General features: G+C 62.6%; 54 protein-coding genes and 1 tRNA gene (1 of these 55 cut by a window edge). 23 read left to right on the top strand and 32 right to left on the bottom strand.

Annotated elements, in window-relative coordinates; translation table 11 throughout:
- From rdgB to metX, 4 genes are all read right to left on the bottom strand, one after another.
- Positions 1 to 338, bottom strand: the 5' portion of a protein-coding gene (gene rdgB, locus OQE62_RS08715) for an RdgB/HAM1 family non-canonical purine NTP pyrophosphatase (RefSeq protein ID WP_265721634.1). 283 nt of this gene lie to the left of the window's left edge; only the first 338 of its 621 coding nucleotides appear in the window; the start codon lies at positions 336 to 338; its stop codon lies off the left edge, out of view.
- 135 nt (positions 339 to 473) lie between these two features.
- Positions 474 to 926, bottom strand: a complete 453-nt coding sequence (locus tag OQE62_RS08710) for a DUF4426 domain-containing protein (RefSeq protein WP_265721633.1) — start codon at positions 924 to 926, stop codon at positions 474 to 476.
- Positions 927 to 1,007: 81 nt separating this feature from the next.
- Complete coding sequence (gene metW / locus OQE62_RS08705) at positions 1,008 to 1,598, bottom strand: methionine biosynthesis protein MetW (RefSeq protein ID WP_265721632.1); 591 nt, start codon at positions 1,596 to 1,598, stop codon at positions 1,008 to 1,010.
- Positions 1,598 to 2,785: a homoserine O-succinyltransferase MetX gene (metX, locus tag OQE62_RS08700; protein WP_265721631.1), complete on the bottom strand. Its 1,188-nt coding sequence runs from the start codon at positions 2,783 to 2,785 to the stop codon at positions 1,598 to 1,600. Before metX ends, metW begins: the two co-directional genes overlap by 1 nt.
- A gap of 197 nt (positions 2,786 to 2,982) precedes the next feature.
- Between metX and OQE62_RS08695 the strand changes: the two genes are divergently transcribed.
- A complete protein-coding gene (locus OQE62_RS08695; RefSeq protein WP_265721630.1) occupies positions 2,983 to 3,459 on the top strand; it encodes a methylated-DNA--[protein]-cysteine S-methyltransferase in 477 nt (158 codons plus the stop codon).
- A gap of 29 nt (positions 3,460 to 3,488) precedes the next feature.
- Here OQE62_RS08695 and OQE62_RS08690 read toward each other — a convergent pair whose 3' ends face one another.
- Positions 3,489 to 4,703, bottom strand: coding sequence for a hypothetical protein (locus tag OQE62_RS08690; protein WP_265721629.1), 1,215 nt, complete (start codon positions 4,701 to 4,703; stop codon positions 3,489 to 3,491).
- 722 nt (positions 4,704 to 5,425) lie between these two features.
- Between OQE62_RS08690 and OQE62_RS08685 the strand changes: the two genes are divergently transcribed.
- Positions 5,426 to 6,937 (top strand): hypothetical protein, encoded by a 1,512-nt coding sequence (locus OQE62_RS08685; RefSeq protein ID WP_265721628.1) that lies wholly within the window; start codon positions 5,426 to 5,428, stop codon positions 6,935 to 6,937.
- On the opposite strand, the gene OQE62_RS08680 is transcribed toward OQE62_RS08685, so the two are convergent.
- The 4 genes from OQE62_RS08680 to OQE62_RS08665 form a co-directional block, all read right to left on the bottom strand.
- Entirely contained in the window at positions 6,931 to 8,898 is a 1,968-nt protein-coding gene (locus tag OQE62_RS08680) for a dynamin family protein (RefSeq protein WP_265721627.1), read from the bottom strand. The genes OQE62_RS08685 and OQE62_RS08680 overlap by 7 nt on opposite strands.
- 117 nt (positions 8,899 to 9,015) lie before the next feature.
- Positions 9,016 to 9,624 (bottom strand): YggT family protein, encoded by a 609-nt coding sequence (locus OQE62_RS08675; RefSeq protein WP_265721626.1) that lies wholly within the window; start codon positions 9,622 to 9,624, stop codon positions 9,016 to 9,018.
- Between the two features lie 170 nt (positions 9,625 to 9,794).
- Positions 9,795 to 10,622 (bottom strand): pyrroline-5-carboxylate reductase, encoded by an 828-nt coding sequence (gene proC / locus OQE62_RS08670; RefSeq protein ID WP_265721625.1) that lies wholly within the window; start codon positions 10,620 to 10,622, stop codon positions 9,795 to 9,797.
- An 11-nt stretch (positions 10,623 to 10,633) separates the two neighbouring features.
- Entirely contained in the window at positions 10,634 to 11,329 is a 696-nt protein-coding gene (locus tag OQE62_RS08665) for a YggS family pyridoxal phosphate-dependent enzyme (protein ID WP_265721624.1), read from the bottom strand.
- Between the two features lie 74 nt (positions 11,330 to 11,403).
- On the opposite strand from OQE62_RS08665, the gene OQE62_RS08660 reads away from it, so the two are divergent.
- The 3 genes from OQE62_RS08660 to OQE62_RS08650 all read left to right on the top strand — a co-directional run bounded on the left by OQE62_RS08660 (position 11,404) and on the right by OQE62_RS08650 (position 14,473).
- Positions 11,404 to 12,438 (top strand): type IV pilus twitching motility protein PilT, encoded by a 1,035-nt coding sequence (locus OQE62_RS08660; protein ID WP_265721623.1) that lies wholly within the window; start codon positions 11,404 to 11,406, stop codon positions 12,436 to 12,438.
- 73 nt (positions 12,439 to 12,511) lie between these two features.
- Complete coding sequence (locus tag OQE62_RS08655; protein WP_265721622.1) at positions 12,512 to 13,663, top strand: PilT/PilU family type 4a pilus ATPase; 1,152 nt, start codon at positions 12,512 to 12,514, stop codon at positions 13,661 to 13,663.
- 63 nt (positions 13,664 to 13,726) lie between these two features.
- Positions 13,727 to 14,473 (top strand): SDR family oxidoreductase, encoded by a 747-nt coding sequence (locus OQE62_RS08650; RefSeq protein WP_265721621.1) that lies wholly within the window; start codon positions 13,727 to 13,729, stop codon positions 14,471 to 14,473.
- A 68-nt stretch (positions 14,474 to 14,541) separates the two neighbouring features.
- Here OQE62_RS08650 and OQE62_RS08645 read toward each other — a convergent pair whose 3' ends face one another.
- Positions 14,542 to 15,291, bottom strand: a complete 750-nt coding sequence (locus tag OQE62_RS08645; RefSeq protein WP_377535351.1) for a LytR/AlgR family response regulator transcription factor — start codon at positions 15,289 to 15,291, stop codon at positions 14,542 to 14,544.
- Positions 15,288 to 16,442: a sensor histidine kinase gene (locus OQE62_RS08640; RefSeq protein WP_265721620.1), complete on the bottom strand. Its 1,155-nt coding sequence runs from the start codon at positions 16,440 to 16,442 to the stop codon at positions 15,288 to 15,290. Before OQE62_RS08640 ends, OQE62_RS08645 begins: the two co-directional genes overlap by 4 nt.
- Positions 16,443 to 16,539: 97 nt before the next feature.
- On the opposite strand from OQE62_RS08640, the gene argH reads away from it, so the two are divergent.
- Complete coding sequence (gene argH, locus OQE62_RS08635) at positions 16,540 to 17,958, top strand: argininosuccinate lyase (protein ID WP_265721619.1); 1,419 nt, start codon at positions 16,540 to 16,542, stop codon at positions 17,956 to 17,958.
- A 320-nt stretch (positions 17,959 to 18,278) separates the two neighbouring features.
- Here the strand turns inward: argH and cyaY are convergent, their stop codons facing one another.
- On the bottom strand, positions 18,279 to 18,608 hold the full coding sequence (cyaY, locus tag OQE62_RS08630) for an iron donor protein CyaY (RefSeq protein WP_265721618.1): 330 nt from the start codon (positions 18,606 to 18,608) through the stop codon (positions 18,279 to 18,281).
- Between the two features lie 101 nt (positions 18,609 to 18,709).
- Between cyaY and lptM the strand changes: the two genes are divergently transcribed.
- The 7 genes from lptM (at position 18,710) to OQE62_RS08595 (ending at position 24,426) form a co-directional block, all read left to right on the top strand.
- On the top strand, positions 18,710 to 18,943 hold the full coding sequence (lptM, locus tag OQE62_RS08625) for an LPS translocon maturation chaperone LptM (RefSeq protein WP_265721617.1): 234 nt from the start codon (positions 18,710 to 18,712) through the stop codon (positions 18,941 to 18,943).
- On the top strand, positions 18,940 to 20,193 hold the full coding sequence (gene lysA / locus OQE62_RS08620) for a diaminopimelate decarboxylase (RefSeq protein WP_265721616.1): 1,254 nt from the start codon (positions 18,940 to 18,942) through the stop codon (positions 20,191 to 20,193). Before lptM ends, lysA begins: the two co-directional genes overlap by 4 nt.
- A 75-nt stretch (positions 20,194 to 20,268) precedes the next feature.
- The gene (gene dapF / locus OQE62_RS08615; RefSeq protein WP_265721615.1) at positions 20,269 to 21,099 is read left to right on the top strand and encodes a diaminopimelate epimerase; all 831 of its coding nucleotides are present in this window, start codon (positions 20,269 to 20,271) and stop codon (positions 21,097 to 21,099) included.
- A gap of 72 nt (positions 21,100 to 21,171) precedes the next feature.
- Entirely contained in the window at positions 21,172 to 21,903 is a 732-nt protein-coding gene (locus OQE62_RS08610; protein ID WP_265721614.1) for a DUF484 family protein, read from the top strand.
- Positions 21,904 to 22,031: 128 nt separating this feature from the next.
- Positions 22,032 to 22,733, top strand: coding sequence for a tetratricopeptide repeat protein (locus OQE62_RS08605; RefSeq protein WP_265721613.1), 702 nt, complete (start codon positions 22,032 to 22,034; stop codon positions 22,731 to 22,733).
- Positions 22,734 to 23,828 (top strand): sensor histidine kinase, encoded by a 1,095-nt coding sequence (locus OQE62_RS08600; protein WP_265721612.1) that lies wholly within the window; start codon positions 22,734 to 22,736, stop codon positions 23,826 to 23,828.
- Positions 23,815 to 24,426 carry a response regulator transcription factor gene (locus OQE62_RS08595; protein WP_265721611.1) on the top strand — a complete coding sequence of 204 codons (612 nt, stop codon included), beginning with the start codon at positions 23,815 to 23,817 and terminating at the stop codon, positions 24,424 to 24,426. The genes OQE62_RS08600 and OQE62_RS08595 overlap by 14 nt, the downstream gene beginning before the upstream one ends.
- A 22-nt stretch (positions 24,427 to 24,448) precedes the next feature.
- On the opposite strand, the gene OQE62_RS08590 is transcribed toward OQE62_RS08595, so the two are convergent.
- The 5 genes from OQE62_RS08590 to OQE62_RS08570 all read right to left on the bottom strand — a co-directional run bounded on the left by OQE62_RS08590 (position 24,449) and on the right by OQE62_RS08570 (position 27,980).
- Positions 24,449 to 24,673, bottom strand: coding sequence for a hypothetical protein (locus OQE62_RS08590; protein ID WP_265721610.1), 225 nt, complete (start codon positions 24,671 to 24,673; stop codon positions 24,449 to 24,451).
- Between the two features lie 404 nt (positions 24,674 to 25,077).
- Entirely contained in the window at positions 25,078 to 25,416 is a 339-nt protein-coding gene (locus tag OQE62_RS08585; protein WP_265721609.1) for a P-II family nitrogen regulator, read from the bottom strand.
- 98 nt (positions 25,417 to 25,514) lie between these two features.
- On the bottom strand, positions 25,515 to 26,789 hold the full coding sequence (locus OQE62_RS08580) for an ammonium transporter (protein ID WP_265721608.1): 1,275 nt from the start codon (positions 26,787 to 26,789) through the stop codon (positions 25,515 to 25,517).
- Between the two features lie 83 nt (positions 26,790 to 26,872).
- Complete coding sequence (locus tag OQE62_RS08575; protein WP_265721607.1) at positions 26,873 to 27,211, bottom strand: P-II family nitrogen regulator; 339 nt, start codon at positions 27,209 to 27,211, stop codon at positions 26,873 to 26,875.
- A 52-nt stretch (positions 27,212 to 27,263) separates the two neighbouring features.
- A complete protein-coding gene (locus OQE62_RS08570) occupies positions 27,264 to 27,980 on the bottom strand; it encodes a TorF family putative porin (protein ID WP_265721606.1) in 717 nt (238 codons plus the stop codon).
- 526 nt (positions 27,981 to 28,506) lie between these two features.
- Between OQE62_RS08570 and OQE62_RS08565 the strand changes: the two genes are divergently transcribed.
- From OQE62_RS08565 to OQE62_RS08555, 3 genes are read left to right on the top strand one after another with little or no spacing between them, the layout of a single operon-like run.
- A complete protein-coding gene (locus OQE62_RS08565) occupies positions 28,507 to 28,755 on the top strand; it encodes an accessory factor UbiK family protein (protein WP_265721605.1) in 249 nt (82 codons plus the stop codon).
- Positions 28,756 to 28,800: 45 nt separating this feature from the next.
- Positions 28,801 to 30,300, top strand: coding sequence for a YifB family Mg chelatase-like AAA ATPase (locus OQE62_RS08560; RefSeq protein ID WP_265721604.1), 1,500 nt, complete (start codon positions 28,801 to 28,803; stop codon positions 30,298 to 30,300).
- Between the two features lie 10 nt (positions 30,301 to 30,310).
- A complete protein-coding gene (locus OQE62_RS08555; RefSeq protein ID WP_265721603.1) occupies positions 30,311 to 31,561 on the top strand; it encodes a hypothetical protein in 1,251 nt (416 codons plus the stop codon).
- A gap of 224 nt (positions 31,562 to 31,785) precedes the next feature.
- Here OQE62_RS08555 and OQE62_RS08550 read toward each other — a convergent pair whose 3' ends face one another.
- The 11 genes from OQE62_RS08550 to OQE62_RS08500 all read right to left on the bottom strand — a co-directional run bounded on the left by OQE62_RS08550 (position 31,786) and on the right by OQE62_RS08500 (position 40,273).
- A complete protein-coding gene (locus OQE62_RS08550; RefSeq protein WP_265721602.1) occupies positions 31,786 to 32,022 on the bottom strand; it encodes a hypothetical protein in 237 nt (78 codons plus the stop codon).
- Complete coding sequence (locus OQE62_RS08545; protein ID WP_265721601.1) at positions 32,023 to 32,394, bottom strand: Tse2 family ADP-ribosyltransferase toxin; 372 nt, start codon at positions 32,392 to 32,394, stop codon at positions 32,023 to 32,025. It abuts the gene before it with no gap.
- 244 nt (positions 32,395 to 32,638) lie between these two features.
- The gene (locus OQE62_RS08540) at positions 32,639 to 33,943 is read right to left on the bottom strand and encodes a glycerophosphodiester phosphodiesterase family protein (RefSeq protein ID WP_265721600.1); all 1,305 of its coding nucleotides are present in this window, start codon (positions 33,941 to 33,943) and stop codon (positions 32,639 to 32,641) included.
- A gap of 132 nt (positions 33,944 to 34,075) precedes the next feature.
- On the bottom strand, positions 34,076 to 34,933 hold the full coding sequence (bla, locus tag OQE62_RS08535; RefSeq protein WP_265721599.1) for a subclass B3 metallo-beta-lactamase: 858 nt from the start codon (positions 34,931 to 34,933) through the stop codon (positions 34,076 to 34,078).
- 60 nt (positions 34,934 to 34,993) lie between these two features.
- The gene (locus OQE62_RS08530; protein ID WP_265721598.1) at positions 34,994 to 36,001 is read right to left on the bottom strand and encodes a D-cysteine desulfhydrase family protein; all 1,008 of its coding nucleotides are present in this window, start codon (positions 35,999 to 36,001) and stop codon (positions 34,994 to 34,996) included.
- A gap of 27 nt (positions 36,002 to 36,028) precedes the next feature.
- A complete protein-coding gene (locus OQE62_RS08525; RefSeq protein ID WP_265721597.1) occupies positions 36,029 to 36,589 on the bottom strand; it encodes a GNAT family N-acetyltransferase in 561 nt (186 codons plus the stop codon).
- Complete coding sequence (locus tag OQE62_RS08520) at positions 36,582 to 37,067, bottom strand: GNAT family N-acetyltransferase (RefSeq protein ID WP_265721596.1); 486 nt, start codon at positions 37,065 to 37,067, stop codon at positions 36,582 to 36,584. Before OQE62_RS08520 ends, OQE62_RS08525 begins: the two co-directional genes overlap by 8 nt.
- A 10-nt stretch (positions 37,068 to 37,077) precedes the next feature.
- The gene (locus OQE62_RS08515) at positions 37,078 to 37,536 is read right to left on the bottom strand and encodes a YaiI/YqxD family protein (protein WP_265721595.1); all 459 of its coding nucleotides are present in this window, start codon (positions 37,534 to 37,536) and stop codon (positions 37,078 to 37,080) included.
- Complete coding sequence (locus tag OQE62_RS08510) at positions 37,536 to 37,757, bottom strand: DUF3565 domain-containing protein (RefSeq protein WP_265721594.1); 222 nt, start codon at positions 37,755 to 37,757, stop codon at positions 37,536 to 37,538. The genes OQE62_RS08515 and OQE62_RS08510 overlap by 1 nt, the downstream gene beginning before the upstream one ends.
- A gap of 150 nt (positions 37,758 to 37,907) precedes the next feature.
- Entirely contained in the window at positions 37,908 to 39,278 is a 1,371-nt protein-coding gene (locus OQE62_RS08505) for a hypothetical protein (protein WP_265721593.1), read from the bottom strand.
- Between the two features lie 134 nt (positions 39,279 to 39,412).
- A complete protein-coding gene (locus tag OQE62_RS08500) occupies positions 39,413 to 40,273 on the bottom strand; it encodes a helix-turn-helix domain-containing protein (RefSeq protein WP_265721592.1) in 861 nt (286 codons plus the stop codon).
- Positions 40,274 to 40,466: 193 nt separating this feature from the next.
- On the opposite strand from OQE62_RS08500, the gene rep reads away from it, so the two are divergent.
- The gene (gene rep / locus OQE62_RS08495) at positions 40,467 to 42,500 is read left to right on the top strand and encodes a DNA helicase Rep (RefSeq protein WP_265721591.1); all 2,034 of its coding nucleotides are present in this window, start codon (positions 40,467 to 40,469) and stop codon (positions 42,498 to 42,500) included.
- Positions 42,501 to 42,700: 200 nt separating this feature from the next.
- On the opposite strand, the gene OQE62_RS08490 is transcribed toward rep, so the two are convergent.
- A complete protein-coding gene (locus OQE62_RS08490) occupies positions 42,701 to 43,114 on the bottom strand; it encodes a c-type cytochrome (protein ID WP_265721590.1) in 414 nt (137 codons plus the stop codon).
- Positions 43,115 to 43,317: 203 nt separating this feature from the next.
- Between OQE62_RS08490 and OQE62_RS08485 the strand changes: the two genes are divergently transcribed.
- From OQE62_RS08485 to mtgA, 3 genes are all read left to right on the top strand, one after another.
- Positions 43,318 to 43,394, top strand: a tRNA-Arg gene (locus OQE62_RS08485).
- Positions 43,395 to 43,502: 108 nt separating this feature from the next.
- The gene (selD, locus tag OQE62_RS08480) at positions 43,503 to 44,537 is read left to right on the top strand and encodes a selenide, water dikinase SelD (RefSeq protein WP_265721589.1); all 1,035 of its coding nucleotides are present in this window, start codon (positions 43,503 to 43,505) and stop codon (positions 44,535 to 44,537) included.
- Positions 44,538 to 44,634: 97 nt separating this feature from the next.
- Positions 44,635 to 45,315 (top strand): monofunctional biosynthetic peptidoglycan transglycosylase, encoded by a 681-nt coding sequence (gene mtgA, locus OQE62_RS08475; RefSeq protein WP_265721588.1) that lies wholly within the window; start codon positions 44,635 to 44,637, stop codon positions 45,313 to 45,315.
- Here the strand turns inward: mtgA and OQE62_RS08470 are convergent, their stop codons facing one another.
- On the bottom strand, positions 45,316 to 46,221 hold the full coding sequence (locus OQE62_RS08470) for a PhzF family phenazine biosynthesis protein (RefSeq protein ID WP_265721587.1): 906 nt from the start codon (positions 46,219 to 46,221) through the stop codon (positions 45,316 to 45,318).
- 450 nt (positions 46,222 to 46,671) lie between these two features.
- Here OQE62_RS08470 and OQE62_RS08465 point away from each other — a divergent pair, with 450 nt between their 5' ends.
- Positions 46,672 to 48,912 carry a TonB-dependent receptor gene (locus OQE62_RS08465; RefSeq protein WP_265721586.1) on the top strand — a complete coding sequence of 747 codons (2,241 nt, stop codon included), beginning with the start codon at positions 46,672 to 46,674 and terminating at the stop codon, positions 48,910 to 48,912.
- Between the two features lie 98 nt (positions 48,913 to 49,010).
- Here the strand turns inward: OQE62_RS08465 and OQE62_RS08460 are convergent, their stop codons facing one another.
- Positions 49,011 to 50,705, bottom strand: a complete 1,695-nt coding sequence (locus tag OQE62_RS08460) for an alkaline phosphatase D family protein (RefSeq protein ID WP_265721585.1) — start codon at positions 50,703 to 50,705, stop codon at positions 49,011 to 49,013.
- Between the two features lie 135 nt (positions 50,706 to 50,840).
- Here OQE62_RS08460 and OQE62_RS08455 point away from each other — a divergent pair, with 135 nt between their 5' ends.
- Complete coding sequence (locus OQE62_RS08455; protein WP_265721584.1) at positions 50,841 to 52,316, top strand: C13 family peptidase; 1,476 nt, start codon at positions 50,841 to 50,843, stop codon at positions 52,314 to 52,316.
- Between the two features lie 107 nt (positions 52,317 to 52,423).
- Positions 52,424 to 55,369 (top strand): M16 family metallopeptidase, encoded by a 2,946-nt coding sequence (locus OQE62_RS08450; protein ID WP_265721583.1) that lies wholly within the window; start codon positions 52,424 to 52,426, stop codon positions 55,367 to 55,369.
- 253 nt (positions 55,370 to 55,622) lie between these two features.
- On the opposite strand, the gene OQE62_RS08445 is transcribed toward OQE62_RS08450, so the two are convergent.
- Positions 55,623 to 55,784: a hypothetical protein gene (locus OQE62_RS08445; protein ID WP_265721582.1), complete on the bottom strand. Its 162-nt coding sequence runs from the start codon at positions 55,782 to 55,784 to the stop codon at positions 55,623 to 55,625.
- Between the last annotated feature and the right edge of the window lie 155 nt (positions 55,785 to 55,939).

Genomic DNA, 55,939 nt, shown 5'->3' with positions numbered 1-55,939 from the left:
GCATCGGGGATTTCCGCCAGCGCCTGCAGCAGCTTGCGGTTGTTGTCGGCGTCATCGGCACCGGCACCGGCGTAGCGCGCCGAGTAGATCCCCGGCACGCCGCCGAGCGCATCCACGGCCAGGCCGGAGTCGTCCGCCAGTGCCGGCAGGCCGCTGAAACGACTGGCGTGGCGCGCCTTGATCAGGGCGTTTTCGATAAAGCTGAGGCCGGTTTCCTCCGCCTCCGGCGTGTCGAACGCCGACTGGGGGACTACTTCGACATCCCAGTTGGCAAAGAGCTGGGAAAACTCCCTGAGCTTGCCGGCATTACCGCTGGCGAGGACGATTTTTTTTGGCATATCACATCGTTGGAAAGGGGGTTGGCGGCCCGCGGGACAGTGAGAGGTGCAAGGCTCCGGGATCGCGGCTTTGCCGTCCCCCGTTCCTCTCCCAAGGGGAGAGGGGAGCCATTGTCCCGAGCTCCGAAAATATTCTCAGTCCTTGTCCAGCTTGCGGCGGAAGCTGATCTGCTCGGTATTGCCGTCGGGCAACTTCACATCGACATTGAAGGTCAGTGTCTCCTCGTGGTCGAACCGCAGTGGCGCCAGGTAGTAGACCGCATCGCCCTCGCTGACCTCGATAAATTCCAGCGGCCGCGACTGCTGGATCAGGTTGGTGGCGGTGCCGGACATCTCCGAGCTCAGTCCTTTCTTGCCACCCTCCTTCATTACTACCGAGACATTGACGAACACGCGGTCTTCGGCGCGCACCAGGTTGTAACGCTGCGCGACTTCGGGCTTGATGAACTCGCTGTTGAAAACCGAATAGACCACCCGGTAATCGCCAAAATCCTGGTGGCTCTTGATGACTTTGGCTTCCTGCGCCGCGGCGCTGGCAGCCCACAGTAACATCGCCGCGGCGGCGATGGCTGTCAGTATGCGCTTCACGGTTCACCTCCTGTAGAGAATTGGGCTCCGGCCCAACATGGGACTGTCGGCTGGCGCCTGAATGCTTTCACTGAGTCTAGTTTAGCGAGTGAGATGGTAGATCGCCGTCTCGCCGAACAGATTGGGCAGAAAATCCTTGAAAGTAGCGCTGATACGAGACCCGGATACTACCTGGCGGTGCAGAATAGTCCAACGGTTCTGTCGACAGAGCACCTCGAAATCGCGAAAAGTACAAAAGTGAATATTGGGTGTGTCATACCATTCATAGGGTAATAAATCCGATACCGGCATGCGCCCGGAGAACGCCAGGTGCCAGCGCGCCTTCCACTGGCCGAAATTGGGGAAAGTAATGATGCACTCGCGCCCGACGCGCAGCATCTCCCCCACCACCAGGTGAGGCTGGCGCAGCGTCTGCAGCGCCTGGGTCATGACCACAGTATCGAAGCTGTCGTCGGCAAAGTTGCCCAGCCCCCGATCCAGGTTCTGCTCCACTACATTGACGCCCCGCTGCAGGCAGCGCTCTATCTGCTGGTGGTCGATTTCCAGGCCGTAGCCGCTGACCTGCTTGTGCCTGCCCAGCTGCTCCAGCAGGAAGCCGTCGCCACAGCCCAGGTCGAGCACCCGGGTTTCCGGGGCGATCCATTCCTGGATGATATCGAGGTCCACGCGCATCAGTTCACCTCCGGCGCGGTTTCCGCGGCGACGCCGTTCATGTAGGCGAAGAAGACCCGCCGGTAGCGTTCGCTGGGCAACAGGAAGGCGTCATGCCCCATCGGCGATTCGATCTCCGCGTAGCTGACCGGCTGGTTGGCGCGTATCAGGGCGTCGACGATTTCCCGCGAGCGCTGCGGCGCAAAACGCCAGTCGGACGTGAAGGAGAGCAGCAGGAAACGGCAGCGGGCGTGGGAGAAGGCCGCTACCGGGTCGTGGTCGTATTCCCGCGCCAGGTCGAAGTAATCCAGCGCGCGGGTCATCAGGATATAGGTATTGGGGTCGAAACTGCCGGAGAAGGTATCGCCCTGGTAGCGCAGGTAGCTCTGCACCTGGAACTCCACCTCTTCCTCGACTCCCTGCTCGAAGGTGCCGGAGCGCAGTTCGCGGCCAAATTTCCTGCCCAGGCCGTCGTCGGAAAGGTAGGTGATATGGCCGATCATGCGCGCCACCGCCAGCCCGCTGCGCGGCAGTTTTTCCCGCTCCAGGTAGTGGCCGTCGCAGAAATCCGGGTCCGAGGTGATCGCCTGGCGGGCGGTCTCGTTGAAGGCAATATTCTGTGCGGACAGCTTCAGCGCCGATGCGATCACCACACAGTGGCGCAGCCGGTCCGGATACTCCAGCGCCCAGCGCATGGCCTGCATGCCGCCGAGACTGCCGCCGATCACCGCGGCCCACTGTTCGATACCGAGCAGGTCGGCCAGGCGCGCCTGGCTGTGCACCCAGTCGCGCACCCGCAGTATGGGGAAGTCCCGCCCCCAGGGCTTGCCGGTGTCCGGATTGATCGACGAAGGGCCAGTGGAGCCGTGGCAGCCGCCGAGGTTGTTCAGCGATACGACGAAGAATTTGTCCGTGTCGATCGGCTTGCCGGGGCCGATATAGTTGTCCCACCAGCCCGGGCGCTTGTCGCCGGGACTGTGGCGGCCGGCGGCGTGGTGGTGGCCGGAGAGTGCGTGGCAGATCAACACGGCGTTGCTTTTGTCCGCGTTCAGCTCTCCGTAGGTCTCGTAAACCAGGGTGTATTCCCGCAGGGTGCGGCCGCAGGCCAGTTCCAGCGGTCGGTCGAATCTGGCGCTCTGGGGGGTAACGATGCCGACCGAATCGGCCGGTTGGATCTGACCGGATGGATTGACTGTTTCCGACGGCACTGAATGGTTCCGCAACGCTGAAAGGAGAAGCAGTGTACGGGAAAACACCCCGGAGAAAAAATCCGGCGACGCCCGTTGGAGCCGACCGCCAACAGCGGCAGACTGCGGCGCCAACATTAGAACATTTCGCTCAAACTTTAAACCTAATGGCATTACCATCCCGAAAAGCACGGAGGGTTTGAGGTCGGAGAAGTCCAATGTTGCACTATCGGGAAATTGACGCCCCCATCTGTTCGCTGATCGTCGCCGCCGATGGCGAGGCGCTGGTCGCCGTGCGCCTGGCGCCGGTCGGCCAGTCGTCCGAACCGGACGCGACCTGGGAAAAGCAGGTGACCCCGTTGCTGGCCCGGTGCGCCGAGCAGCTGCAGCAATATTTCCGACGGGAGCGCCGCGAGCTGTCGATTCCCTGCCGACCCCGAGGCACGGACTTCCAGCAGAGCGTGTGGCACACCCTGCGGGAAATCCCTTTCGGCCAGACCTGGACTTACGGCCAGCTCGCCGAAAGGCTCGGTCGCCCGGAAGCGGTGCGCGCGGTGGGCCAGGCGATCCGCGCCAACCCAACCCCGATCTTTATTCCCTGTCATCGCGTCATCGGCAGTGACAACAGTATCAAGGGCCATCCGGGTGGCGCGGACATGAAGAGAGCGCTGCTGGATTTCGAGGCCTTCGGTTGAGAGGCCATTGATCCGCACGGGGCCAGCAGTCAGGCCGGGCGATTTCGCCCCATGCGCTCGTGCGCCTGGGCAAACTGGTCCGAGGCCACCGCCGACATGGTGGAGAGCTCCAGCCCCATACAGCAGGCGGCGATACACTCCGCGAAACGCATTGCCTTGCCGCTGCCCGCACATCCCATTAACTGCAGGCACTCCCGCTGTTGCGGCACGCCGGTGCCCCCGCCGACAGTACCCACGACCAGACACGGCAAGGTGATACTCGCGTAAATGTTACCGTCCTGTTGCAGTTCCAGATAGAAGACCCCGGCGGAAGATTCGTGTACGCAGGCGATATCCTGGCCGGTGGCCACAAACACCGCAGCAATGGGGTTGGCAATGTTGAGGCAGCAACCGACACTTCCCGCCGCCGATTCGGACGCGGACAGCTGGTGGAAATAGTGTACGAGCGCAGACGGCTCCACCTTCAGTACGTCGCGCACCACATCGGCGGGCAGCACACACTCTGCCGTCACCCTGGTGCCGCGCCCGCGGGTAAAGGTCTGTCCGGTGACCCTTTTGTCCCCCGACAGGCCCGCCTCGATCGCAAAATCCGCCAGGGGCATATCCCCGCTCAACGCCAACGCCTCCCTTATCCAGTTGCAGGCAGACCAGGTACAGGCGGTCACCATGTTCTGGCCGCTGGCATCGCCGCTGCGATACTCGAACGTCAGGTGTACACAGCGTCCGATCACCACCGGTTCCAGGGAGAGCAGCTCAGCATGGTCCGAGGCTCTGAGCACCCGATTTCGAACTTCCGCTTCATTGTCCCCGACCCACTGGCAAAAACGCTGCGCAGCCGAGAGATCAAAAAATTCAAAATAGGGGGCACGCAGAACGCGCTGGGAAACAGCCCACGCCGTAACGCCACCTGCGCGGAAAAGCGCAGTGGCCCCCCTGTTGAGAGATGCCACCAGTGCACCTTCGGTGGTCGCACACGGCACATAGACGGTGTCGTCCACATGCACGCCCTTGACCCTGACCGGCCCCACTACCGCCAGCGGCACCTCCACGGTGCCGACCAGGGATTCGATATTATTTTTCAGTGCTTCCGGCGTGTAGGAACAGCTTCCCACTCCTTCCAGAGCCAATCCGCTTTTCTCCCGAAGAAATCCGAGACGCTGCTGCCTTGCCACCTCTGAGTACTCTCCTTTGGCGGGAATGCGTAAGCCATCAAGTTCCCGCGCCACTGCAACTTCATAATCCATCTTCAATTCACTCCTGTATACCAGCTAATCACAGACCTCGCAGGGAAACCATGAAGGGCTTCCTGTAGAGATTCGCCAGCCAGGATAAAGTCCTGTTTACTTCTCCTCGATTTCAGAGCCAGTTTTATTTTTAAAACCCTATCCAGTAAGCAGAATGTAAATTAATTTACTGCCACGCGGAGACAAGACGAAGCCAGGATCCGTAAAACTGATGAAACCTGCAGGGATATTTCCTTCCGGATCATGGGAAAGTCATCATGTATTTTCTTCATCTGATCCCCGTCAACAGCCCGTGTTCACAATAACAGCCAAAAATCCACCCATGGAATACTGGGCATCCCCGACCTTGAGCCCGGCTGTCTCCATGGCGTGTGCCATCAATTCGTAAGCGTATTCAATTTCTCCTTCTTACTCAGTGACTCTACGTCCATTTGAAATATTTCGATCAAGGAGGATCTTTTCCACCTCTGCATGAAGCTTCTCAAGTTCACTTATCGGAAACTCCCGATCTTCTCCCTTCTATTTTTATCGACTTAGCCCGATCGAAACTTGAAGGTAATTTATACAGTCCGAAAACGACATGCCGTCCATAGCCAAAATAACCCTAAGCAGTTAGCGGTTCTTAAATGAAAAGTACGCCCATGAAGAAATAATGCTTGCTCCAGACATCCAACTTGCCTGTATATGAGGTGTGGCGGCATGAGTTGTTGTGAGGTAATGAAATGAAAGGAAGAAGTGGAATCGACTATTTAAAAAACCTGGAAAACCTGATAGCAACCCAGTTCCCTCAACATCCCGGTGAAGAAAAAGAATATGTCGATTATTTTCCAATAGGGAGTCTGTATCCGAAAAGTGATAAAAAGAGACATAGACCGGACGTCGTGTCCGGTTTCCCCCCTCCATCCCACGTTGCTCTGGCTTCGGTTCGCCGGGAACTGGGGCAGTCAGCCGACCGGGAACAGACCGGATCGCGTATCACTTCCCTAGAACACCGGTTACTCTCTCACGCTGCTGGCCTGGTTGGTTATGGCAGGCACGATGTCGGCGGCATTTTCTCCCTCAGTCACCCCCTCGTTCAGTGGTATGGCTGCAGACTGGCAACGGGTATCAGCCTGGCACCTGCCAAAAGACACGAGAGCCGGGTTCTCGTTTCAACAGGCAATGTAGACCTGCTACATCCCGGGCAGCCACTGTTCGGAATTAAAGGTATCGACACGACGTTGATTCCCGCGAACACGGAGGGCAATCTCGAGCTGGACCGGTTGTGCAGCTTTCTTGAAAACTGTTACCGGCGCGGAGTGCATGTCGACGGCATCCTGCTGACACAGGGCCAGAAATGCACCGGAGCCTCGGACCCGGTAGCGGAAGTGCAGCGGGAGACGACCAGACTGCGGCAGACCTATGGTGTACTCAAACGCCCACATATTCACCTGGATATCCCTTTGCACTGGCCGTTCTTGCTTTTCGGTGAGTACGACACCACCCGCAATCCGCTGGATTTGTCACTGGATACGATCAGGCCACTGATGTCCTCAGCGGCAGACGCCGCCGCCAGCGACAGTTGTTCGATCGATCTCGGCAACTGGGGCTATACGCCTCTGCCGCTGTCGCTGTTGATCGTAAAAAATTACAAGAATCTGATGCCGCTGCTGCCGGACGCAGCGGTACCGAGACTGGACGGGGCAACCCCGGGCGTAATACCGCAGGCAGAGTCGTCGAGCACAGATCTGGCCAGACTCTGTAGTCTGCAGGCACTGCACGCCTCGCTTTCACAGCTGGGGGAGGACGGACTGCGACTGCTGGCGGCTCGCAGTATCGAAAACGCCTCCTACCTGAAGGAGCGACTGCGGGAATCCGGCCATGTCGGCATACTGCACCCGGCCAGTATCGGACCGGGGGTCGCTTTCCGGCGTTATCATCCGGATCTGGGACACAGGGCCGGCGAGATTCTCCGCGCCGAAATACAGGCGGCCCGCAGGGGTGATACAGCCCCCCTGCTCGCCAACAGTCGCTGGCACCAGCGGCAGTTTGCGCGGCAGGGAATCCGCGGTGTGCGTGCCGCCTGGCAACCCGCAGCCGCGCACTTCGTGAATGAACCCGCGCAGCATGCGGAACCGGTTGCGGCGGAAGTGGCTACGATGCTGCACCCGCGTCTTACCGCGGCACATATCGACCTGTTTGTGCAGGGACTGCCGGGCCAACGGCAGGTGGCGGAGCCCGCACCGGACTATTGAGTGGCGGGCGCCTTCAGCGGGGTCACATTGTTGGCCCGCGGTGCGGGCGCCAGCGGCTGGGGTGCGGCAGCGCTCTGACGCAGCAGATCCTCCAACGACGCGAGGGCGCCGTCGTTGCGCAGGATTTCCTCCTCCAGGGCGCGCAGATCGGTGCGCTTGCTTTTGGTTTTCTGCTTCAACTCGGTGAGCTTGATCATATGCCGGTTGAGCAGGTGCTTCTGGTACTGCACATGCTGCTTGAGCGGTTCCAGTGCCTGCTCCAGCCAGCCGTCGGCGGCGGAGATCAGCTGGCTGTAGAGGCGACCCACCTCGCTCGCCAGGGTGGAGAGAAACCGTTCGGTGAGGCGGTTGCGGCGCGCCAGCAGCAGTTGCGGCGAGCGCCGCAGCTGTGCCGCCTGCCGGTGCAGGCCGCGCAGCGCCAGGCGGAAGCCGTGGACATTGAAGTGCTGTTCGTCGGAATTCAGGTTGCTGAGGCTGGAGCGCTCGAAGATCGCGTCCACCAGCCGGTTGGCCTGTTCCACCTCGCGCTCCAGGTTGGACAACTGGTGATCCACGCCTTCCATAAAGTTGTCGATGGCCTTGGCCAGCCCCAGCGGTGTCCAGCGTTCGTGCAGGGCGCGGCTGGTGTCGTCGATCAGTGCCTGCAGCTGCTGGCTGGATACCGGCGCCAGCAGCGAGGTGCGCTGGCGTGCCAGCATGCGGTGACTGGATTTCAGAGTCAGCAGTTCCTGGTGGCAGGTCTTGTGCTGCTCGCGCGCGGTCTGCTGCAGTTGCGCCAGTTCTTCGAGCTGGTCGCTGCTGGTGGCGGCGTTGCGCTGCAGGTGGCTGAGCGCAGCGCGGCCGCTGTTCAGGCGGCGTTTGAGCAGGTCGCGGGTGTCCGCCATCAGGGTCAGCGCCTGGTGCAGAGAGCGGTGCTCGGCCACTTTCTGGCGGTGCTCCATCAGTCGCTGCACCAGTATTTTTTCGAAATCGCCGAAGCGACTCTGGGTCAGCATCTCCGAATCCTGCTGCTGGCGCGCCAGCAGGGCCTTCTTCGCAGACACCCCCACCACACTCTCCCGCGGCAGCTCCAGCAGCTTGGCCACCTGCGCGCGCATACCGCGCAGCAGTCCTTCCGGGTCCTCGTCGGGGTCGTCCCAGAGGGCGTCGATCTTGTTCAGCAGCGCCATTACCGCGGTGCCGCGGTGCTCCCGCAGCGGCACCAGGTGGGTCTCCCACATATTCAGGTCGGTGCCGCTGACGCCGGCGTCAGCAGCCAGCAGGAAGGCCACCGCCTGGGCGCCGGGCAGGGTGGACAGGGTCAGTTCGGGCTCGTTGCCGAGCGCGTTCAGCCCCGGGGTGTCGATAATGCGCAGGCCCTGGGCCAGCAGCGGGTGCGGCAGGCTGATGAGCGCGTAGCGCCAGGCCGGAATCTGTACCAGGTTGCCCTTGCCGTCCAGGTGGCGGCGGTCGAAGCCGTAGCGGGCCGCCTCGTCCGGGGTCACCGACTTGCTGGCGGCGACCTTGAGCAGCGCTTCGCGGGTGGCGTCGGCATCGTTGGCGTCGAATTCGCAGGTGACCCACTTCTGCGGGATGCGGCGGAAGCTCTCCAGGCTGGTGTTGGTGCCCAGGGTCTCGATCGGCAGCAGCCGCAGGCTGGCCTGCTCGCCGCCGTCGCTGAAGATCTCGGTGGGGCACATGGTGGTGCGCCCGGGCTTGGACGGCAGCAGCCGCTTGCCGTAGGTGTGCGACAGCAGCGCATTGATCAGTTCGGTCTTGCCGCGGGAGAACTCGCCCACCAGCGCCAGTGTGAACTGGTCCTCGGCGAGCAGTGCACGCGCCTGCTGTACAACCTGGCGCGCGCCGGCGGAATTGGGGAAATGGCCCTGGAGCCAGTCGTTGAAACTGGCAAACTGGCGATCCAGGGATTTCTTCCAGCGGTCGTAATCGGCGATATGCTGGCGCAAGATGGCATCTTCCATGTAGTCGGGTTCTTCTTATTTACTGCACAGCGGGGCTATTGTCGGTCAACAGCCGGGATTATAGAAGCACCGGCCCGCTGAAAGTGCGACCCAGTGCGCGGGAGGGAAAGTCGGGCTCTAAAACCCCGGAATATGCCAGAAGAGGTTGTAGACGAAGCCGGGCATGTTGGCCATCTGCGCGAAGCCGTACAGCAGCTTGTCCGCCACCGTCAGCAGAATAAACACGAAAATGGGGCTGATATCGATCATCCCCAGCGGCGGAATCAGTTTGCGCACCGGCGCGCAGAAGGGCTCCAGCAGTTGGCGCAACAACATCAGCGCCGGGTGGCTGCTGTGGGGCGCTATCCAGCTGAAGATGATCGAGATCAGCATGCCGATGAAGACGATCGCGACCACCGTCATGACACAGCCGATCAGTGACCAAAGCAGCGCGCTGACCGGGTTGAACAACCCGACGCCGGCAAGCAGGCCGCAGACAAGGATCATTACCCAGCCCACCAGCATCGCCAGCACCACCGACGCCATATCCACACCGAGAAATCCCGGCACCAACTTGCGCAGCGGCAACAGCGGCGGATTGGTGACTTTCACGACGCCCTGGGAGATGGGATTGTAAAAGTCCGCCCGCGCCAACTGCAGCAGGAAGCGCATCAACACGGCAAACAGGAACAGGATGCCCAGGGTGGCAAACAGGAAGACGCCGATATTGCTGAAGGTACTGACCATCGAAAATCCCTTTGGGTGACAGGAGTTTGTTGCCCACCTCGGGCAAGTTCAAATTGCAAATGCCCCCATGACAGTATGAGAGACCGGCATCAGGGTCTTTGCATCGGACCCCGGTATTCTTTTCCGGTTTCCGGGCTCTGGATCCCGATGGAGGCATCGTTACTTCAAAGTTAATTATCCAGTTCTTTTGCCATCTCCGCCGCGCGCTCGGCGCAGTCGCCCATGGCCCGCTCCACCAGCTCCGGCAGGCCACCGCTCTGGAAGCACTGGATGGCGCGTTCGGTGGTGCCGTTGGGGGACATCACGTTGCGTTTCAGCTGCCCCACGTCCACATCGCTGGCAACGGCCAGTTTCGCCGCCCCCAGGGCGGTTTGCAAGGTGAGGCGCTCCGCATCGGCGCGCGCCATACCCGCTTTTTCCGCGGCGTCGATCATGGATTCCATAAACTGGAAGTAGTAGGCGGGGCCGGAGCCGGATACGGCAATGACCCGGTCGATCCCGGATTCCTCTTCGACCCAGATGGCGATCCCCACCGCCTCGGCGATTTTTTGCGCAACCTGCTTCTGGTCACCAGTGACGCCCTCGCCGGCATAGAGGCCGGTCACACCGGTGCCCACCAGTGCCGGCGTGTTTGGCATGGCACGCACAATCGGCACGCCGGCCCCCAGCCAGCGCCGATAGGCGGCCAGCGGAATGCCCGCAGCCAGGCTGATTACCAGCGGTTGGCGCTCGACGACCCGCGCGGCGATGGACTGGCACAGTTCCTTCATCATCTGCGGCTTCACCGACAGTACCAGTACGTCGGCCTCCGCGACCGCGGCGTCGTTGTCGGTGCTAGTCCGCACACCGGTTTTCGCGGCGAAATCGGCGAGTTTCTGTTCGTTGCGGCCGGTGGCGACGATGCGCTCGGCCGGATAGCCGCTGGCCACCAGTCCGCCGATCACCGCCCCAGCCATATTGCCGGCGCCACCGATAAAGACCATTTTCGCTTCTGACATAGGTTACTCCTTCACTTCCGCGGGCCGAAGATATCGGTGCCCACACGCACAATCGACGCACCGCTGGCGATCGCCGCCTCCAGGTCGCCGGACATGCCCATGGACAGGGTGTCCAGCGGCTGCTCCGGCAGCTCGGTGCGCAGCTGTTCGAGCAATTGCGCCAGTTGTTCGAAAGACTCGCGCTGCTTGTCGGCATCTTCCCGCGGCGCCGGTATCGCCATCAGGCCGCGCAGTTGCAGCTTGGGCAGTTCCGCCACCGCTTTCGCCACCGCCGACAGCTCCGCCGGCGCCAAACCGGATTTGCTCTCTTCGCCATCGATATTGACCTGCAGGCAGATATTCAGCGGCGGCATCTCACCGGGTCTCTGTGCAGACAGGCGCTGGGCAATTTTTAGCCGCTCGACGCTGTGCATCCAGTCGAACCGCTCCGCCACCGCGCGGGTCTTGTTCGATTGCAGCGGGCCGATGAAATGCCACTCGATGGGCAGATCCGCCAGTTGCGCCTGCTTCTCCATCGCCTCCTGCAGGTAGTTCTCGCCGAAGCGGCTCTGGCCGGCGTCGAAGGCGGCGCGCAGGTCTTTCGCCGGCCGGGTCTTGGATACCGCCAGCAGGGCCACCCCGTCCGGATCCCGCCCACAGGCGCTACAGCCTGTGACGATCCGCTCACGCACAGCACGAAGATTTTCGGCGATGGTCCCTTTGCGCATATACTGGTGCCCTGCCTCTTCCTCAAAGGAGGGCAATTCTAACCGAGGCCCGATAAGAACCATAAGGTAGCAGTATGGATATCACCGAACTCCTCGCCTTCAGTGCCAAACAGAACGCCTCCGACCTCCATCTCTCCGCCGGCCTGCCGCCGATGATCCGCGTGGACGGCGACGTGCGGCGCATCAACCTGCCGCCCATGGAGCACAAGCAGGTGCACGCCCTGATCTACGAGATCATGAACGACAAGCAGCGCAAGGACTACGAGGAGTTCCTGGAGACCGACTTCTCCTTCGAGGTGCCCGGCGTAGCGCGCTTCCGTGTCAACGCGTTCAACCACAACCGCGGCGCCGGCGCCGTCTTCCGGACCATTCCGTCCCGGGTGCTGACCATGGACGACCTGGGCATGGGCCAGGTGTTCAAGCAGATCTCCGACACGCCGCGCGGCCTGGTACTGGTCACCGGCCCCACCGGTTCCGGTAAGTCCACCACCCTGGCGGCGATGATGGACTACATCAACGACAACAAGTATGAACATATCCTCACGGTCGAGGACCCAATCGAATTCGTGCACGAATCCAAGAAATGCCTGGTCAACCAGCGGGAAGTGCACCGCGACACCCACGGCTTTGCCGAGGCCCTGCGCTCGGCGTTGCGCGAGGACCCGGACATCATTCTGGTGGGCGAGCTGCGGGACCTGGAGACCATCCGCCTGGCGCTCACCGCCGCCGAGACCGGCCACCTGGTGTTCGGCACCCTGCACACCACCTCCGCCGCCAAGACCATCGACCGGGTAGTGGACGTCTTCCCGGCGCAGGAGAAATCCATGGTGCGCTCCATGCTTTCCGAATCCCTGCAGGCGGTGGTCTCGCAGACGCTGATGAAAAAGAACGGCGGCGGCCGCGTGGCGGCCCACGAGATCATGCGCGGCACCCCCGCGATCCGCAACCTGATCCGCGAAGACAAGGTGGCGCAGATGTACTCCGCCATCCAGACCGGCGCCGGCGCCGGCATGCAGACCATGGACCAGTGCCTGGAAGACCTAGTGAAAAAGCACATCATCACCCGCGAAGTCGCGCGCGAAAAGGCCAAGATGCCGGAGAACTTCTAAGCCGGAAGCCTCGCTCAGCTTGCGGGCCGCAGGCTCGCCAACAGCCAAGAACAAATAAGGCGATTACAACACAATGGAAATCGAAAGACTGTTACAACTTGTCGTCGAAAAAGGCGCCTCGGACCTATTCGTCACCGCCGGCGTACCGCCGTCAATCAAGGTACACGGCAAGGTAATGCCCGTCAGCAGCAGCGCCCTCACAGGGGAAAAGGCGCGCGAACTGGTAGTTGGCATCATGAACGAAAAACAGCGGCGGGAATTTGCCGAGAATAAGGAACTCAACTTCGCCATCGCCGTGCGCAACGTGGGCCGCTTCCGGGTCTCCGCCTTCTTCCAGCGCAACCTGGTGGGCATGGTGCTGCGCCGCATCGAGACCAAGATTCCCACCGTCGACGGCCTGGGCCTGCCGGAACAGCTCAAGGAACTGGCGATGACCAAGCGCGGCCTGATCATCTTCGTCGGCGCCACCGGTACCGGTAAATCTACATCGCTGGCATCGATCATCGGCCACCGCAACGAGAACTCCAAGGGCCACATCATCTCCATCGAGGACCCGATCGAGTTCGTGCACCAGCACCGCGGCTGCATCGTCACCCAGCGCGAAGTGGGGCTGGATACCGAGTCTTTCGAAGTGGCCCTGAAAAACACCCTGCGCCAGGCGCCGGACGTGATCCTGATCGGCGAGGTGCGCTCCCGCGAGACCATGGAGCACGCCATCGCCTTCGCCGAGACCGGCCACCTGTGCCTGTGCACCCTGCACGCCAACAACGCCAACCAGGCGCTGGACCGCATCATCCACTTCTTCCCGGCGGACCGCCACGAGCAGCTCTGGATGGACCTGTCCCTGAACCTCAAGTCGATGGTCGCCCAGCAACTGGTGCCCACCCCGGACGGTGACGGCCGCCGAGCCTGCCTGGAGATCATGATCAACACCCCGCTGATGTCCGACCTGATCCGCAAGGGCGAGGTACACAAGATGAAGGAGCTGATGAAGCGCTCCAACGAACAGGGCATGCAGACCTTCGACCAGGCCCTGTACGAACTCTACGACCGCGGCGAAATCACCTACGAAGACGCCCTCGCCCACGCCGACTCCGCCAACGACCTGCGCCTGATGATCAAGCTCAAGTCCGAATCCGATGCCGAGTACCTGAACAGTGCGGCCGGGGAACTGAGCCTGCAGAATGACTCGGAGTACGGGGACGGTGGGCCGCAGTTGTACTGATCCACGCTATCCGGAATGCCCGCCCCTTTCCCGTCGGGTATTCCGCCTCGTCTCTTACTTCATATGAAAAAAACCGCATTGATCACCGGCGGCAGCCGCGGCATTGGCGCCGCTACCGCGCGACTGCTGGCCAGCCGGGGCTACGATATCTGCATCAGCTACCGACAGCGGCAGCGGACCGCTGAAACCCTGCTCGGTGAGCTGCGCGCTTTCAGCGTGGAGGCCATCGCAGTGCAGGCGGATATTTCGGTGGAGTCGGATATCGAACAATTGTTCGCACAGGCAGACGAAAAGCTGGGCCACCTCTCCGCACTGGTCAACAACGCCGGTATGCTGCTACCCCAGACCCGCGCGGAAAATATGACCGCCGAGCGTATCAATAGAATCCTGCAGACCAATGTCACCGGCACTCTGCTCTGCTGCCGCGAGGCGATCAGGCGCATGTCGACCAAACACGGCGGCAGTGGCGGCACCATCGTCAACGTCTCCTCGGGCGCGGCGCGCACCGGTTCACCCAACGAATATATCGACTACGCCGCCAGCAAGGGCGCGGTGGACTCGATGACTGTCGGCCTGGCGAAGGAACTCGCCAGCGAAGGTATCCGGGTCAACGGCGTCAGGCCCGGGCCAATCCACACCGACATGCACGCCGACGGCGGCGAGCCGGATAGAATCGAGCGGGTAAAGGCCAATATCCCACTCGGTCGCGGCGGTCGGCCGGAAGAAATCGCAAATGCCATCGCCTGGCTCCTCGGTGACGAAGCCTCCTATGTGACGGGTTCATTTATCGACGTGACCGGTGGCAGTTGAGCTTCGGAAATGCACCTGGCCTGCCGGGCGCAGGGAGCACCCCGCACACCGACCGGGAACCCGGTCGATCAGACCATCTCTTCGATCAATGACCTGACTCCCGGTAGCAGCCGACGGCTCACTTGCGGCCGCTCGTCGATGCCATCGAGCAATACCCGGTAGTTGCCGCCGTCCCGCCGCAGTCCGGCGATGTATGCCACCGCCACCAACGCATTGCGGTGCACCCGCACGAAGCGCTCGCCGAACTCGTTTTCCAGTTCTTTCAGGGATTCGTCCAGGATTGTCTCGCCGCCGCTGTGATGGGCGACCACGTATTTGCTGTCGGCGACAAAACAGCGCACCGACTCCACCGGCACCAGTTCCACCCCGCGTCGGCTGACCGCCTTGATCTGGCGGCGACCGGTGGTTTCGGCCTGCACATCGCTCGCCGCGGCGGCTTTCAGCTGCGGCTTGCTGAGGCGGCGCGCTTTATCCACCGCCGCGGCCAGCTGTTCGACGGCAACCGGTTTCAGCAGATAGCCCACGGCGGCAGTGGCGAAGGCCGGTACGGCGAATTCGTCGTGGGCGGTGCAGAAGATGATCGCCGGGGGCGCGGCCAGGGCCGACAGGGCCCCGGCCAGTTCCAGACCGCTGCGACCGGGCATTTCGATATCCAGCAGCACCAGGTCCGGGGCCAGCTCCCGCACCTGTTGCAACGCGGCTTCGGCATCCCCCGCCTCGCCCAGCATTTCGCAGTCGTCCAGCTTCTGTAGCTGGCGCGCCAGGCGCGCGCGGGCCAGGGGTTCGTCGTCGACGATCAGTACTGTCAGTGAAGTCACGGCGCTACCTCCGCTCGATCTCCCGCAAATTCTTTTGCTTCCCTTGCCGGCAACTCCAGCGTCACCCGGTAGCGGTCGCCATTGCGACCGTGTTCAAACCGATAGCGACTGCCGTAGTGTGCGGCGAGGCGCTGGCGGATATTCTCCAGCGCCATGCCATTGTGGGTGCGGTCGCTGTCGACGGGTTCACCGGGCAGGGGATTGTCGATAGTCAATTGCAGATGACCGCGCGACACCGCCAAGCCCACGACGATCTCGCCCCCTCCGCGCAACCGCGCGACACCATGCAGGACTGCATTCTCCAACAGCGGCTGCAGCAGCAGGCCGGGCACCTGCACCCGCTCCAGGCCATCGGCAATATCCCAGCGCTGCTGCAGGCGATCCCCCAGGCGCAACCCCTCGATCTCCAGGTAGCGCCGCGCCAATGACAACTCCTGTGCGAGGGGCACCAGTTTGGGGTCCGCCAGGCTGGCACGGAACAGGGCCGACAGGTCCTCCACCAGCCGCTCGGCGCGCTGCGGGTCGATGGCAATGAGGCTGGCGAGGCTGTTCATGCTGTTGAACAGAAAATGCGGTCGGATACGCGACTGCAACGCCTCGATGCGCGCACCCAGCTCGGCCCGCTGCTGGTTGCGCAGTTGCTGCTGCACATAGGCGTAGCGCAGCACCACGCCGGCGCAGATGGCGCCCAGCAGGGAGTCGCCGAGCCAGCGCCAGTAGTCAAACGGCGCCTGTGCAACGGTGGCGAACCAGGTGCGCTGGGCCCCCATCACGGCCACCATCACCGCCAGTACGACGGCGAAACTCGATCCGCCGGCGAGCCTCGCCGGCATCCGCGCCAAGTGCGGGCGCAGCCGGCACAGCAGCGCCGCCGATGGCAGTATCACCCACTGGATGGTCATGGATACCAATCCCAGCCGCTGCCAGCTGAACTCGCGCAGGCCATCCACCGCCAGTGCCAGCACCAACGCCAGCAGCTCCCCCATCAGCACCAGCACCGTCAGCGCGGAAACACTGCACAGATCCGGGAGAAACGGCGGTCGGGATTCGGGCGCAACGGACGGACGCGCAGAATCTTTGTCTTCTGCGACATTTTCGCGAACTTGCTGCGTTATAATGCCCGACGGTCGCGCGGGCTGTGGGGATGTCATGCCGCTTGTTATTCTTGCTTTTCCCGAACAGAAACTCGGGAAGATACCACCAACCGGTGCGGCCTTTCACCCTACCATTCAGCGATTCGGGGATACCATGAGCAACGACAACGCCTCCTCCAACTCCGCCAACCCCGCTGCCAAGCTCTGGGGCGGCCGTTTCAGTGAAGCCACCGATGCCTTCGTGGAACGCTTTACCGCGTCGGTGATGTTCGACCAGCGCATGGCCCTGGAGGATATCCGCGGCTCCCTGGCCCACGCGCAGATGCTGTCGGAGGTGGGCGTGCTGAGCGAAGACGAGTACGGACAGATCGCCGACGGCCTGAAGGCCATCGCCGCGGAGATCGAGGCCGGCGACTTCCCCTGGTCCGTCGAGCTCGAAGACGTGCATATGAATATCGAGGCGCGGCTGACAAGCCGCATCGGCGCCACCGGCAAGAAGCTGCACACCGGCCGCTCGCGCAACGACCAGGTGGCCACCGATATCCGCCTGTGGCTGCGCGGCCGCATCGACCAGATCGCCGCCGAGCTGACGCGCCTGCAGAGCGGACTGGTAGAGCTGGCGGAGCGCGAGGCGGACACCATCATGCCCGGCTTTACCCACCTGCAAAGCGCGCAGCCGGTGACCTTCGGCCACCACCTGCTGGCCTGGAACGAAATGCTCACCCGCGACTACGAGCGGTTGATGGACTGCCGCAAACGCGTCAACCGCTCGCCGCTGGGCGCCGCCGCGCTGGCCGGCACCAGCTACCCGATCGACCGCGCCCGCACCGCGGAGCTGCTGGGCTTCGACGCGCCCACGGAAAACTCCCTCGACTCCGTCAGCGATCGCGACTTCGCCATCGAGTTCTGCGCCTTCGCCTCGCTGCTGCTAACGCATCTATCCCGTGCCAGCGAGGAGCTGGTGCTGTGGACCTCCAGCCAGTTCGATTTCATCGACCTGCCGGACCGCTTCTGCACCGGCTCCTCCATCATGCCGCAGAAGAAAAACCCGGACGTGCCGGAACTGGTGCGCGGCAAGACCGGCCGCGTCAACGGCCACCTGGTCTCGCTGTTGACGCTGATGAAGAGCCAGCCGCTGGCCTACAACAAGGACAACCAGGAGGACAAGGAACCGCTGTTCGACGCCGCCGATACTGCGCTCGACTGCCTGCGCGCCTTCGCCGATATGGCCCCGGCACTGAAAGCCAAAAAAGAAAACATGTACGCGGCCGCGGCGAAGGGTTTCTCCACCGCCACCGACCTGGCGGACTACCTGGTGCGCAAGGGCGTGGCCTTCCGCGATGCCCACGAAATCGTCGGCCAGTCGGTATCCTTCGCTATCGAGCGGGAAAAGGATCTGGCCGAGTTGAGCCTGGAGCAGCTGCAGCAGTTTTCCGACCAGATCGGTGAGGATGTATTCGATGTGCTGACGCTGGAGGGTTCCGTGGCGGCGCGGGATCATATCGGCGGCACGGCGCCGGAGCAGGTGCGGGCGGCCTGCGGGCGGGCGAAGGAGTTGATCGCGGCGCGTTGAGTTGCGGGACTCGGGACCCGGCGCCCCCTACGGCTGAAAAAGAATTCCGAGGCCAGATGTGAAGGCCCTGCTGCCGGGGGCTGTTTGGGAAACGATTGACTCGGGGCATCCATGCCCCTCGCCCTTCGGGCGCCTTCGGCCCTGCCGATTTGTGCCGATGAGGCTGTTGAGCAAACAGCCCCCGGCAGCAGGGCCAACCCGGAACCCGCTTACCGGTCGAGCTTCGGCAGCTTCCACGGGCCCGGTCAATGGTGCGCGACGCGCCCTACGGACTTGGATTCCGGCCTTCGCCGGAATGACGAGAGTAACCCGATATGGGCCTATTCCAGGCCTAGGGAAACCGGCTCGCCCTGCTGCTCGGTGAGCACCCGGTCCAGCAGTGTCGGCAGGTCCTCGCCGGTGGTGGTGCACTTCCAGCCGGGGCTTTCAAAGCTGAGGTGGTAGCCGCCGGAGCGGGCCGCAACCCAGAGTTCGCTGTTGGCGGTCTGGCGGGAGAGAATCACCTGGCTGCCGTTGTCTTCCAGCGTCAGGGTCAGCACCGCGTCCGCGCGCTCGTAGTCGATATCCCACTCGCACTCGTCGAGGGCATCTTCAATCGCGATCAGCGTGCGCTCGATGGCCGCTTCGAATTCCGTCTGGTTCGCCGTCATAGTTACGTCTGTTACTGTGTTCGCTCAAGGACGCCGGTATACTAACAGGCTTTTAGCCTGAATCAGCCACTTCAGGTTCAACCCCGCACAGGACGCTGTCGATGCCGAAAATTCTGCTCCTCCCCCTGGCCCTATTGCTGAGCGCATGCGGACAGAAAGGCCCCCTCTACCTGCCCCAGGAAGCCGCCGAACCGGCGCCGCGCGCCGCGGCCCAACCCGCCGCGCCGTCGGGCGAGGCGCAGACAACACAACCCCCGAACGAAGTGCCGGAAAACGAAGAGTCCCGAGGGGACAGCGAGAAGCCGGCGGTCGAGGAGCCCACAGTAGAAAAATGAGCGATTTCCACTACCGAGATGGCGGCCTCTGGGCCGAAGACGTACCCCTGACACAGATCGCCGAGCAGTTCGGCACCCCCACCTACGTCTACAGCCGCGAGTACTTCGAGACCCAGTACCGCGCCTACGCCGATGCCCTGGGCGATCACCCGGGGCTGATCTGCTATGCGGTCAAGGCCAACAGCAACCTGGGTATCCTGTCGCTACTGGCGCAACTGGGGGCCGGCTTCGATATCGTCTCCGGCGGTGAGCTGGAGCGGGTGCTGATGGCCGGCGGCGATCCGGCGCGGGTGGTCTTCTCCGGCGTGGGCAAGACCGCGCAGGAAATGCGCCGCGCGCTGGAAGTGGGCGTGCACTGTTTCAATGTGGAATCCACCGCGGAGCTGGACCGCCTGGAAAGCGTCGCCGCCGAGACGGGGGCGCGCGCGCCGGTATCCCTGCGGGTAAACCCGGATGTGGATGCAAGGACCCACCCGTATATCTCCACCGGCCTGAAGGAAAACAAGTTCGGCATCGCCATCGACAGCGCCGTGTACGCCTACCGGCGCGCGGCGGCGTCCGGACATCTCGAGGTCGTGGGCGTGGACTGCCATATCGGCTCCCAGCTCACCGAGCTGGCGCCGTTTCTCGACGCCCTGGATCGCCTGCTGCTGCTGATCGACCAGTTGGCGGAGGAAGGCATCCGCCTCAAGCACATCGATCTGGGCGGCGGCCTCGGTGTGCGCTACCGCGGCGAGGAGCCGCCGCCGGTGAGCGATTACCTGGGCGCGGTCCGGGAGCGCCTCGGCGACCGCAAGCTGGAGCTGGTACTGGAACCGGGCCGTTCCATCGCCGCCAACGGCGGCCTGCTGCTGACGCGGGTGGAATACCTCAAGCGCACCGAGGAACACAACTTCGCCATCGTCGACGCCGCCATGAACGACAACCTGCGCCCGGCCCTCTACCAGGCCTGGCAGGATATCGTCGCCGTGGAGCCGGACAACGGCGAGGTGGAGAGTTGGGATATCGTCGGCCCCGTCTGCGAGACCGGTGACTTTCTCGGCAAGCGCCGTGAGCTGGCGCTGCAGCCGGGCACGCTGCTGGCGATGCTTTCCACCGGCGCCTACGGTTTCTCCATGAGTTCGAATTACAATTCCCGTCCGCGCGCTGCGGAAGTGCTGGTGGACGGCGAGCGGACCTACCTGGTCCGCGCCCGCGAAAGCCTCGCCGACCAAGTGCGCGGCGAGAGTCGGGTACCGGAAAAGAACTAAAAACGGGACCCGTGTCCCGGGGCCCATGTGGGCCGGCGGCAAACGCGGCTGTCCACACGATACAAGAGAAAGGGAATGCGCCTCAGATTCACCAAGATGCACGGCCTCGGCAACGACTTCGTGATGCTCGACGGCATCAGCCAGCGCATCAAGCTGTCACCGCAAAAGATCCGCCGCCTGGCCGACCGCCACCTGGGCGTGGGCTGCGACCAGGTATTGCTGGTGGAATCGCCGCGCACACCGGACGCCGACTTCCGCTACCGCATCTTCAACGCCGATGGCGGCGAGGTGGAGAACTGCGGCAACGGCGCCCGCTGTTTCGCCCGCTTCGTGCGCGAGCGGCGCCTGACCGGCAAGCACCGGCTGCTGGTGGAAACCGCCTCCGGCACACTGGAGCTGAACCTGCTCGACGACGGCCGGGTGAGCGTCGACATGGGCGCGCCGGTGCTGGAACCGGAGCAGATTCCCTTCGCCGCCGACGTCCGCGCCGAGAGCTATCCGCTGGAGGTGGACGGCGAAACCTGGCTGATCGGCGCCGTGTCCATGGGCAACCCCCATGCGGTGCTGCTGGTAGACGACGTGGACAGCGCGCCGGTGGAGACACTGGGCCCGAAAATCGAGCACCACGAACGCTTTCCCCAGCGGGTCAACGCCGGTTTCCTTCAGATCCAGTCGCGCACCCAGGCGCGGTTGCGGGTGTTCGAGCGCGGCGTGGGCGAGACCCGCGCCTGCGGCACCGGCGCCTGCGCGGCGATGGTGGCGGCGCGGCTGCGGGACCTGGTGGACGACGAAGTGCAGATACAACTCCCCGGCGGCACCCTGACAATCCACTGGAGCGGACCGGATCGGCCGGTTACCATGACCGGGCCCGCGACCACCGTGTTCCACGGGCAGATTGTTATCTGAAGATTTCTCGCAGGTTGGAGTGCGCTGTGCGAAGTCCGACCTACGTTCAAGCCACGGAAAACAGCCGCAACTATGACGGATCAAAGCGACGCCACCCAATCCCCCGACAGCGCAACGCAGACAGACCAGCGCAGCAAAAAACTGCTGGCGCGCCAGGTGGCCCGCTACCTGATCCAGAACCCAGAATTCTTCGCCGACCACCTGGAACTGCTGGAAACCATCAAGCTGCCGCGGGAAGACGGCCGCACCGTGTCGCTGATGACACACCAGACCAACCTGCTGCGCGAGCGCAATATCGAAATGCGCCAGCGCCTCGACCAGTTGCTGCACAGCGCCCGCGACAACGATCAACTGTTCCTGCACAGCCGCCGCCTGATCCTGGCGCTGCTGGAAACGGAAAATGTGAGCGAAGCCGGCCAGGCGCTCTACCGCAGCTTCCGCGAAGACTTCGGCGTGGAGGTCACCGCCCTGACCCTGTTCGGCCCCCTGCCCGACGGCCACGGCCCCACCGGCGATGTGCGCACCAGCTCCCGCGCCGGCGCCGAGACCGCCATCGGCCCCATCCTGCGCAACGGCCGTACCGTCTGCGGCGTACTGCGCCCGGCGGAGAAGGACTACCTGTTCGGCCGTGAGGCGGGGAAAGTGGCCTCCGCCGCGGTGGTGCCGCTGGCCAACCAGCTCGGCGTTCTCGCGGTGGGTTCCAGCGATCCACAGCACTACCGCTCCAGCCTCGGCACCCTGTTCCTGTCCTATATCGGCGAGGTGCTCGAGCGCATGCTGCCGCGCCTGCTGGAACGCGTATAAACAAAGCAGCGATGACAAATGTCACTGCAAACTGCTGACAAACGGGAGTAGGTTCAGACAGCGCAACACAGAATACTGAGCGGGCACTTCCGGCACAGCCGGAAAACCCACAGACACGGAGTCCGCTCATGAAAACACCTCGTCAGTTAATCGTCGCAACTGCGCTGGGCTGCGCCCTGGGTGCGAACCTCGCCGCGGCAGCCTCGCCCGACGCCGCCGTCGAAGAGGCATTCAACCACCTGGATACCCAGCGCCTCGCCTCCCTGCGGGAAAAAACGCAAGACAACTACCGCAATGCCTACGCCGGCTACCGCCTGGCGATCGCCCGCCACCTCAACGATGAGGCGGGCGCGGAAAAGGCGCTGGACCGGGCCGCGAAGCGGCTCGAAGCCGAACCGCCCGCGGATCGCAACAGCGATGCGACGGCGCTGTTGGCGATGGTCTACGGCTACCGCATCGCGCTCAGCCCCCTGTCGGCGATGCGCTACGGCCCCAGGAGTCACAAGATGGTGCAACACGCACTGGCACTGGATGGGGAAAATCCCCTGGCGCAACTGGCCAAGGGGATCTCCCTGTTCCACACCCCGGGCGCCTTCGGCGGCGACAAGCGCGAAGCGCTCGAGACCTTCGCGCGCGCCGTCTCACTGTATCGCTCCGGCCGCGGCGGCGCCACGGCGGACTGGGGCCTGGCCGAGGCACTGACCTGGCAGGGCCTGACACAGCGGGAGCTGGGTCGCACCGCGGATGCCGAACAGAGCTGGCGCAACGCCCTGGCCGCCCGCCCGGAATACCGCTGGGCGGCGGGCCTGCTCGAGGAGACGGAAGGATAGATGCAAGACCAGGCCCCGCCGGGATACCACCGCTACGCCCCCTGGGTGTGGCTGATCTTTCTCGGCTTCTACCTGATCCGGCCATTCGCCGCTCCCATGGGGGGCGGCGAGTGGCTGCTCTTCGCCGTGGGGCTGGGGCTCTTCCTCTGGGCCTATTTCCGTCTCTTTCGCACCGCAACCCCCGCCCCCTATATCTGGCTGGTGCTGCTGGTGGCCCTGGTGGAAGCACCATTCAACGACGGCGCCAGCGCAATGTTCATCTACGCGGCGGCCTTTTCCGGCAACCTGCTTCCCGGCCGGTCGGCGGCCTGGCATCTCGCCGCCGTACTGGCGCTACTGGGCCTGGAGAGCTGGTGGCTGTCGCTGTCTCCGGCCCTCTGGCTCCCCGCCAGCCTGGTGTCGGTCGCAGTGGCCGCCATGGGAATGCTGGACCGGGTGCGCAGCGAGGCCACACGGCAGAAACTCCGCGACCGCGAAGAGATAGAGCGCCTGGCCGCCGTGGCGGAGCGCGAGCGCATTGCGCGGGACATGCACGATGTGATCGGCCACAACCTGTCCAGCATCGCGCTCAAATCGGAGCTGGCCGAACGCCTGCTGGCGCGGGCCTGCTCCAGCCCCCTGTCGCTGGAGCAGGCGCGGTGCCAGGTCACCGAGGTACAGGGGCTCGCCCGCGCCGCGCTGGCCCAGGCCCGCGAGGCCATCGCCGGCTACCACCGGCGCGAGCTGGGAGCGGAACTGGAACGCCTCCGGCAGTGGCTGCGGGAGCGGGGATTCGCGGTGGAAATAGAGTGGACCGCGACGGCACTGCCGGCGCGGATCGAGTCCGCGGCGGCGATGATTTTCCTCGAGGCCTGCACCAATATCCAGCGCCACTCCAACGGCGACCGTGTCCACCTCACCTGCCGGCGGGAGGGACACCACCTGCTGTTGCGGGTCGCCGACAACGGCGACACCGCCTCCGTCCGCGAAGGCAACGGCCTGCTGGGTATCCGCGAGCGGGCGCGGGAACTGGGTGGCGAAATGCAATACCGCGCCATCGGCGGCGTGCAACTGGAAGTGACCCTGCCACTGGAGGACACCCTTGAATCCGCTTGATCTCCTGATCGCCGAGGACCAGCACATGGTGCGCGGCGCACTGAAGGCGCTGCTGGAACTGGAGGAGGATTTCCGCGTGGTCGGCGATGTGGCCACCGCCGAAGAGGCGCTGGCGCTGCTGCAGCGGCAGCCGGTGGATGTATTGATCTGCGACATCGAACTACCCGGCGTCAGCGGCCTGTCGCTCGCGGAGACGGTCCAACGGCGCTGGCCCGACTGCCGCCGGGTGATCGTCACCACCTTCAACCGCGGCGGCTATATCCGGCGCGCTGTCGACCTGGGTGTGGACGCCTTCCTGCTCAAAGACGCTCCCAGCGAACAGCTGGCAGACGCCATCCGCCGGGCCGCTGCCGGTCGCCGGACACTCGATCCGGAGTTGATGCTCGACGCCCTCGGCGAAACCGATCCGCTGACCACCAAGGAGCGCCGCGCTCTGCAACTCGCCGCCGAGGGCTGCAACACCGCCGGTATCGCCGACCGCCTGTGCCTGAGCGAGGGCACGGTGCGCAATTACCTGTCCGGAGCCATCGGCAAGCTGGGTGCACACAACCGCATCGAAGCCGCACGCATCGCCCGGCAGAAGGGCTGGCTCTACTAGAAACCCAATGCAGATAATCGCGCTAGATCGGCCGGCTGCCGTACTTGGGCTGCGGTTTGCGCGGCGGATCGGCGGTGATTTCCGGGTCTACCTCATTGATGGCGCCACCCCGGGCGAGAAACTCCTCGATTTCGGAGTTCAATCGGCTCCGGGCGCGCTGGCGGGAAGTGATACTGCGCTCCTCGGCAAAGTCCTCGGTATCCTTGTTGCGAGTGTTGCTGCCGTTTTCCTGATAACCATCTTTCATAATCGAAACCCTGTAACTGCTACTCCTGTTACAGAGGAAGTACCCCTGTGCCGCCCGGACCGGGCTTTCCCGAACGGGCCGAATGCGATTCGCCGTCCGGCGCTCCCGGTAAGTCGCGGCGAATAATATATAGGCACTGTGCAGCCGCATCGCCAGCGGATCGCGGTATCGCGCGTAGAGTTTTTTGTTGCGGAATAGCGCCAATTTATTGCACTTGGTTATAAATTGTGCAGAAAGGCAATTTTGCGCCAACAACAGCCGGGTGAATCCTGCCAGGACAGAGGGGAATCAGGGGGGCCGGCGATATTTTTTGCCGCCCCGGAAACAGAAAAAGCCCCGGAAGGGGCTTTCGGCGGTGCGCGGCAGTCTTGACCTCCACCGCACACTGCGACGTCGCGGGCAACTTAAACCGCTTCGCTGCCGGTCTCGCCGGTGCGAATACGGATCACTTCTTCCAACGCCGTGATGAAGATTTTGCCGTCGCCGATCTTGCCGGTCTGGGCGGCCTTGGTGATGGCTTCCACGGCGCCATCCACCATGCCGTCATCCACGGCCAGTTCCAGCTTCACCTTGGGTAGAAAGTCCACCACGTACTCGGCGCCGCGATAGAGTTCAGTGTGGCCCTTCTGGCGGCCAAAACCTTTGACCTCGGTCACTGTCATGCCCTGTACGCCCACTTCGGAAAGCGCGGTGCGCACGTCATCCAGCTTGAAGGGCTTTACCACAGCCGTTATCAATTTCATTTTGCACTATCCCCTTTTATGAGGCTCTGGGTTGTTCGCGGTCTTGTGGGAGCGGGCCCCGCACCTGCGGCGGCTGGCTCCCACCTCAATGAGCAGGCTCAGTTGCTCATAAACTCGGGGTAAGCTTCCATTCCGCATTCCACCAAGTCAACACCTTCCTGCTCTTCTTCGTCGCTGACACGGATACCGGTGATGGTCTTGAGCAGGAACCACACGGCGAAGGATGCGGCGAAGACCCAGGCGAAGATGGTGACGGCGCCGATCAGCTGGCCGGAAAAACTAGCGCCGCCGTCCTCGGTCAACGGATTGGTGACCGGCACCAGCATCAGGCCGAGGAAACCGACCACACCGTGCACGGAAATGGCGCCCACCGGATCGTCGATCTTCAGCTTGTCCAGGGTGACGATGGAGAAAACCACCAGTACACCGCCCAGGGCGCCGAACAGGGTCGCCTGCAACGGCGTCGGCGTGGATGGCTCCGCGGTGATCGCCACCAGCCCGGCCAGGGCGCCGTTCAGCAACATGGTCAGGTCGGCCTTGCCGAACAGAATACGCGCAGTGACCAGCGCGGCGATGGCGCCACCGGCAGCCGCGGTATTGGTATTCAGGAACACTACGGCCACCGAGTGGGCACTGGCGGCGTCGCCCAGCTTCAGTACGGAACCGCCGTTAAAGCCGAACCAGCCCATCCACAGGATAAAGGTACCCAGGGTCGCCAGCGGCAGGTTGGCACCCGGGATGGCGTAGACTTCGCCGTTGGGGCCGTACTTGCCCTTGCGCGCGCCCAGCAGCAACACGCCGGCCAGGGCTGCTGCGGCGCCCGCCATGTGCACGATGCCGGAACCGGCAAAGTCGGAGAAGCCCAGGTCACCCAGGTTGTACATGCCGAAGACATCGGCGCTGCCCCAGGTCCAGGAACCTTCCAGCGGGTAGATGAAGCCGGTCAGCACTACAGCAAAGACCAGGAAGCTCCACAGCTTCATGCGCTCCGCCACGGCACCGGAGACGATGGACATGGCCGTGGCCACGAACACCACCTGGAAGAAGAAATCCGAAGCACCGGAATAGACGGAACCGCCATCGAAGCCGGCCTCGGCCGAATCTGACAGCACGCTTTCCAGGCTGAAGGCATCGATACCGTTCAGCAACCAACCGCCGTCGTACATGATCGCGTAGCCGCTGATCAGGTACATCACACAGGCGATCGCAAACAGCGAGACGTTTTTGGTGAGAATTTCAGTGGTGTTCTTCGAGCGCACCAGGCCGGCTTCCAGCATGGAAAAGCCCGCGGCCATCCACATGACCAACGCGCCGCACACGAGGAAATAAAACGTATCAATTGCGTACTGCAATTGAAAAACTTGATTTTCCATCTTTCGCTCCGTTCAATCCCGAAAGTTTTGAGAACTTATTTATCTGTTTTCGGCGAACTCAAAATTAATGTTAAAGCCGCCGTTTAAATCGCCTCCGCGCCGGTCTCGCCGGTACGGATGCGCACAACCTGCTCCAGGCCGGAGACAAAAATCTTCCCGTCGCCGATCTTGCCGCTTTGCGCGCCACTCCCCACGGCCTCCAGCACGGTGTCCAGCTGGCTGTCTTCCACAGCGATCTGCAGCATGGTTTTGGGCAGGAAGTCGACCACATACTCGGCTCCGCGATAGAGCTCGGTATGCCCCTTCTGCCGCCCAAAGCCTTTCACCTCGCTGACGGTGATACCGTTGACACCGGCCTCGGCCAGGGCGTCGCGCACCGCGTCGAGCTTGAAAGGTTTTATGATTGCGGTGACCAGTTTCATTGGTGCTCCCCCATAGTAATGTGGCCCCACTGCGGCGAGCAGGGCCGACCCGTTACCAGCTGTAGGTGGCTCCGGCGATCACGGACGCCTCACACCAGTCGGTGTCCCAGCACTCCTCTTCACTGGCATCGGTACCCACCAGCGACGCACTCAGGTTCAGGCCGCCGAAGTCCCTGCCCACGGAAACCGAGTAGTCGATATAGGAATCCGAACCGTCCGACAGGAAGGCGACATCGTCGAACATGTTCGCGCCCAGGTGCAGATCCAGACTCAGGTCCGCCGGCAGGGCGAAGCTGTACTCGGCGTAGGGGTAATAGAAGGTGCCGGTCTCCGCCCAGTAGTCGTCGGAGTAGGCCAGGCCCAGGGTCAGGTCGGACACGCTGACGCTGCCGTAGACTTCCTGGTAGTCCTCGTCCCAGTCACTGCCGTGATAGGCGTAATAGATGTAGCCGACGTCGTAGCTGACGGTGTCGCTGACCTCACCGGCGTAGCCGCCGTAGATGTCCTGCTCGTAGTCGGTTTCATCGGCACCGTAGGCGAAGTCCACCTGGGAGGCCCAGGTGCCCAGGTAAACACCGTTGCCGAAATCAAGGTCGACGCCGCCCTGCACCGCCGCGCCGCCATCGCTCTGGGAAATACCGCGGAATTTGTAGTCGGTTACCACACCCAGGTTGCCGCTGGCGGAAAAGCCGCCCTCGACCGCGTGTGTTGCGGAGGCCATGCCCAGGGCAAACGCCCCGCTCGCCATAACTGCAGCGATCTTATTCATCGTTGTGTTCACCTTTATTCTCCTCGGTCTCTGTGACCCGTCGTGTCTCGTCGTCAATTTATTATTCGTTGCAGCCCGCAATCCGCTTCGGGGGGCCGGCCACTGCGGATTGGCGGCGGCCGCTCTCGTTTCGCCTTGTGGGCATATCGGGCCCGGCGGCAGGTGACAGTCCGCGCAGGAACACATGCACCAAGCTGCACAGGGTTTAGTGCAGGCTTGATGCCAACTTTGCAATTTAATGAAAAATCAACGGTTTAGCGGTCGTCCGGAGCGGTTCCGAAAGGCGGGGGAAGGGGACTCCGCCAGACACTGCGCACCAGAATGGGACAGGCACCCGGAGCATGCACAGAAGTGGTGAACCATTTGGCGCTGATGAACCAATGCGGAGCACCCCGCCGGGGCACCAGCGCAAACTTCGGTCGCCAGCGCTCGCGGGCGGACAAAATACGGCGCGGCTTTAGTGTTGCCGTCGGCGCGGGTACAATCGGCGATCAGTAAAGAGCCCATTTTTAGTGAGGGATTGCCGGTGTCGGCGGACAAACTGCAAGATTTATTGCGCGAACTGCAACAACAGGGGGCAGTGGTCACCAGCGATCTGCGCGATGCCCTGGCCGTGGCCCTGGGTAGACTGCCGCTGGTGTCGCAGCGCGAATTCGATACCCAGGCGGAGATCCTGCAGCGCACGCGGGAGAAACTGGCCCGGGTCGAGGCGCAGGTGGAGGTACTGGAACAGGCCCTCGCCGAGCGGGAAAAAGGGAATCCCCCCGGCGACTGACCGGACAGCCCCTCAGGGAAGAGGAAAAGAGCCAAGGATGCCGTTTTGAGTCTCTCCGTTACCTACAGTCGCGCCCAACTGGGTGTCGATGCCCCCCAGGTCACCGTCGAAACCCACCTGGCCAACGGTCTCCCCGCCTTCCACATCGTCGGCCTGCCCGAGGCAGCGGTGCGCGAGAGCCGCGACCGGGTGCGCAGCGCGCTGGTCAACAGCCACTTCGAATTCCCGCAGCGGCGCATCACTGTCAACCTGGCACCGGCAGACCTGCCCAAGGAGGGCGGCCGCTACGACCTGGCGATCGCCATCGGCATACTCGCGGCGTCCGGACAGGTGCCCGACGAGCCGCTGGCTCACTACGAATTTATCGGCGAGCTGGCACTGACCGGCGCCCTGCGCGACGTCAGCGGCGCCCTGCCCGCCGCCATCGCCTGCGGTGACGCGGAGCGCCGGCTGGTGGTACCGCGGGATAGCGGCGGCGAGGCAGCGCTGGCCGGCGGCGAGGTCAGGATCGCGGAATCGCTGCTGCAGGTCTGTGCCGAACTCCACCAGCGGGAAGCCATGCCCGCGGCGACAAGCGAGACGAAAGAGACGGCTCCCACCTGCGCCGACCTGGCGGACGTGCGCGGCCAGTTAAAGGCGCGGCGCGCACTGGAAGTGGCCGCGGCCGGCAACCACAACCTGCTTTTCTACGGTCCGCCCGGCACCGGCAAAACCATGCTCGCCAGCCGCCTGCCCGGTATACTGCCGCCGCTGGCAAGGCGCGAGCTGATCGACGTCGCCGCCGTCTACTCCAGTGCCGGCCTGCCGCGGCTGCTGCAGCGCCCCTTCCGTGCCCCACACCACTCCGCCTCGCCCACCGCGCTGGTGGGCGGCGGCAGCAACCCGCGCCCCGGGGAAATATCCCTGGCCCACCGCGGCGTGCTGTTTCTGGACGAAATGCCCGAGTTTCCCCGCCACGCGCTGGAAATTCTGCGCGAACCGTTGGAAAACGGCGAGGTGCGCATCTCCCGCGCCCGCGCCCAGGTTACCTTCCCGGCCCACTTCCAGCTGGTGGGTGCCATGAACCCCTGCCCCTGCGGCTACCTGGGTGAACCCCGCTGCCGCTGCACCCCGGACCAGATAGACCGCTACCGCAACAAACTGTCCGGACCGCTGCTGGACCGCATCGATATGCAGGTGGAAGTGGCGAACATGACCGCGAGCCAGTTGCAGGATGCGCCGGCCGGGGAATCCTCGGCGACCGTACGCGAGCGGGTGATACAGGCTCGGGATCGGCAGTTGCAGCGCCAGGATAAGATCAATGCGCAGTTGCAGGGTGCGGAACTGGATCGCTTCTGCGCGCTGGGCAAAAGCGAGCAGGCGCTGTTGCGGCAGTCGGTGGAACAACTGGGCCTGTCGGCGCGCAGCTACCACCGGGTGCTCAAAGTGGCGCGCACGCTAGCGGACCTGGCAGGAGAAGAAAAGATCGGTTCGGGACAGATTGCGGAGGCGCTGGCCTACCGCAATCTGGATCGCCGGCAACTGCCGGCAGATCTCTCGACGTAAAGCTTGAAAATTGGAGAATCGAATTATCAGCATAAACTCACCGCTACCGAAACCCGGAAATTTCCAGACCGAATTCAAAAAACTTCTGGAAACCCTGCATCAATGCGTGGAGACAGAGAGCCGAAAATCCTTTCAGGAAATCATAGAGCAAAACAGCCATCTTCGGATTTACTCCCTGGGTCTTTACTATTCCGCCGGAAGCTGGAGCTATCTCTGCCCGACCTATGCATCCGAAGAGGGGCTGGCTCATTCGGCTGGGGTAAGTGCGAGACATTCTCCGGCGGATGAAGAAGACCTGAAAGTCACCCTGCGCTGGAGCCCCTGTGACTCACCCCACCACGCAGAGGAGAAACTTGAATCCATGATGCCCGAGACAGAGGCTGCGCTAGATCACATACGCGATTTTTTTGACAGCATCGACCCGCTCTATGCCCCTAAATCGTGGCCCAAGGGGAGCATCTCGGAAGATTATTACCAGCTCATAAGGGAGGCGCATGAAGAAATTCGCTCCACCGTCATTCTAGCCCTGCAAGCCTCCCTGAAAGACCAGCCCCTGAGAGACTTTTTCGACTCCCGGCATTGCGCCCTGACCCTGAATGCGGGCGAAATCTCGGCAAGTGACTTCCTGAAGAACATCAAGCCCCTGAACAACCCTGAAACCTTTTCCAGGGTCGCGATTGAAATAGTCGAAGCTTCCGAAGCCCAGGCAGTTGAAGATGCGTTGTGGAATTTAAAGATGAGAGAGGAGGCCGAGAATCCACCCACCACTGATCTCAAGGTAGGAGATTTCAGTAAGGTCATCGAGGGATTTTCCCCGGCGTTTATCACCCATGGAGATTCGGTTTTCCTGGATATCGAACGAGACCGCCCGCTCTCCGAGGGAAACTTATCTGAGGAGATGGAAAACAGAATAGAGCTCATGCAGCTCCTGAAGACCTCCCCTCATTTCGAAGAGCTTGACAAGCTGTACGGACATTTCATTGGCAACCAATTCGAAACGGAGGATTTACTGCCCTGTATCGCCAGGGAGCTGACCATCAATCTCGGAAAGGCTCTGGCCGCGCAGTTCGCGGATCGAACATTCCGGGTATTGATGGTTGTCGACCGGCATTCGCTCTACTACATCACCTTATGTTGCAAGCGCAATGATAGCCATGAATTCAATGCGCTGGAACATAAGGTTTTCGGCGGCGTTTACGAAGTATACGAATTCAGTGGAAACAGGATTTCCCTTGTAAGCCCATCGGAAACTACGCACTGAATTCATTATGACGATGACCTGTACAGGGCAAAGCGAACCACAGGGTATCCCGATGGTACCTATAAGAAGGAGTGTGCTGCAGAGCCTGATCAGTGGCTGCCCTGTGACAGTCCGGCCATTACTGGCGAAGATTAAATCGGGAACACATATCCACTTGCCAGCCCCGATGGTTTATGCTGTCGGGGCTTTTTTATAGCGGTCGAGTTGTGTGACCTGCACGATGTTTAGTAGGTGGCGTCGCTGACAATAAATGCGTTGGCGTCGAACACCTTTTCGCCTTGCTCCTTTAGCTCCTCCTTATACAAACGCAAAGCTATGATATCGTTGAGAGCGTCAGCCCCCTCGTCGGAGTCCTCACCGTATTTCTCTACCAGCTTTAGTAGTGCTGTCTCCCTTGCGTGGAGCGACACCCAGAGTAGGTTAAAGGTGCTTCGGTCTACCTTGAGTTCAAGTTCGCGCATTTAGGCCTGCCTCTTGAATACTTTTCGACACTGGATTGCCACTTGTTCCAGTAATCCTATGTACTGGTTCAGGGGCATATTGTGAGTCGGCGCCAGCATGTGGTGCCCTTTCGAACCACGCTCTACGAGTTTGAGCCCCGGCGGGAAGGTTGTTCCGCTACGAATCTCCCACACCCAGCCTGACAACGGGCTCTTCTCAAGCCCTGCCCGATTGAACAGGCTGACGCCGTTCCCATCGGCCACGATGACTTCTACGTCGTTGACGGTTATCGTGTTTATTTCGCGGGGTCTCACTGCTGATAGGCGGGAGGAAGTGGAGTTCCCTAGTCGGTATAGGTCTTCCTTCGATATATAGAGATTTTCGGAGTTCATAGCCAGTCGTCCTTATCCTTGGCGTAGCTTTGAAGGACAACCATATTGCCACCGGCGTAACAGGAGTCAATAGCGCGGCTGGACATTCCCCAACCCACTCGATTAGTCATTATCCCGGAGGGCTCCGCTTTCCGAGTCAGCGGCTCTCAATCGGTTCCCGTACGGTGCAGGGCAGATTGCGGAGATTTTGTGGCCTACCACCGCAGCCTGGCCCGGAGGCAGTCAGCCGAAACCTGACCCGGGGTCAACGCCGTCTGTGAGTCCGGTTCCGGCTCGGCTTGACGCAGCTCGCGTAAAAGCTGACGGTGGCGGGCCAGTCGGAGAATATCCCGCTGACGCCGACGTCCCGCGCCAGGGTGTCGATCACTTCCATCACATCGCCCTCGCGGGAGATGGCTTCATCGATAGTCTGGTAATAAAAACCGTTGTCGCCGTCGGCGAGCATTCCGGAGCGTTCCAGTGACCAGGCAATGATGCCAAAACCCGATTCTTTGAGATTTTCCGCGTACTCGGATGGCACCAGGTTGTTATCCGCATCCAGCGCGAGCAGGGCAAAGATAGGCGGAGCCACTATGTTGATGCCACTGGCCCTGTCTTCGTTGAGCTCGGCCAGGTCCGGCAGTTCGCCCGGGGAGCCCGCATCTTCCAGGTACACCGCCTGCCGGCCAAACGCGGGGTCGTTATCGATCCAGTAGAGGACATCGTCCCGGTTGAAAGACTGCGGATACACATCCCGGGCCGGGACACCGGCTGCCCGATACTCGTCGATCATCTTGCGGGCAAAATCTTCCTGGGTGAAACCGTCGAACGGCATCTCGACACTCGGCGCCTTCAGCTCGGGCGTCATCTTCACGCCCAGCTTCCTGAACAGCGCGATGCTTTCGGCGTGGGTCATCAGCGTCCCGCTGTCGGGGCCCGAGTACAAATCGGTGCGCCAGTCCGCCGTGCCGTCGACGAACTCCTCCGGCGTCTGTGCTCGCGGATTGAATGCATCCATCTTGCCCCGCAGCGACCTGAACTCGGTCAGGGTGATCTCGCTGGTGCGACACTCCGCGGATGCGGGCGATACCAGGCTGCCGTCATCGGCAATCACCGCCGGCGTGAACGGCTTGACGCAGGTGTCGGCTAGATCGGTCAGCAGGATGTTGGTGGTGGTGGCGAGGTCATTCTGCGCGTGGCGGCACACGAGTTCCTTGTCCCGGGTGAAAGTCACATCGCACTCGAGGATACCGGCACCCATGCGGTAGCCGGCCTCATAGGATTCCCTGGTGTGCTCGGGAAACTGCATGGGTGCGCCGCGGTGGCCGATGGAAAAAAGTGTGCGCTTCGGCTTTTTGTCCAGGCAGGCCTGCAACTCTTCCTTGAGTGCGCCCTCTTCCATATCGTTGACGAGATACTGTGGGCGCGGACCGAGCTGAACACTGTGGCCCCGCTCCCTGTCACTCTTTTTTCCCAGATCGCTCGCGATAACCTGGCTCGGCACAATCGAACCCAAACCGATGACAATGGCTGTAATTAGCGCGATCGACTTGCCTGCCAACTGGCGCATGGTGCCCATTCTCCCGTTTTCCTGCCTATGGAGGCTGTTAAACAGCCGCGATATGACATCTGCATTAAAGGTATCCTGCGCCGATACGGGCTACAAACTGTCGGTGCGCACAGCGACTTTACCGGCTGTTTTTCATGGTTCCGCCAGCTGTTGCTCGAATTTCTTTTCCGCGCTGTTTACATAGGCGTGACAATCGACCTGCTCTTCCTGTACCGCGGTCCCTTTGTAAACCCAACCGCTGGCACCGGGATGCGGGGTCAGCAACAGGTCGCAGGGCAGTGCGCGCACGGTTTCAAATGTCTCACGGTAGTCTTCGACGATCTTCGGGTAGCGGGGATTGTCGAGCAGTCGGTATCCGGGCGCGGTAAGGCTGTCGACATAGGCGATATCCACGGTTTTACCATCGCGACCATCGCGCCAGGTCCAGGCCAGGCTGCCCGGTGTGTGGCCGGGAATAAAATGGGCCTTCAGTTTCAGTTCGCCGAGCTGGATTTTCTCGCCGTCCTGTACCAGGCGGTCCGCCTGCACCGGCGGATACAGAATGCCGTCACCGAAGTGAATATCGTCGGCACCGCCGCGGGCCATCAGCACGGCGGATTCAGCGTTGCTGACCAGTTGCGCGCCGGTGGTGCGCTTGATCGACGCCAGTGGCCCCGTGTGATCGCCGTGGGCGTGGCTGTGCAGAATCAGTTTCAGGTCCGCCGGCGCCACCCCCAGCTTTTTCATATTGGCGAGCAGGTGCTCGGCCGCCTGGGGCATACCGCCGTCGATCAGGATAGCGCCGTCTGTGGTTTTCAGCAGCAGCGAGGTCAGTTCGGCCGTGCCTATCTGCCAGGTATTGTCGGCAATACGCAGCGGTTTCACCGGCTGGCGCCAGGCTTCCGGCACCTCATAGGCCTGGATTTGCGGCAGGGGATTGATGGTCTCGGCCTGGGCCGCGGTCAGCCCGAGCAGCATGGTTATCGCCAACAGCTTTGTTTTTCCGGTCATCTTTTATCGGCTCTTGTCCTGAAAAGGTATTCGAGTGACCTGTTCTCCGACGGTTCCCCGTCAGATCGGTGGCGGTGCGGAAATATTCAGTGTTTCGGCGTAGGCAAACAGCGCCGGCGCGCCGCCGGTGTGCCAGAAAAGTACGCGGTCGGTGTCGCTGAATTTTTTCCGGCGCAGCAGGTCGATCAGTCCGGCCATGGCGCGGCCGGTGTAGACCGGGTCCAGCAGTATGCCCTCGGTGCGCGCCAGCAGCTCAATCGCCTCTCTTTCCGCATCGCCGACCACGCCGTATCCGCCGCCGATATAGTCGTCGTTCAGGTTCAGTTCCTTTTCGTCGAAGCGGAAATCGCTGCCGATCAACGCTGCGCTGCGGTTGGCCAGCTCGAGGATATGCTGCGCGAATGGTGTCTCGCCGCTCTCGCCTTTGTCGATGTTAATTCCCAGTATTTCACAGTCCTGTGCCAGCATTTTTTTGCCCAGCATCATACCGGCGTGGGTACCGCCGGAGCTGGAGGCGAAGACGATATGGCTGAAGGAGAGATGGTACTCGCGGCACTGGCTGTCCAGTTCTTTCAGGGCAGCGACGAAACTCAGCGCCCCCAGTTCGCTGGAGCCGCCGTAGGGCACCACATAGGGATTTTTGCCGGCGCTTTTCAGGTAGTCGACGATATCCGGAATATCCTCGCCCTTGCGATGGGCGCCGGTCCAGTGGATATGAGTGCCGAACAACTGGTCCAGCAACAGGTTGCCGCTGGCGGCCGCCGGTTCGTGGCCGCCGAGCACCAGGTGGCACTCGAGCCCCAGCGTCGCCGCCGCGGCGGCGGTCTGGCGGCAGTGATTGGACTGCGCCGCACCGGCGGTGACGATGGTGTCGGCACCGGCGGCCAGCGCGTCGGCGAGAATAAATTCCAGCTTGCGGGTCTTGTTGCCGCCCAGGGCCAGGCCGGTCTGGTCGTCGCGCTTGATAGTGAGCTGCGGGCCGCCGAACTGTTCCGTGAGTCTGCGCAGCGGCATCAGCGGTGTGGGGAAGAAACCCAGGCACTGCCTGGGCAGATGATCGGTCGGCATTGTCCCTCGCCTTTCATTGATTGCCGTTTATCGCTGCTCCCGCCACTCGGCGGCCGTCAGCCGGTAGAGGCAGTGGCGCCGCAGCGGGCTGTCCGCCGGCAGTAGCGGGTGGTCGAAAACCTGTGGCTCCTCGCGCATGTGCAGACGCTCCATGACCCTGCGCGAGCGCGTATTCTGTACTGTGGCAAACGAGACGATCTCCGGCAGTTGCAGTGCATCGAACGCCACGCGCAGCGTCTCCCGCGCGGCCTCCACGGCGTAGCCGCTGCCCCAGTAGGGAACGGCGAGACGCCAGCCGATTTCCACGCAGGGCGCGAACGGCAGTTCCGCCGGCGCGTGTTTCAGGCCCACGAAACCGATAAAGGCACCGTCTTCGAGGCGCTCGGCGGCCCAGAAGCCCCAGCCGTGTTCATCGATATGGGCGATCTGGCGATCCACCGTGGCATCGCTGGCAGCGCGGTCCAGGGTCGACGGGAAATATTCCATCACCTGCGGGTCGGCGCACATGGTCGCGAATGGGGCGCGGTCGGCATCGCGCCACTGGCGCAGCAGCAGGCGGTCGGTTTTCGGTTCCATCAATTCAGCCATATCGGGTAAAAACCTCTGCCGGTGCAACCATATAATCGCAGACTTCCAACCACTCCGCTGAACCGGGGTAGTGGGCGAACTCGAAACCGAGTTTACCGTACAGGGCTTTCGCGACGGTATTGTCCTTGAGCACGAACAGCGAGCACTCACCGACACCCAGATCCGCACAGCCGCACCGGATCAGCTCGGTCACCAGTGTCCGGCCGACGCCGGCCCCGCGGTGTGCGGGCGACACGATCAGGCGTCCCAGGTGGCAGCGGTCGAGCCGCCGGTAGTACTGGCCGAAAGCGAGCGTCGTGCCGTTATCGTCGACCAGTCTGTAGCTGGGCAGTTCAGTCCAGCGGCAATCCTGCAGAAAAGTCTGTTCGCTGAATGGGTAGCGGAATGCCGGCCCGCCCCACTGCAGGCAGGCGCGCTCGTCCGGCAGCCAGTTCATCAGGGTCCGTAGATGCTCTTCTGTGGCGGTGACCAGTTCCATCAGAACGCTCTCAGGATTTGCGGCGGCTGGCCGCCAGCCACTTGTCCAGTTGGTCGGCAAACGCCTTGCGATCCTGCTGGTTCAGCGCCGGCGGACCGCCGGTGTGCAGGCCACTGGCACGCATGGTATCCATAAAATCGCGCATGTTCAGCCGCGCGCGGATATTCGCTCTGGTGTGGCGCTCGCCGCGGGGGCTGAGGGCGGTTGCGCCCTTGTCGATCACCTCGGCGGCCAGCGGTATATCGCTGGTGATCACCAGGTCGTCGGCTTCGCAGCGCTGCACGATTTCATTGTCGGCCACATCGTAGCCGGCGGTGACCTGTACGGAGCGAATAAAGCGCGACGGCGGCACGCGCACCGGCTGGTTGGCCACCAGCGTCATGGGCGTGCTGGTGCGTTCGGCGGCGCGGAACAGGATTTCCTTGATCACCACCGGGCAGGCGTCGGCGTCGACCCAGATTGTTGCCATCAGTGTTGTACCTCGTCGGGCCGGTCCGGCGGCGCGTTTTCGTCGCACTTTTTGCAATTCAGGCGGTGGCCGAGCATGGATTCGCGCCCCGTTTCTGTGGTCACCCAGGGGCGGTTCTGCCAGGGCGGATCGTGTCGCACATGCTGGTTGTGGCCACAGGCGAGTTGCGCCACCCAGTGGTTTTCATCGTCGCGGTGATAGCCGGTGATGGCTTGCTGCATGGGGTTGCCGACCGGGGAATTTGTGGGAGTTATAGCGAATTGGGGGCGGGATGTATATGGGGAGGGGCGGGCCTGCGGCCCGTTTGCGGAGCCGGAGCTCCGCGGTCCCGGGGGATGCCGAGCCGGGGCTCGGCGTTCCCGGCAGGGGAGTCAGTTTTCGGTGGCTTCCGGGGCCGGGGCCTCGCGTTTGCCCCAGCGGGGCAGATTGCCGTTGACCGCCACCAGCAGAAAGGCCGCCACGGCAATGGCGATCCAGACGTCGAACATCGCCAGTATATAGCCGATCACCAGCGCACAGACCATTTCCAGCGGTTTCTTCACCAGCGGTGCCGCCACCATGAAACAGGCGAAGGCGGTAAGTGCGAGTGTGAGCATCAGGGCAATTTCCATCAGCGGCCGGATCAGGCTGATCATGGGCCAGCAGACGTAAATCAGCGGAATGCCGAAGCAGTAGTAGGAGGCAATACCGCTGCGCAGGTCCGCCATCTTGTCGCGGCCGGATTTCCACACCCCGACCACCACCGCGTGGACGCCGGTCCAGAGCACACCCTGGTAGGGAAACAGCGGCGCCAGTACCGCGGAAATACCGTTGCGCACCGCCAGGTTGAGCTGGGTGCGCTCGAAGTTGGTTTCGACGGGGTCGTCCGGGCGCGCGCCCTGGGCGTTGCGGATCATCTCCGTGCCGGTGACGAAGTCGCCGAACACGATCACATAGGCCACGAACGCCAGCGGCAACACTTCCAGGTACATGGCCAGCGGCGGCCAGCCGATATACAGCGGCGAGGCCTTGGCCATCATGTCCCCCATCGGCGGAATCAGCCAGCCCCATTGGATATCGAACTGGATTTCGCCCACCGCCATGCCCACCAGCGCGGCGGCGACAAAGCCGGGCAGGAGTCCCAGGGTGCAGATGGAATCGATCAGCCGGCTGCGGCCGCGCAACTGCTGGATAGGCGTGGAAAAGGTAAACAGCAGTGCCACGGCGAGCGCGGTACAGGCACTGGCCGGGTGCGTCTGGAACAGCTCCACATCCTTGACGAACACCCGGTCCAGCGCCGAGATGGCGGCACCGAAAATGATAGCGGCCTTCAGGGTGCCCGGTATCGATGCCATCACCCGCTTCGACAGTCCTGTGAGACTGAAAAATACGGCGATTGCGGCGAGACACAGCGACAGCGCCGTCATCGCCTGGAATCGCTCCGGCCCCTCGGGGTAGCCGCTGACGATAAAGGTCAGCGCCAGGGGGAAGGCCGGTGTCAGCATTCCCGGAGCAAAGGCGTCGCCGAAGAAAATGAAGGACGCCGCGAGTAGCGAATTGGCCACCAGGATCAGCGCCACCGCCTCCTGGAAGCTGAGACCGAAGTAGCCGATCATCACCGGCGCCATGATCATGCTGGTACTGCCGGCCACCACCAGGCCCTGGATCACCTGCGAGGGAACAAACTTCAGGTGCAGGAATGGTACGCAGAATGTGAAAGGCCCCCAGCGCCAGCCGCGGGACGGATTGGTTTGGTCACTCATCGCTACTGCCTCTGGTTATTGTTATCTAAGGCTGAATTGTCTAGTGGCAGAATAGCAGGGGACCGGGGGCCCGCCATTATTTCAGAGGTAATATTTCGGGCAATTTGCGATAGGACCGGATCGGGCAGCGGCAATCAGAGACCGCGGAACAACAGCGGGTGCTCCGCCGGCACCGCCGCCAACGCCACCTCGTCCAGCAGCGGCGCGCCGTCGTCGCGGTAGATGCGGCCGATCAACAGGCGCGGATGTACCAGTTGCGAGGCCGTGGAGAGGGTATCGTTGTACACCGTCAGCGGGCAGACACCGCCATCGGCCATCAGCAAGACCGGGTAGTCACTGGTATGCAGCAGCCGTTTGCTCAGTTTTTCCCAGCCGTCGGGAATGGATCCGGACGCCTGCAGCCGCTCCAGCAGCGCCCAGCCCTCCGGGTCGTCCCCCTGCAGCGTCTCCATGGTGATATACAGCGCCAGACCCGCGGCCAGCGCCATGCCGTTGTGCATCAGCGGGCGCAGGCCTCTGGGGTTCATCATCAGCTCGTAGATATTGGCATCATTTTCCAGCAGGGCCGGATCCACCCGCGGCAGGAAGAACGCCAGCCAGGCGCGATTGACCGCCAGCAGACGGCCGTAGCTGTCGTGCACGAACGCCGGCGAGGGCTCGCTGCGCTCCAGTGCCACGCGCATGGATTTGTGCAGCCACTCCGCCAGTTCCGGGCTGTCGAACAGCGACTGGTCGGTGGCAAAACCGGCGGCTTCAAACAGGTAGGCGCGGTCCCGGGCCGACAGCTCGAAGATATCCGCCAGCGTCTGCACCACGATACGCGAGGGTTTCGAGCGACCGGTCTCGAGAAAGCTGATATGGCGGGTGGACACCCCCAGCGGGCCGGACAACTGCTCCTGGGACAGGCCGCAGACCTTGCGCCAGAAATGCATCAGGCGGCCGAAGGCGGTCTCGCTCTTGGATTTCTCGACCAGGGACAGCGCGGATGGCTTCATGTTCGGAGCTTCTCGTTATCATTCGTTCGCGTTCAAGCGCCAATATAAAACGAAGACGCCGCAAGTGCCACGCGCTCCCGCGGTACAACAGCAGACTATGGCGAAAGGCCGGCCGATAGCAGATACCAGGCCAGCGCCGCGCTCAACACTGGTAGAATCCCCGCCTCAACGCCAACCCGAGATGTAGCCCCGAATGACCAAGCTGAACCCCCGCCAGGCGGAGGCGGTGAAGTATATCGACGGCCCCTGCCTGGTACTGGCCGGCGCCGGCTCCGGCAAGACCAGCGTGATCACGCGCAAGATCGCCTACCTGATCGAGGAGTGCGACTACAAGGCGCGCAATATCGCCGCCCTGACCTTCACCAACAAGGCGGCGCGGGAGATGAAGGAGCGTGTCGGCAAGCTGATCAAGGGCCCGGACGGCAAGAAATCCAGGGCTAGCCACGGCCTCACCGTATCCACCTTCCACAACCTGGGCCTGAACATCCTGCGCCAGGAATATCGCGCCGCCGGCTTCAAGCCCGGCTTCTCCATCTTCGACGCCGAGGACGCCCGCGGCCTGATCAAGGAGCTGATGCTGCGCGACGGCGACCTGGACACGGACCTGCTGGATCGGGTGCAGAACCAGATCTCCAACTGGAAGAACGATATGCTCACCCCGCGCCGGGCGCTGGAGCAGGCCCAGAGCGCCGGCGAACAGGCCGTCGCCATCGCCTACGGCCGCTACTGCGACGCGCTGAAGGCCTACAACGCGGTGGACTTTGACGACCTGATCCTGCTGCCGGTACAGCTGTTCGATTCCGACCCGGAACTGCTGCAGCGCTGGCGCCGCAAGATCCGCTACCTGCTGGTGGACGAGTACCAGGACACCAACAACTCCCAGTACCTGCTGGTGAAACTGCTGGTGGGCGGCCGCGGCGGCCTCACCGTGGTGGGCGACGACGACCAGTCTATCTACGCCTGGCGCGGCGCGCGACCGGAGAACATGAGCCTGCTCAAGCAGGACTTCCCCAACCTGCGCCTGATCAAGCTGGAGCAGAACTACCGCTCTACCAGCCGCATCCTCAAGGTGGCCAACCACCTGATCGCCCACAACCCGCACGAGTTCGACAAGGCGCTCTGGTCCGACCGCGGCCTCGGCGACGAGATCCGCGTGCTCAAGGTGGGCAACGAGAACGAAGAGGCCGAGCGCGTCGCCAACGAGATATTCCTGCAGAAATCCCACCGCGGCTGCAAGTTCATGGACTTCGCCGTGCTCTACCGCGGCAACCACCAGGCACGCCTACTGGAAATGAAACTGCAGGAACACCAGATTCCCTACCAGATGTCCGGCGGCACCAGCTTCTTCGCCCGCGCCGAAATCAAGGATGTGATGGCCTACCTGCGCCTGCTGGTCAACCCGGATGACGACAACGCCTTCCTGCGCATCATCAATACCCCGCGTCGGCAGATAGGCACCAGCACGCTGGAAGCGCTGGGCAACTACGCCAAGGGCCGCGAGGTATCGATGCTCAGCGCCTGCGGCGAGATCGGCTTCAAAGAGCATATCAACGAGCAGGGCTACGAGCGTCTCAACCGCTTCGCCCTGTGGCTGGAAGGCGTGCAGCGCAACTGCCGCGAGAACAGCCCCGACGCCGCCCTGCGCGAGATGCTCGAGGATATCGACTACGCCGGCTGGCTCTCCCAGAACGCCAGCAGCGAGAAAGTCGCCGAGCGGCGCATGGAGAACGTCTACTGGCTGCTGGAAAGCCTCAACAAGACCATGGAGGGCAGCGACGACGAGCTGGAACAGGACGTGCGCATGGAGCAGGCCATCTCCAAGCTGATCCTCCGGGACATGCTCGACCGTCAGGAAGAAGAGGAAGCCACCGACAAGGTCAGCCTGATGACCCTGCACGCCGCCAAGGGCCTGGAGTTTCCCCATGTGTTCATGATCGGCATGGAAGAAAACCTGCTGCCGCACCGCAACAGCATCGAGGACGACAATATCCAGGAGGAGCGCCGCCTCACCTACGTGGGCATCACCCGCGCCCAGCGCACCCTGACCATGACCCTGGCCGGCAAACGCAAGATGTTCGGCGAAAGCCACGACACCACCCCCAGTCGCTTTCTCGAAGAGTTGCCCGAGGAGGATGTGGAACTGGAGGGCTTCGGCCAGGCGACGCCGGAGCAGAACCAGGCCAAGGGGGAGGAAACGCTGGGGTCGCTGCTGAGCATGTTCGACTGACGGCACACCCTACGGCTCAGTTGGGCTTCGCGCAGCTCCCTCCACCTACGACACGGTAACAAACCCCGCCTGGGGCGATACTCGCGCTCGACCGCCCACAAAAATCAACAGAATATCCACAGGAAAATCACAAGATACCCTATGATCATCTACAAAAAAGGCCGCTCTTTGAGCGGCCTTTTTCGCCTGCAGGCAGGTTCCTACTGGCTGTTTTCCGTCATGTAATCCACAGCGGCCTTCACCTCGTCCTCGCTGCAATCCATACAAAGCCCCTTGGCCGGCATGGCGTTGAAGCCCTGAATCGCGTGGGTGTAGAGCGTATCCATCCCCTTGCCGATCCGCGGCGCCCAGGCATCGGCATCGCCGAGCTTGGGTGCGCCGGCCGTGCCGGTGGCGTGGCAGGTATGGCAGGAGGCGTCGTACACCTCCTTGCCGGAGCGCGCGCCGCCGCCGGAGTCGCTGGCCGCCGGTGCCGCCGCGGCACACTCGTCCCCCTGCATGCAGGTCTCGCCCGCGGGCGCGATGCGCTCGGCGATTTCCTCATCCACCGACTGCGCCATTGCAGCGGCCGCCCCAACAGTCAGGACCGCCGCAATACTCAAAATACTTTTCATTCATTCCCCCTGAAGGCCATTTATCGGCCCGTAGACTACCGGCGCCAGTGCCGCATACCTCTACCAGCGGCGCATTATAAGCATTGAGCCGCCCAGTGCGAAGGGCGCCATTCCCCATCACCTCTATTACCGCAATCCGCTTTCCCGGCCCCCTCCCCTTCTGTATAATCCCGCGTCCGCGCCGGCGTTGTGCCGGCAGCGATCCGCCCCTAGCTCAGCTGGATAGAGCGTCGCCCTCCGGAGGCGAAGGTCAGAGGTTCGAATCCTCTGGGGCGGGCCATATACCAAAAAGGCCACCACTGCGGTGGCCGTTTTTGTATATGGGGCCCCGGCACCATCCCCCGCCTTTGTTATTATCCCGTTTTCCCGAGTCACCCCAGGAAGCCCAATGACCGAGAAGATCCGCCTCACCCAGTACAGCCACGGCGCCGGCTGCGGCTGCAAGATTTCGCCCGAGGTGCTGGAAGTCATGCTCGCCGGCAGCGGCGCCCAGAACCTGGACCCGAACCTGTGGGTCGGCAACGCCTCGCGGGACGACGCCGCGGTCTACGCCATCGACGGGGAGCGCGGGGTCATCTCCACCACCGACTTCTTCATGCCCATCGTGGACGATCCATACGATTTCGGCCGCATCGCCGCCACCAATGCCATCAGCGATATCTACGCCATGGGCGGCGATCCACTGATGGCCATCGCCATTCTCGGCTGGCCGGTGAACCTGCTGCCGCCCGAAGTGGCGCGCGAGGTGATCCGCGGCGGCCGCGCCATCTGCGACGAGGCGGGCATCCCGCTGGCCGGCGGCCACTCCATCGACTCACCGGAACCCATTTTCGGCCTGGCGGTAACCGGCGCGGTGGAGAAACGCTTCCTGAAACGCAACGACAGCGCTACCGAAGGCTGCCGCCTGTACCTGACCAAGCCACTGGGCATCGGCGTGCTCACCACCGCGGAAAAACAGGGCAAGCTACGCGAACAGGATATCGGCCTGGCGCGCGACCGGATGTGTACCCTGAACAAGGCCGGCAGCCATTTCGCCCGGCTGGAGGGAGTGAAAGCCATGACCGATGTCACCGGCTTCGGCCTGCTCGGCCACCTGGTGGAGATGGCCGACGGCAGCGGTCTCAGCGCGCGTATCGACTACGCCGCCGTGCCGCGCCTGGCCGGGGTGGACCACTACCTGGAACAGGGCTGTGTGCCCGGCGGTACCCACCGCAACTTCGACAGCTACGGCCGGCGCATCGCGCCCTTTGCCGAGGCGCAGCGGGCGCTGCTGTGCGATCCGCAGACCAGCGGCGGCCTGCTGGTGGCGGTGACGCCGGAGGGCGAAGCGGCGTTTCTCGCCAGCGCGCGGGAGCAGGGCCTGGAACTGGCACCGATCGGGGAGCTGGGCGCGCAGGGGCGCTACGCGGTCGAGGTTCGGTAACGGTTTCACAGGATGGGCCCCGAAACCCAAGTTACCGGAACCCGCACCGACAAGAGGAATCCCAGAACGCGAACCCGGAACACCAGCAGTCAGCGCCATGTCCCGATTCCTGAAACGCATCCTCAAAGCCTGTCTGTGGCTCGGCATTTTATTGGCTGCGACCACGGCCCTGCTGGTTCTGGCGCTGCGCTGGGTAGATCCGCCCTCCTCCATGGTGATCCTGGCCTGGCAGCAACAGAACGACCGACAGGCGCAGTGTGATTGGCAACCGCTGGAGAAGATCTCCCCCCACCTGCAGATGGCCGTTATCGCCGCCGAGGACCAGAAATTCCCCCGGCACCACGGCTTCGATTTCGCCTCCCTGAAAAAGGCCCTGGAGGAAAACCGCAAACGCCCACGCGGCGCCAGCACCATCACCCAGCAGACGGCCAAGAACCTGTTCCTGTGGAATGGGCGCAGTTACCTGCGCAAGGGGCTGGAGGCCTGGTTCACCCTGCTGATGGAACTGCTGTGGCCCAAGGAGCGGATTCTGGAGATCTACCTGAATATCGCCGAATTCGGCGAGGGGGTTTACGGTGCCCAGGCGGCGGCGAAGAACTTTTTCGGCATCCACGCCATTCATATCGACCGCTGGCAGGCGGGCCTGATGGCCGCGGTACTGCCAAACCCCAGGCGCATGTCCGCCCGCGCGCCGTCGCGTTATGTACGCAGCCGCGCAGCGGATATCGACCGACAGGTACGGCAGCTGGGCCGCAGTTCCTATCTGGAAAAGCTCTGATCAGGGGTACAGCAGCGACCCCGTGCCAATCTTGATCACATTGCCGCCGATACGGCAGCGCACCTCCCGGCCCGGCTTCTTGTCGAACTCCGCATGCAGCACACTCTTGCGCGTGCGCTCGCTGCCGCGGTCGACGGCGAAGGTGTGGGTGCCGGGAGCCGTGTCCGGCTGCTCCGCCAGATAGGCGATGAATTCCGGCATCACATTGCCGATGGGCGGGAAGGAACCGCGGGGTGTCTCCGGGTTGACTAGGCGACCGTGGAACAGGGAGGAGCCGGTAATCGACCCCGGAGCAAACAGGAACAGCTCCGAGGTGTATACATCGCCGCACAATTCCGCCCAATGATCCGGGTTCAGGCTGGCCGCCATCACATGCTCCGGGCGGGTGAAGGGCACGATCAGGGTGGGGGTGTCCACACTCACCACCAGCGGCCGGTACTTGCTGAAGACGATATGTTTTTCGTCGATATTCAACGCCGCCGCCAGGCGCGGGATTTCCGGCGTATAGCGATCGATGGTGGGGCTCAGGGTGCGGGCGAACTGGATGGAACCGGGGCCATCTTTTCCCTTGTCGATAAAGCTCTCGATCAACTGGTCGTTCTGCTTCAGCAGGAAGGAGGCAAAACTGCCCTCGTCCTTTGCCAGGCCCATTTCACAGGCCGCGTGGGAGGCAGCCAGGATGGTGTGGGCACCGAACAATTCCCGTCCCCTGCCACTCCAGACAGTCGCCGGCACGGCGCTGTTGCCCGGTTCCATAAACACCGTCTGGGTCTGCTGGAACTCGCTGGCGATGGCCATGCGGGTATCGTCGTCGAGCGTCTTTCCATCCAGGTCGATCACCGGGATCTGCGTGCCCTGGAATGGTGCATCGGCGAAGACATCGAGGAGCGCGTAATCGAGAGCCATGATTCTCACCTTCTTCTTATCATTTCACTGTGACTATGGACGATCGGAGTGAAAATTCAATTTTTTGCGGTGCGGAAATTTACATGGCTACAGATTTGGTACTCTAGTGGTTCATGCGGTAAATTCGGTGACTCTAGCTCACAGCCACGGGTTCCAGGGCAAGGCGAAAAAGCGCAGGACTAGCAGCGCTAATTCAAGCTTTTTCAACGCAGCACTGGGGCCTGTGGCGAAGAGGTAGTGTTACAAAACTTACCGCATGGACCACTAGCCATTGGCCCTGCAACAAACCGATCCCGCAGGCGGACCAGGCAAACAAACGTGCCGATGCATCCATTTTTCACATCCTGTGGCAATCGGGAAAAGGCACCGTCACAGGCCGGTCATATTACCGTATCAATCCGGCACTAGTATCCAGCTTGTCAACAGTCGCAAACCGAAGCTGGAGTTGCCATGAGCAGAATAGTAAAACGGACATTTCCCCTCACCGCCCTCGCCTGCCTGATATCCACCCCCGTCGCTGCGCAGCAGAGCGGGCCGCAGAATATCGAGGAAGTCATCGTCACCGCACAGAAGCGCGAGCAATCGATCGCGGATGTGCCGATGACCATCAGCAGCCTGGACGGCGAAACACTGGATACCCTGGGCGTCGATCGCTTCGACAGCCTCTCGGACCTGGTGCCCGGACTGGTGGTGCAACAGCAGAGCGTCAATAACAACGGCTACGTGATTCGCGGCATCACCTCCGATGACGGCAGCGCGCCCGGCGCCGCGCGGGTTTCGGTGTATCTGAACGGCACCGACGTGTCCCGCTCCCGCGCCTCCTACTTCGAGGTTTACGATATGGAGCGCATCGAGGTGGTCAAGGGCCCCCAGGCCACGCTGTTCGGTACCGCCGCCTCCATCGGCGCCATGAGCTTCATCACCGCCAAGCCGCAGCGGGAATTTGCCTCGGAACTGAGCGTCGGCGCCGGCGATTACGGCATGCGCGAGGTGGAAGGCATGGTGACCGGCGGTGGCGAGATAGTGCAGGGGCGCCTGGCCCTCGTTTCCCGCGAGCGCGACGGCACTGTGGAAAACACCAGCGACGAGGCCGACCTGAACGGCTACGAGCGCACCGCCTACCGCCCCAGCCTGCGCATTGCACCCAGCGACGACCTGACCATCGACCTGGTCTACAACTACGACAAGGCCGAGGACCCGGGTACCGCCTTCGTCAACGAGTCGGTACTGTTCACCGACAACGCCTCCCTGAGCGTGCCGGACAACGATGTACTGGGCATGGACGATATCGGCGTCGACCGCACCGTGAAGGATTTCAACGCGACCGTCTCCTGGGATATCAACGACAGCCTGGCGCTGACCTATATCGGCGCGCACCGGGACTACGATTCCCTCGAGGCTTTCGATGCGGACGGCACCCGTTACGAGTTCCTGAATTTCTCCGAGGACGCCAGCGGCGACCAGAGCAGCCATGAGCTGCGTCTGAATTTCAGCGGCGACCGTGTAAACGGCTTTGTCGGCGCCAGCTATTTCCAGGAGGAAGCAGCGCAGTTTGTCGGCTTCGCCTCCGAAGAGGGCCTGTTCCTCAGCTGCTCCGGTGCCCTGCCGGGTGTCGAGGGCTGTGAGCCGAATGCCACCGCCGCGCTGACCGGCGGCGCCGTATCCGCCCTGCCCTATGAGGGGTACTACGAAAACCGCGCCGACAACAACAACCTGAACCTCTTCGCCGATGTCTCCTACCAGGCAACGGACAAACTGGAGGCCACCGTCGGCGTACGCCTGATGGAAGAGGAACGGGAATCCAGCTACCGCAGCAATATGCCCGCCTCCACCATCCTGGCCTCCCAGGGCATCGACAGTAACCTGTTCAACGGCCTGATCCTGGACACAGCCGACGAAAGCATCAGCGGCGATACGGATGGCTCCCCGGTACTGCCGCGCTTCAACCTGCTCTACGCGCTCAATGACAGCCTCAATGCCTACGGCACCGTCTCCCGCGGCGAGCGCGCGGAAGTCATCGAAATGTCCTCCGGCGTGGAGAGCATCGTACCCGCCGAGGAAATCGACAACTACGAGATCGGCCTCAAGGGGCGCCTGATGGACACGCCACTGGATTACTCGGTGGCGCTCTTCTACCAGAACTACGACAACTTCCAGGTCAACGTGATCGACGAGGAAAGCGGCCAAGCGCGCACCGAGAACGCCGGCTCCGCCACCAATACCGGTATCGAGGCGGACCTGCGCTGGAACGCTTCGGAAAAACTGACACTGATGGCCAACGCCGCCTGGATCGATGCCGGCATCGACGACGACGCCACCAACGGCAGCTATGCCGGCAACCAGTTCCGCCTGCAGCCGGAACTGACCGGCGCCGTCAGCTACCTGTATGAAACCCCCATCAACAGCGGCCTGCTGTTTACCAGCAGTGGCAGCTGGAGCTACCGCTCCTCGGTGTATTTCGATATCGCCAACCGTTTCGAGGAAGACGCGGTGGACCTGCTCAAGCTGCGCGCCGGCATCGCCGCCAGCGACCGCAACTGGTCGCTGGACCTGGCGGCGAGCAACCTGCTGGACAAGGAGTACATCATGGATGCGGGCAATACCGGCAATTCCTTCGGTTTCCCCACCTATATCGAGGGCGCGCCGCGGACGGTGAGCCTGGAGTTCAACAAACGGTTTGGGGCTCTCTGATAACCGGCCACAAACCTGCCAGAAAAAAGCCAGCACCTTTCGGTGCTGGCTTTTTTTGCCACCCAAGAGACGGGGTTTCACCTGGTAGTAAGCGTAGATCAGGCCGGGCTGTGAACCACCCTGTGGCTGCCCACCTCGGCAAACTCGGTACTGTGGATATTGTCGATAAACTTCCACTCCGTCTGCACACTTTCCCGGTTGAAAGTCATCTCCATATAACCGCGCTGGTGCAGGTTGCAGTACCGCAGGTCGTCGATCAGCACGGACATGCCGCGGGCCATTTCCCCGGCCGACTTTTCATCCAGCTTCAGGTAATTCTCCATCCCGGGAGAGGACACGCTGGGTGTGGCGAATTCCATTCCCACTACTTCACCGCGATCATCGGTCAGCCGGTTGCACCAGGCGTTGTGGGTATCGCCGGCAACGACCACCAGGTTCTTGCCCAGCTCGGCCGCATGCCGGTACAGCGCCTCGCGCTCCACGGCATAGCCGTCCCAGGCGTCGAGATTGTAGGGCAGCACCTGTTCCAGCCGCGCGCGCTGGCTGTCGCTCAGCGGCTCGCCTCTCAGGCTGGCCGTCTTCAGTTCCACCAGCTCTGCGGTGGTGTCGTTGCTCTTATCACCCGAAAAGAAATTCCGCATGATTTCCGCCGGCAGGTGCATCCTGCCCATCAACACTTGCTGGCCCAGCAATTGCCAGTGGCCGGTAGACTGCTCCAGTGTCTGCGCCAGCCAGTTGCGCTGTTTCTGGCCCAATAGGGTGCGGCCCGGTTCCGCCAGCGCGGCGGCAAAGGCGCGGCCGTCGAAGCTGCCGTCCTCATTGGTGTATTCGGCGTAGTCGATCTGTCGGTCGCGGCCGATCACGCGCGTATCCAGCATGTGCAGGTCCAGCAGGTCGCCAAAACGGAAGCTGCGGTAGATTTGTGGATTGCGATCCCCCTGCGGCGGGCGGATCGGCAGCCATTCGTAGTAAGCCTGCACGGCGGCGGCGCGGCGCTCGAAAAAGTCGCCCTCTTCCGGGCTGTGATTTTCCGCACCGGTCTTCCAGGTATCGTTGGCGATTTCGTGGTCGTCCCACACGGCGATAAACGGCGCCGCCGCGTGCAGTGCCTGCAGACCGGCATCGGTGCGGTAGAGGGCGTAGCGCTTGCGGTAATCCGCCAGCGTGTACAGTTCGCCGCTGTTGTCTTTCGGCAGTGCGCGGCCGATTTCCGCCGAGCGCTCGGTGGCGTAGCCATCCGCCGGGTATTCGTAGATGTAATCCCCCAGGTGCAGCACCGCGTCCCAGTCACCGCGCTGTGCGGCGAGCTGGTAGGCATTGAAATAGCCGGCGGGATAATTGGAGCAGGAGAATACCGCCAGTTTCACCTGTTCCACACCAGCTGTGGGCAGGGTTTTCGCCCGACCCACGGGGCTCTGTTCGCCGGCGCCGACAAAGCGGTAGTAATAATCCGTGGCCGGCTCCAGCCCCTGCACATCGATCTTGATGGTGTAGTCCCGGCCCGCATGGGTCTCGGCGCTACCGCGTCGCAACACATCCGTGAATTCCCGGTCCCGCGCCAGCTCCCAGGTCACCTTCAGCGGCTCCGCCGGGTCATCGCCCCCTGCCGGCGCGGCCCGCGTCCAGAGGATCACCGCATCCCCCAGCGGATCGCCGCTGGCCACCCCGTGCGGGAAAGTGACGTCGGAGGGCAGGTCGGGGCGGGTCATGGCCTGCAGCGGCGTGGAGACCAGCACACCGCCGGAGGCGGCCAGCGCGGCCTTGATGAAGTTGCGTCGGGTAAATCGGTTCACGGTTGGTTTCCCCCTCTATGATATACAACCTGCCAGACTAGCGGCCAACTATTACAGCTCTGCGAAACCCCAGTGAAGCGGGATCGGACCCGTTTTGGTAGTCTGGCTTCAGGAACCGGAACCCTGGACTTCGGAATGAAATACCTCTGCCTCCCCGCCCTGTTGCTACTCCTCACCGGCTGCGAACCGACACAGTTCGCCGGCGGCACCGCCCTGCCGGACGGTTCCGTCTACAGCGGCGAGCTGGAAGACGGCCTGTTTCACGGCGAGGGCACACTGACCTGGCCCGATGGCAGCGAGTATCGGGGCCAGTTCCGGCAGGGCCGGATCAGCGGCTGGGGGCGCTACCGGTTTGCCGACGATTGCCTCTACGAAGGGAGCTTCCTGGATGGCGATTTTGAGGGCAAAGGCCACTACAAGTGTGGCGACACGACCTGGCAGGGGCAGTTCCGGCAGGGCGAGCTGCTGAAAGGCTCGGTCGCCTGGGCGGAGGGTGGCTCCTACACCGGGGAATTCCGGGAATGGGAGCCGGATGGCGAGGGCCACCGCACAACCGCCGAGGGCGCCCACTACGAAGGTACCTTTGAAAACGGCTACCTGGTACAGGGCAGTTACCGCGACGAACAGGGCTACCGCTACGACGGCGGCTTCGAATACGGCTACTACAACGGTGAGGGCAGGCTCACACGCCCGGACGGCACCAGCATCCAGGCCACCTTCGAGTACGGCGAGGCGCATGGCGAGGGTGTGCGTATCCTCGAGACCGACAGTGGGGAAACAAAGGAGGAAAGCGGCTACTTCGTCTCCGGCCGCTACTATCCCAGCAAAGCGGCCTGGCAAAACAGCGGCCGGCCGGAGAAAGCCGCCGTGGAAGCGCGTCTCTACAGCGAGGGTGACCGCCTGCAGTCCGCCCTCCAGTCGCTGGCACCGCAGCGCCCCGGCGTACGCGACACCTACGCGCTGATCGTGGGCGGCGACGGCACTTCCCCGGTATTCACCAGGGAAGTGAACTGGGTGGCACAGCGCCTGGGCACCGTGTTCGATATCGAAAAGCGGCAACTCCGCCTGAGCAACGGCAGCGGCGACAGGCTGCCACTTGCAACGCGGACCAGTGTGCGGGAAAGTCTCGAAACACTGGACGCGACCATGGACCCGGAAGAGGACCTGCTTTTCGTCCATCTCGTCAGCCACGGCGCCGACAACGGGGACTTCAAGCTGGCCGAAAAGAAGCTACCGCTGAACGACCTGTCGGTGGCGGACAGCCGACAGTGGCTGGACGACCTGGAGGCGCGCCACCAATGGATCGTGGTCTCCGCCTGCTATTCCGGCCTGTGGAAAGAGGCACTGGCCGACCCCGAGCGGGTGGTGTTCACCTCCGCCGCGACGGACCGTACCTCCTTCGGCTGCGGCGATGATTCCGAGCGCACCTGGTTCAGTGCAGCGCTGTATGGCGATGCGCTGGACAAAGGTGTCGACGACCCCGCCGCCTGGTTCGCCGCCGCCGATAACCGGGTTACCGAAATGGAAAAGGAACAGGAAATAGAAGGGGAATCCCATTCACTGCCGCAGCACGCAGTAGGAAAGGAATTTCTGGCCTGGTGGAAACAATAATACTCATACCGGTCAAACAGGGTTTATCGACGCACCGAATCGCGGTTGCGCATCACCTGACACTGTCCCGACCTATTCACGCATCACAAAGGGAGATTTGAATCGCCATGCATCCAACAAAAATCGCACTGATCTTCACCGCCGCGCTGCTCGCAGCCTGCGACAAGGGGCCGGAGGAGCCGGCCTCGAAACCATCCCCGGACGATGCGTCCACCGAGACACGGGATACGCTGCCCGAGGGCGTCACCCTGGTGGAGACCTTCGACGGCGATGGCGCCGAGATCGCCATCCCCTACAGCAAATACAAACTCGACAACGGCCTCACCGTGATCCTGCACGAGGATCACTCGGATCCGCTGGCGCATGTGGATGTGACCTACCACGTGGGTTCCAACCGCGAGGACCCAGGCCGCTCCGGATTCGCCCACTTCTTCGAGCACATGATGTTCCAGGGCTCGGAAAATGTCGCCGATGAGGAGCATTTCAAGATCGTCCAGGAGGCCGGCGGCACCCTGAACGGCACCACCAACACCGACCGCACCAACTACTACGAAACGGTCCCCGCCAACCAGCTGGAAACCGCGCTGTGGCTGGAATCCGACCGCATGGGCATATTCCTGGACGCGGTCACCGAGAAAAAATTCGAGGTGCAGCGCGAGACGGTCAAGAACGAGCGCGGCCAGCGGGTGGACAACCGCCCCTACGGCCGCGCCCTGGAAACCCTCTACGCCGCCACCTACCCGGACGGCCACCCCTACTCCTGGCCGGTAATCGGCTGGATGGAAGACCTGAACCGCGCCGACCTCAAGGACCTGAAGCGATTTTTCCTGCGCTGGTACGGGCCCAACAACGCCACCCTGAGCATCGGTGGCGATATCGACAGGGCGCAGACACTGGAATGGGTGGCCAAATACTTCGGCCCCATCCCCGCCGGCCCGGAAGTGAAGGACCTGCCCAAGCAGCCGGCCGAACTCGAGGAAGACCGCTATGTCACCCTCGAGGACAATATTCACCTGCCGGCACTGGCGATGATGATTCCCACCATCTACTACAACCACGAAGACGAGCCCGCACTCGATGCGGCGGCGGCAATCCTCGGCCAGGGCCAGGATTCCATGCTCTACCAACGGCTGGTGCAGACCGGTCGTGCGGTGCAGGCCAGCGTCACCCATTCCTGCAAGGAACTGGCCTGCGAAATGTGGTTTATCGTGATCCAGAACCCCGCTTCCGGCGAATCCCTGGCGGAAATGGAACAGGCGGTGCGCAACACCCTCACCGAGTTCGCCGAGCGCGGCGTCAGCGAGGACGACCTGACCAAATTCAAGGCCGGCTACGAATCCAGCCGCGTGTTCGGCCTGGAGTCCGTGTCCGGCAAGGTGTCCACACTGGCTTCCTTCGAAACCTTCACCGGCAGTCCCAAGGGTATCGACGATGAAATCGAGGCCTACCTGTCCGTGGAGACCGATGACGTTACGGAGGTATTCGACCAGTACATCGCCGGCAAGCCCTCGGTGCTGCTGAGCATCGTGCCCAACGGCAAGAAGGAACTGGCCGCGGCACCGCAGAACTACGAGTGGCAACGCACCATTCCCGAAAGCTACGGCGACGACAGCGAGGCCCTGGCACTGCGCCCGGTAAAAGACGACTTCGACCGCAGCGTGCAGCCCACCCCCGGCATCAACCCGAAGGTGGAACTGCCGGCGATCAAAGACGGCGAACTGGCAAACGGCGTGCGCCTGTTGTCCGTGCAGAACGACGAGACACCCACGGTCACCGTGCGCGCCGTGTTCGGCGTGGGCCAGCGCGACGAGCCCCGCGGCAAGGCCGGTCTCACTGCGCTGACCGCCGCCCTGATGGAAGAGGCCACCACCGAGCGCAGCGCCGCCGAGTTCACCGAGGCCCTGAAACGCCTGGGCGCCTCCATCAATGTCAGCGCCGGCAAGCACGACACCAGCGTTACGCTCAAGGTGCTGGCCAAGCACCTGGACCAGGCCATGCCACTGATGATGGAGCGCATCCTCAAACCGGACTTCACCGAAGAGGACTTCGGCCGCGTCAAGCAGCAGACCCTGGAGAGCCTGCAACAGGCCCGCAAGACCCCGCAGGGCCTGGCAAACCGCGCCCTGGGCGCCGTGATGCGCGGGCCGGAACACCCGCTCAGCTACCCGATGGGCGGCCTGCCGGACACAGTGGCCAATATCACTCTCGACGATATCGAGAGCTACTACGAAGCCCACTTCCCCGCCCACCTGCGCGGCGTCACCGTCAGCACCAGCCTGCCCCACGACACCACCGTCGAGGCGCTGGACGGACTGGCAAAACTGGAAGTCAGCAAACCCGCTCGCAAGGCCATCGCCTTCCAGAAACCGGAAATCGACGGCCGCACCGTTTACCTGGTCAACAAGGAAGGCGCGGCCCAGTCCAGCCTGCGCGCCAGCCAGCACGCCCTGCCCTACGATGCGCTGGGAGACTACTACCTGGCCGGCCTGGGCAACTTCCCGCTGGGCGGCAATTTCAGCAGCCGCATCAACCTCAACCTTCGCGAAGACAAGGGCTACACCTACGGCGCCCGCACCTACCTGAGCGGCGAGCCGGACAGCGGCCTCTACACCTTCAGCTCCGAAGTCAACAAGGACGCCACCGCCGACGCACTGAGCGAGGTGATTACCGAACTGGAAAACTTCGACAGCAAAGGCATGACCGAGGCCGAGTTCGACTACCTGCGGTCGGCCATCGGCCAGCAGGAAGCGCGCAAGTACGAAACCCCCGGCAAAAAGCTCGGCCTCCTGAACCGCATCCTGGCCTACGACCTGCCCCTGGACTACCGCTCGCAACAGAACGCCATCCTGCAGGAAACCGACCGCGAGACCCTGAACCGGGTCATCACCGACCTGCTGGAACCGGAGAAACTGTCCTTCGTGGTAGTCGGCGACGCCGCCAGCATCCGCGACGATGTGGAGGCACTGGGTATGCCGATTGTGGAACTGGATGAGGATGGTTATGCGAAGGAGACCGGGAAGCCGGCAGAAGCTTCGGAATCCGCAAGCCTCTGAGTCATCCAACGCCCCCGCTTTTCTCCCCTCTCCCGCCGGGAGAGGGGCCGGGGGAGAGGGCATGCTTCAGCAGCCCCCAAACACAAACGAAAGCCCGCCATCCCGGCGGGCTTTTTGTTGCTGGATCGCAACAGCGTATCCATATGGCAACTAATCTTGTCATGCCCATCAGCGCGCAGCGCTGGATCGAGGGAAGGTGGAGCGGGGGCGATGCGTATCCCGGATTCTGCTGCGCTCCATCCGGGCTACTCGCTTACTCCTCCTCGTCGCTCCGGTCCACGAGATTATCAGGAGAGCCGAAAGTATCTTTCTTAGCTAGCTCCTCCTCAATGTCTTTCGGACGTGGCTTAAACAAATCTTCAGAAGACTTCTTCAACTCTTCTTCAATTTTCTTTAACTTATCTTGATCATTCATATATTTTTCACCAAATAATGGGGAACGCCTTGTTTCGACCTGCAATACTCAAACCCGCCATGGGACGAATAGTATTTGACCAGACTTTCATTCAGAGGGTCCATAATCCTTCGCGGTTTCGGATAATAAGTGCAATTGGTAAGAGAGAGGCCAGC

Origin of the sequence: Microbulbifer halophilus (genome assembly GCF_026183675.1) — a bacterium.
In the GTDB taxonomy this organism is placed as follows: domain Bacteria; phylum Pseudomonadota; class Gammaproteobacteria; order Pseudomonadales; family Cellvibrionaceae; genus Microbulbifer; species Microbulbifer halophilus.
This window is presented reverse-complemented; position numbering and strand designations above follow the sequence as displayed.

What these genes read in the sequence shown, in the direction of transcription:
- metW (WP_265721632.1), bottom strand. Translation starts at nt 1,598, where the DNA reads ATGCGCGTGGACCTCGATATCATCCAGGAATGGATCGCCCCGGAAACC.
- OQE62_RS08695 (WP_265721630.1), top strand. Translation starts at nt 2,983, where the DNA reads ATGTTGCACTATCGGGAAATTGACGCCCCCATCTGTTCGCTGATCGTC.
- OQE62_RS08690 (WP_265721629.1), bottom strand. Translation starts at nt 4,703, where the DNA reads ATGGATTATGAAGTTGCAGTGGCGCGGGAACTTGATGGCTTACGCATT.
- OQE62_RS08685 (WP_265721628.1), top strand. Translation starts at nt 5,426, where the DNA reads ATGAAAGGAAGAAGTGGAATCGACTATTTAAAAAACCTGGAAAACCTG.
- OQE62_RS08680 (WP_265721627.1), bottom strand. Translation starts at nt 8,898, where the DNA reads ATGGAAGATGCCATCTTGCGCCAGCATATCGCCGATTACGACCGCTGG.
- OQE62_RS08675 (WP_265721626.1), bottom strand. Translation starts at nt 9,624, where the DNA reads ATGGTCAGTACCTTCAGCAATATCGGCGTCTTCCTGTTTGCCACCCTG.
- proC (WP_265721625.1), bottom strand. Translation starts at nt 10,622, where the DNA reads ATGTCAGAAGCGAAAATGGTCTTTATCGGTGGCGCCGGCAATATGGCT.
- OQE62_RS08665 (WP_265721624.1), bottom strand. Translation starts at nt 11,329, where the DNA reads ATGCGCAAAGGGACCATCGCCGAAAATCTTCGTGCTGTGCGTGAGCGG.
- OQE62_RS08660 (WP_265721623.1), top strand. Translation starts at nt 11,404, where the DNA reads ATGGATATCACCGAACTCCTCGCCTTCAGTGCCAAACAGAACGCCTCC.
- OQE62_RS08655 (WP_265721622.1), top strand. Translation starts at nt 12,512, where the DNA reads ATGGAAATCGAAAGACTGTTACAACTTGTCGTCGAAAAAGGCGCCTCG.
- OQE62_RS08650 (WP_265721621.1), top strand. Translation starts at nt 13,727, where the DNA reads ATGAAAAAAACCGCATTGATCACCGGCGGCAGCCGCGGCATTGGCGCC.
- OQE62_RS08640 (WP_265721620.1), bottom strand. Translation starts at nt 16,442, where the DNA reads ATGACATCCCCACAGCCCGCGCGACCGTCGGGCATTATAACGCAGCAA.
- argH (WP_265721619.1), top strand. Translation starts at nt 16,540, where the DNA reads ATGAGCAACGACAACGCCTCCTCCAACTCCGCCAACCCCGCTGCCAAG.
- cyaY (WP_265721618.1), bottom strand. Translation starts at nt 18,608, where the DNA reads ATGACGGCGAACCAGACGGAATTCGAAGCGGCCATCGAGCGCACGCTG.
- lptM (WP_265721617.1), top strand. Translation starts at nt 18,710, where the DNA reads ATGCCGAAAATTCTGCTCCTCCCCCTGGCCCTATTGCTGAGCGCATGC.
- lysA (WP_265721616.1), top strand. Translation starts at nt 18,940, where the DNA reads ATGAGCGATTTCCACTACCGAGATGGCGGCCTCTGGGCCGAAGACGTA.
- dapF (WP_265721615.1), top strand. Translation starts at nt 20,269, where the DNA reads ATGCGCCTCAGATTCACCAAGATGCACGGCCTCGGCAACGACTTCGTG.
- OQE62_RS08610 (WP_265721614.1), top strand. Translation starts at nt 21,172, where the DNA reads ATGACGGATCAAAGCGACGCCACCCAATCCCCCGACAGCGCAACGCAG.
- OQE62_RS08605 (WP_265721613.1), top strand. Translation starts at nt 22,032, where the DNA reads ATGAAAACACCTCGTCAGTTAATCGTCGCAACTGCGCTGGGCTGCGCC.
- OQE62_RS08600 (WP_265721612.1), top strand. Translation starts at nt 22,734, where the DNA reads ATGCAAGACCAGGCCCCGCCGGGATACCACCGCTACGCCCCCTGGGTG.
- OQE62_RS08590 (WP_265721610.1), bottom strand. Translation starts at nt 24,673, where the DNA reads ATGAAAGATGGTTATCAGGAAAACGGCAGCAACACTCGCAACAAGGAT.
- OQE62_RS08585 (WP_265721609.1), bottom strand. Translation starts at nt 25,416, where the DNA reads ATGAAATTGATAACGGCTGTGGTAAAGCCCTTCAAGCTGGATGACGTG.
- OQE62_RS08580 (WP_265721608.1), bottom strand. Translation starts at nt 26,789, where the DNA reads ATGGAAAATCAAGTTTTTCAATTGCAGTACGCAATTGATACGTTTTAT.
- OQE62_RS08575 (WP_265721607.1), bottom strand. Translation starts at nt 27,211, where the DNA reads ATGAAACTGGTCACCGCAATCATAAAACCTTTCAAGCTCGACGCGGTG.
- OQE62_RS08570 (WP_265721606.1), bottom strand. Translation starts at nt 27,980, where the DNA reads ATGAATAAGATCGCTGCAGTTATGGCGAGCGGGGCGTTTGCCCTGGGC.
- OQE62_RS08550 (WP_265721602.1), bottom strand. Translation starts at nt 32,022, where the DNA reads ATGCGCGAACTTGAACTCAAGGTAGACCGAAGCACCTTTAACCTACTC.
- OQE62_RS08545 (WP_265721601.1), bottom strand. Translation starts at nt 32,394, where the DNA reads ATGAACTCCGAAAATCTCTATATATCGAAGGAAGACCTATACCGACTA.
- OQE62_RS08540 (WP_265721600.1), bottom strand. Translation starts at nt 33,943, where the DNA reads ATGCGCCAGTTGGCAGGCAAGTCGATCGCGCTAATTACAGCCATTGTC.
- bla (WP_265721599.1), bottom strand. Translation starts at nt 34,933, where the DNA reads ATGACCGGAAAAACAAAGCTGTTGGCGATAACCATGCTGCTCGGGCTG.
- OQE62_RS08530 (WP_265721598.1), bottom strand. Translation starts at nt 36,001, where the DNA reads ATGCCGACCGATCATCTGCCCAGGCAGTGCCTGGGTTTCTTCCCCACA.
- OQE62_RS08525 (WP_265721597.1), bottom strand. Translation starts at nt 36,589, where the DNA reads ATGGCTGAATTGATGGAACCGAAAACCGACCGCCTGCTGCTGCGCCAG.
- OQE62_RS08520 (WP_265721596.1), bottom strand. Translation starts at nt 37,067, where the DNA reads ATGGAACTGGTCACCGCCACAGAAGAGCATCTACGGACCCTGATGAAC.
- OQE62_RS08515 (WP_265721595.1), bottom strand. Translation starts at nt 37,536, where the DNA reads ATGGCAACAATCTGGGTCGACGCCGACGCCTGCCCGGTGGTGATCAAG.
- OQE62_RS08510 (WP_265721594.1), bottom strand. Translation starts at nt 37,757, where the DNA reads ATGCAGCAAGCCATCACCGGCTATCACCGCGACGATGAAAACCACTGG.
- OQE62_RS08505 (WP_265721593.1), bottom strand. Translation starts at nt 39,278, where the DNA reads ATGAGTGACCAAACCAATCCGTCCCGCGGCTGGCGCTGGGGGCCTTTC.
- OQE62_RS08500 (WP_265721592.1), bottom strand. Translation starts at nt 40,273, where the DNA reads ATGAAGCCATCCGCGCTGTCCCTGGTCGAGAAATCCAAGAGCGAGACC.
- rep (WP_265721591.1), top strand. Translation starts at nt 40,467, where the DNA reads ATGACCAAGCTGAACCCCCGCCAGGCGGAGGCGGTGAAGTATATCGAC.
- OQE62_RS08490 (WP_265721590.1), bottom strand. Translation starts at nt 43,114, where the DNA reads ATGAAAAGTATTTTGAGTATTGCGGCGGTCCTGACTGTTGGGGCGGCC.
- selD (WP_265721589.1), top strand. Translation starts at nt 43,503, where the DNA reads ATGACCGAGAAGATCCGCCTCACCCAGTACAGCCACGGCGCCGGCTGC.
- mtgA (WP_265721588.1), top strand. Translation starts at nt 44,635, where the DNA reads ATGTCCCGATTCCTGAAACGCATCCTCAAAGCCTGTCTGTGGCTCGGC.
- OQE62_RS08470 (WP_265721587.1), bottom strand. Translation starts at nt 46,221, where the DNA reads ATGGCTCTCGATTACGCGCTCCTCGATGTCTTCGCCGATGCACCATTC.
- OQE62_RS08465 (WP_265721586.1), top strand. Translation starts at nt 46,672, where the DNA reads ATGAGCAGAATAGTAAAACGGACATTTCCCCTCACCGCCCTCGCCTGC.
- OQE62_RS08455 (WP_265721584.1), top strand. Translation starts at nt 50,841, where the DNA reads ATGAAATACCTCTGCCTCCCCGCCCTGTTGCTACTCCTCACCGGCTGC.
- OQE62_RS08450 (WP_265721583.1), top strand. Translation starts at nt 52,424, where the DNA reads ATGCATCCAACAAAAATCGCACTGATCTTCACCGCCGCGCTGCTCGCA.
- OQE62_RS08445 (WP_265721582.1), bottom strand. Translation starts at nt 55,784, where the DNA reads ATGAATGATCAAGATAAGTTAAAGAAAATTGAAGAAGAGTTGAAGAAG.